Annotated in this window: 44 protein-coding genes, 2 tRNA genes and 1 other RNA gene; 9 read left to right on the forward strand and 38 right to left on the reverse strand. The window is 67.7% G+C overall.

Annotation, left to right across the window (positions count from 1 at the left end; translation table 11 throughout):
• Positions 1-147: 147 nt before the first annotated feature.
• A complete protein-coding gene (putA, locus tag GPA27_RS08420) occupies positions 148-3,807 on the reverse strand; it encodes a trifunctional transcriptional regulator/proline dehydrogenase/L-glutamate gamma-semialdehyde dehydrogenase (RefSeq protein WP_169139457.1) in 3,660 nt (1,219 codons plus the stop codon).
• A 186-nt stretch (positions 3,808-3,993) separates the two neighbouring features.
• On the opposite strand from putA, the gene GPA27_RS08425 reads away from it, so the two are divergent.
• Entirely contained in the window at positions 3,994-4,473 is a 480-nt protein-coding gene (locus GPA27_RS08425) for an Lrp/AsnC ligand binding domain-containing protein (protein WP_169139459.1), read from the forward strand.
• A gap of 509 nt (positions 4,474-4,982) precedes the next feature.
• Here GPA27_RS08425 and GPA27_RS08430 read toward each other — a convergent pair.
• Positions 4,983-5,984: a class 1 fructose-bisphosphatase gene (locus tag GPA27_RS08430; RefSeq protein ID WP_169139461.1), complete on the reverse strand. Its 1,002-nt coding sequence runs from the start codon at positions 5,982-5,984 to the stop codon at positions 4,983-4,985.
• A gap of 206 nt (positions 5,985-6,190) precedes the next feature.
• Between GPA27_RS08430 and GPA27_RS08435 the strand changes: the two genes are divergently transcribed.
• The gene (locus tag GPA27_RS08435; RefSeq protein WP_169139463.1) at positions 6,191-7,456 is read left to right on the forward strand and encodes a D-amino acid dehydrogenase; all 1,266 of its coding nucleotides are present in this window, start codon (positions 6,191-6,193) and stop codon (positions 7,454-7,456) included.
• A gap of 129 nt (positions 7,457-7,585) precedes the next feature.
• Here GPA27_RS08435 and GPA27_RS08440 read toward each other — a convergent pair whose 3' ends face one another.
• The 11 genes from GPA27_RS08440 to GPA27_RS08490 all read right to left on the reverse strand — a co-directional run bounded on the left by GPA27_RS08440 (position 7,586) and on the right by GPA27_RS08490 (position 18,806).
• The gene (locus GPA27_RS08440; RefSeq protein ID WP_169139465.1) at positions 7,586-8,038 is read right to left on the reverse strand and encodes a ClpXP protease specificity-enhancing factor; all 453 of its coding nucleotides are present in this window, start codon (positions 8,036-8,038) and stop codon (positions 7,586-7,588) included.
• 43 nt (positions 8,039-8,081) lie between these two features.
• Positions 8,082-8,681 (reverse strand): glutathione S-transferase N-terminal domain-containing protein, encoded by a 600-nt coding sequence (locus GPA27_RS08445; protein ID WP_169139467.1) that lies wholly within the window; start codon positions 8,679-8,681, stop codon positions 8,082-8,084.
• A gap of 94 nt (positions 8,682-8,775) precedes the next feature.
• Positions 8,776-9,528 (reverse strand): cytochrome c1, encoded by a 753-nt coding sequence (locus tag GPA27_RS08450; protein WP_169139469.1) that lies wholly within the window; start codon positions 9,526-9,528, stop codon positions 8,776-8,778.
• The gene (locus GPA27_RS08455; RefSeq protein ID WP_169139471.1) at positions 9,525-10,793 is read right to left on the reverse strand and encodes a cytochrome b; all 1,269 of its coding nucleotides are present in this window, start codon (positions 10,791-10,793) and stop codon (positions 9,525-9,527) included. The genes GPA27_RS08450 and GPA27_RS08455 overlap by 4 nt, the downstream gene beginning before the upstream one ends.
• Before the next feature lie 3 nt (positions 10,794-10,796).
• Positions 10,797-11,390 (reverse strand): ubiquinol-cytochrome c reductase iron-sulfur subunit, encoded by a 594-nt coding sequence (gene petA, locus GPA27_RS08460; protein WP_169139473.1) that lies wholly within the window; start codon positions 11,388-11,390, stop codon positions 10,797-10,799.
• 198 nt (positions 11,391-11,588) lie between these two features.
• Positions 11,589-12,185 (reverse strand): recombination mediator RecR, encoded by a 597-nt coding sequence (recR, locus tag GPA27_RS08465; protein ID WP_169139475.1) that lies wholly within the window; start codon positions 12,183-12,185, stop codon positions 11,589-11,591.
• A complete protein-coding gene (locus GPA27_RS08470; RefSeq protein ID WP_050414651.1) occupies positions 12,185-12,508 on the reverse strand; it encodes a YbaB/EbfC family nucleoid-associated protein in 324 nt (107 codons plus the stop codon). The genes recR and GPA27_RS08470 overlap by 1 nt, the downstream gene beginning before the upstream one ends.
• Positions 12,509-12,533: 25 nt before the next feature.
• Positions 12,534-14,546 (reverse strand): DNA polymerase III subunit gamma/tau, encoded by a 2,013-nt coding sequence (dnaX, locus tag GPA27_RS08475; protein ID WP_169139477.1) that lies wholly within the window; start codon positions 14,544-14,546, stop codon positions 12,534-12,536.
• A 64-nt stretch (positions 14,547-14,610) separates the two neighbouring features.
• Positions 14,611-16,809, reverse strand: coding sequence for a patatin-like phospholipase family protein (locus GPA27_RS08480; protein ID WP_169139479.1), 2,199 nt, complete (start codon positions 16,807-16,809; stop codon positions 14,611-14,613).
• Positions 16,810-16,947: 138 nt separating this feature from the next.
• Positions 16,948-17,046: signal recognition particle sRNA small type (ffs, locus tag GPA27_RS08485), an RNA gene on the reverse strand.
• Positions 17,047-17,117: 71 nt separating this feature from the next.
• The gene (locus tag GPA27_RS08490; RefSeq protein ID WP_169139481.1) at positions 17,118-18,806 is read right to left on the reverse strand and encodes an AMP-binding protein; all 1,689 of its coding nucleotides are present in this window, start codon (positions 18,804-18,806) and stop codon (positions 17,118-17,120) included.
• 378 nt (positions 18,807-19,184) lie between these two features.
• Here GPA27_RS08490 and GPA27_RS08495 point away from each other — a divergent pair, with 378 nt between their 5' ends.
• From GPA27_RS08495 to GPA27_RS08505, 3 genes are read left to right on the forward strand one after another with little or no spacing between them, the layout of a single operon-like run.
• Complete coding sequence (locus GPA27_RS08495) at positions 19,185-20,474, forward strand: NCS2 family permease (protein ID WP_169139483.1); 1,290 nt, start codon at positions 19,185-19,187, stop codon at positions 20,472-20,474.
• A complete protein-coding gene (locus tag GPA27_RS08500; protein WP_169139485.1) occupies positions 20,474-21,022 on the forward strand; it encodes an adenine phosphoribosyltransferase in 549 nt (182 codons plus the stop codon). Before GPA27_RS08495 ends, GPA27_RS08500 begins: the two co-directional genes overlap by 1 nt.
• A 4-nt stretch (positions 21,023-21,026) precedes the next feature.
• The gene (locus GPA27_RS08505) at positions 21,027-21,587 is read left to right on the forward strand and encodes a hypoxanthine-guanine phosphoribosyltransferase (protein ID WP_169139487.1); all 561 of its coding nucleotides are present in this window, start codon (positions 21,027-21,029) and stop codon (positions 21,585-21,587) included.
• Between the two features lie 15 nt (positions 21,588-21,602).
• Here GPA27_RS08505 and GPA27_RS08510 read toward each other — a convergent pair whose 3' ends face one another.
• From GPA27_RS08510 to GPA27_RS08580, 15 genes are all read right to left on the reverse strand, one after another.
• Positions 21,603-22,529: an SdiA-regulated domain-containing protein gene (locus GPA27_RS08510; protein ID WP_169139489.1), complete on the reverse strand. Its 927-nt coding sequence runs from the start codon at positions 22,527-22,529 to the stop codon at positions 21,603-21,605.
• 29 nt (positions 22,530-22,558) lie between these two features.
• Complete coding sequence (locus GPA27_RS08515) at positions 22,559-24,136, reverse strand: ArnT family glycosyltransferase (protein WP_246261000.1); 1,578 nt, start codon at positions 24,134-24,136, stop codon at positions 22,559-22,561.
• A gap of 199 nt (positions 24,137-24,335) precedes the next feature.
• Positions 24,336-26,474 (reverse strand): putative bifunctional diguanylate cyclase/phosphodiesterase, encoded by a 2,139-nt coding sequence (locus GPA27_RS08520; protein WP_211164897.1) that lies wholly within the window; start codon positions 26,472-26,474, stop codon positions 24,336-24,338.
• Complete coding sequence (locus GPA27_RS08525; protein WP_169139491.1) at positions 26,471-27,388, reverse strand: nitrate- and nitrite sensing domain-containing protein; 918 nt, start codon at positions 27,386-27,388, stop codon at positions 26,471-26,473. Before GPA27_RS08525 ends, GPA27_RS08520 begins: the two co-directional genes overlap by 4 nt.
• A gap of 8 nt (positions 27,389-27,396) precedes the next feature.
• A complete protein-coding gene (locus GPA27_RS08530; RefSeq protein WP_169139493.1) occupies positions 27,397-28,596 on the reverse strand; it encodes a methyl-accepting chemotaxis protein in 1,200 nt (399 codons plus the stop codon).
• A gap of 65 nt (positions 28,597-28,661) precedes the next feature.
• On the reverse strand, positions 28,662-31,424 hold the full coding sequence (locus tag GPA27_RS08535) for a nitrate reductase (RefSeq protein WP_169139495.1): 2,763 nt from the start codon (positions 31,422-31,424) through the stop codon (positions 28,662-28,664).
• Positions 31,425-31,627: 203 nt separating this feature from the next.
• Complete coding sequence (locus tag GPA27_RS08540) at positions 31,628-33,397, reverse strand: bifunctional protein-serine/threonine kinase/phosphatase (RefSeq protein WP_246261001.1); 1,770 nt, start codon at positions 33,395-33,397, stop codon at positions 31,628-31,630.
• Between the two features lie 35 nt (positions 33,398-33,432).
• On the reverse strand, positions 33,433-34,647 hold the full coding sequence (locus GPA27_RS08545; RefSeq protein ID WP_169139497.1) for a nitrate/nitrite transporter: 1,215 nt from the start codon (positions 34,645-34,647) through the stop codon (positions 33,433-33,435).
• A gap of 35 nt (positions 34,648-34,682) precedes the next feature.
• Positions 34,683-35,015, reverse strand: coding sequence for a nitrite reductase small subunit NirD (nirD, locus tag GPA27_RS08550; protein ID WP_169139499.1), 333 nt, complete (start codon positions 35,013-35,015; stop codon positions 34,683-34,685).
• 17 nt (positions 35,016-35,032) lie between these two features.
• Positions 35,033-37,489, reverse strand: coding sequence for a nitrite reductase large subunit NirB (gene nirB / locus GPA27_RS08555; protein WP_169139501.1), 2,457 nt, complete (start codon positions 37,487-37,489; stop codon positions 35,033-35,035).
• Positions 37,490-37,500: 11 nt separating this feature from the next.
• Positions 37,501-38,271, reverse strand: a complete 771-nt coding sequence (gene cobA / locus GPA27_RS08560) for a uroporphyrinogen-III C-methyltransferase (protein ID WP_169139503.1) — start codon at positions 38,269-38,271, stop codon at positions 37,501-37,503.
• Between the two features lie 600 nt (positions 38,272-38,871).
• Complete coding sequence (locus GPA27_RS08565) at positions 38,872-40,245, reverse strand: hypothetical protein (RefSeq protein ID WP_169139505.1); 1,374 nt, start codon at positions 40,243-40,245, stop codon at positions 38,872-38,874.
• Positions 40,246-40,391: 146 nt separating this feature from the next.
• Positions 40,392-41,183 (reverse strand): ABC transporter ATP-binding protein, encoded by a 792-nt coding sequence (locus GPA27_RS08570; RefSeq protein WP_169139507.1) that lies wholly within the window; start codon positions 41,181-41,183, stop codon positions 40,392-40,394.
• Between the two features lie 18 nt (positions 41,184-41,201).
• Positions 41,202-42,140, reverse strand: a complete 939-nt coding sequence (gene ntrB / locus GPA27_RS08575; protein ID WP_246261003.1) for a nitrate ABC transporter permease — start codon at positions 42,138-42,140, stop codon at positions 41,202-41,204.
• 16 nt (positions 42,141-42,156) lie between these two features.
• Positions 42,157-43,341 (reverse strand): CmpA/NrtA family ABC transporter substrate-binding protein, encoded by a 1,185-nt coding sequence (locus GPA27_RS08580; RefSeq protein ID WP_373322744.1) that lies wholly within the window; start codon positions 43,339-43,341, stop codon positions 42,157-42,159.
• A gap of 494 nt (positions 43,342-43,835) precedes the next feature.
• Between GPA27_RS08580 and GPA27_RS08585 the strand changes: the two genes are divergently transcribed.
• Positions 43,836-44,297, forward strand: coding sequence for a cache domain-containing protein (locus tag GPA27_RS08585; RefSeq protein WP_169139511.1), 462 nt, complete (start codon positions 43,836-43,838; stop codon positions 44,295-44,297).
• A gap of 76 nt (positions 44,298-44,373) precedes the next feature.
• Positions 44,374-46,014: a methyl-accepting chemotaxis protein gene (locus GPA27_RS08590; protein WP_169139513.1), complete on the forward strand. Its 1,641-nt coding sequence runs from the start codon at positions 44,374-44,376 to the stop codon at positions 46,012-46,014.
• A 28-nt stretch (positions 46,015-46,042) separates the two neighbouring features.
• Here the strand turns inward: GPA27_RS08590 and GPA27_RS08595 are convergent, their stop codons facing one another.
• The 3 genes from GPA27_RS08595 to rnr form a co-directional block, all read right to left on the reverse strand.
• Positions 46,043-46,618: an ANTAR domain-containing response regulator gene (locus GPA27_RS08595; protein ID WP_169139515.1), complete on the reverse strand. Its 576-nt coding sequence runs from the start codon at positions 46,616-46,618 to the stop codon at positions 46,043-46,045.
• A 320-nt stretch (positions 46,619-46,938) separates the two neighbouring features.
• Positions 46,939-47,661 (reverse strand): 23S rRNA (guanosine(2251)-2'-O)-methyltransferase RlmB, encoded by a 723-nt coding sequence (rlmB, locus tag GPA27_RS08600; protein WP_169139612.1) that lies wholly within the window; start codon positions 47,659-47,661, stop codon positions 46,939-46,941.
• A gap of 76 nt (positions 47,662-47,737) precedes the next feature.
• A complete protein-coding gene (gene rnr / locus GPA27_RS08605; RefSeq protein ID WP_169139517.1) occupies positions 47,738-50,584 on the reverse strand; it encodes a ribonuclease R in 2,847 nt (948 codons plus the stop codon).
• 50 nt (positions 50,585-50,634) lie between these two features.
• On the opposite strand from rnr, the gene GPA27_RS08610 reads away from it, so the two are divergent.
• Together GPA27_RS08610 and GPA27_RS08615 are read left to right on the forward strand one after the other, a co-directional pair.
• A tRNA-Leu gene (locus GPA27_RS08610) sits at positions 50,635-50,719 on the forward strand.
• 147 nt (positions 50,720-50,866) lie between these two features.
• Positions 50,867-50,951, forward strand: a tRNA-Leu gene (locus GPA27_RS08615).
• Between the two features lie 193 nt (positions 50,952-51,144).
• Here GPA27_RS08615 and GPA27_RS08620 read toward each other — a convergent pair.
• Genes GPA27_RS08620 through hfq form a run of 7 tightly spaced genes read right to left on the reverse strand, consistent with a single transcriptional unit; the run spans position 51,145 to position 57,407 of the window.
• The gene (locus tag GPA27_RS08620; RefSeq protein ID WP_169139519.1) at positions 51,145-52,455 is read right to left on the reverse strand and encodes an adenylosuccinate synthase; all 1,311 of its coding nucleotides are present in this window, start codon (positions 52,453-52,455) and stop codon (positions 51,145-51,147) included.
• Between the two features lie 5 nt (positions 52,456-52,460).
• The gene (locus GPA27_RS08625; protein WP_169139521.1) at positions 52,461-53,615 is read right to left on the reverse strand and encodes an ATP phosphoribosyltransferase regulatory subunit; all 1,155 of its coding nucleotides are present in this window, start codon (positions 53,613-53,615) and stop codon (positions 52,461-52,463) included.
• A 5-nt stretch (positions 53,616-53,620) separates the two neighbouring features.
• Positions 53,621-53,806 (reverse strand): DUF2065 domain-containing protein, encoded by a 186-nt coding sequence (locus tag GPA27_RS08630; RefSeq protein ID WP_169139523.1) that lies wholly within the window; start codon positions 53,804-53,806, stop codon positions 53,621-53,623.
• Positions 53,807-53,810: 4 nt separating this feature from the next.
• Positions 53,811-54,692, reverse strand: coding sequence for a protease modulator HflC (hflC, locus tag GPA27_RS08635; protein WP_169139525.1), 882 nt, complete (start codon positions 54,690-54,692; stop codon positions 53,811-53,813).
• Positions 54,692-55,951 carry an FtsH protease activity modulator HflK gene (gene hflK, locus GPA27_RS08640; RefSeq protein WP_169139527.1) on the reverse strand — a complete coding sequence of 420 codons (1,260 nt, stop codon included), beginning with the start codon at positions 55,949-55,951 and terminating at the stop codon, positions 54,692-54,694. Before hflK ends, hflC begins: the two co-directional genes overlap by 1 nt.
• 14 nt (positions 55,952-55,965) lie before the next feature.
• Complete coding sequence (gene hflX, locus GPA27_RS08645; RefSeq protein ID WP_169139529.1) at positions 55,966-57,126, reverse strand: ribosome rescue GTPase HflX; 1,161 nt, start codon at positions 57,124-57,126, stop codon at positions 55,966-55,968.
• A 35-nt stretch (positions 57,127-57,161) separates the two neighbouring features.
• The gene (hfq, locus tag GPA27_RS08650; protein WP_026295813.1) at positions 57,162-57,407 is read right to left on the reverse strand and encodes an RNA chaperone Hfq; all 246 of its coding nucleotides are present in this window, start codon (positions 57,405-57,407) and stop codon (positions 57,162-57,164) included.
• Positions 57,408-57,465: the final 58 nt, after the last annotated feature.

Below are 57,465 nucleotides of genomic sequence, written 5' to 3' on the forward strand. Positions count from 1 at the left end.
GGGTGGGGATGGGTTAAGCACACGTCGCAGAAACCCATCCCCCTCCTAACCGGTAGTCTCGGCTTCGCATCGCCGCTCCGCAGGCAGCGAGCAGTGCTCGCCGAAACCCCTGCTCCGCCCCCTTGAAGGGGGAGGAACAAGTCGTCCTCAGTTGCCCATCGCCATCAGACTCGCGTTGCCGCCCGCCGCCGCAGTGTTGATGCTCAGCGTGCGCTCGGCCACCAGTCGGCCGAGGTCGTAGTCCGGCTGTGGACGCACCAGCGACAGGATCGGACCGTCGCGGCGCGCGAGGCGCACGCGCCATTCGTCCGCGGCCCCTTCTTCGCCCTCGAACAGCAGCGCCCCGAACTCGCCGTCGAACCACTGCGCGTCGATGCGCACGCAGCGGGCGATCTCGGCCGGCAGGGCTGCCAGGAACTTGCGTGCGAGTGCATCGTCGCCCAGCACGAGGCCGTTACCGGTCGCGAGCGCCGCCATCAGCTGGTGGAAGTAGCCCGCCATCGACCCCGCCACCGCCGCGACCGTGCCGCGCGGCCTGAAGCTCAGGCTGTTGTCCTCGCCGGTCGGCCCGGGCAGCGCGAGCCGCAGGTGCGCAAGGTGATGGCTGCGGTAGGCCTCGGCACGCAGGCGCAGCGCCATCGTGTCGTCGCCCTCCACGAGCGCGCGCCCCGCTTCGTCCACCCACGCGGCGAAACGTTCGAAGAGCTCCGGCACTGCCGTTGCCGTCGCGAACTCCGCCCCCGGGCTGCGACGCAGCAGGCGATGCAGGTACAGCGGCCCGCCCGCCTTCGGCCCCGTGCCCGAGCGCCCTTCGCCGCCGAAGGGCTGCACGCCGACGACCGCGCCGATCATGTTGCGATTGACGTAGATGTTGCCGACATGGGCACGGGCGACGATGTCGTTGATGGTCTCGTCGATGCGCGAATGGATACCCAGCGTCAGGCCGTAACCGGTGGCGTTCACCTCGTCGATGACGCGCATCAGCTCGCGTGCCGGGAAGCGCAGCACATGCAGCACCGGGCCGAAGACCTCGCGCTTCAACTGCGCCAGCGAACGGATCTCGATCATCGTCGGCGGTACGTAGGTGCCCTTCGCGCAGTCTGCAGACAGCGGCAGCTGGAACACCTTGGCGCCGCCCTTGCGCATCGCCTCGACGTGCGCGAGCAGCCCGGCCTGCGCCTCGGCGTCGATCACCGGGCCGATGTCCGAACGCACGTCGGCAGTGTTGCCGACCGTGAGCTCGCGCGCCGCGCCCTCGATCATCTCGATCACGCGGTCGGCGATGTCCTCCTGCAGGCACAGCACGCGCAGCGCCGAGCAGCGCTGGCCGGCCGAATCGAAGCTCGACGCGATCACGTCGCCGACGACCTGCTCGGGCAGCGCCGTCGAATCGACGATCATCGCGTTCTGGCCGCCGGTCTCGGCGATCAGCGGTACGTCGCCGCCACGCTCGGCGAGCGTGCGGTTGATGATCATCGCGACCTCGGTCGAGCCGGTGAACATCACGCCGCGCACGCGCGCGTCGCGCACCAGCGCCGCACCGACGACGTCGCCGCGGCCGGGCAGCAGTTGCACGACCGCATCCGGAACGCCCGCCTCGCGGAACAGGCGCACCGCCCAGGCGGCGATCAGCGGCGTCTGCTCGGCCGGCTTCGCCAGCACCGGGTTGCCGGCCACGAGCGCCGCGGCGACCTGCCCGGCGAAGATCGCCAGCGGGAAATTCCACGGGCTGATGCACAGCACCGGCCCCAGCGGCAGGTGCTGCGCGTTGTCCAGTTCGCGCGCCTGCTGCGCGTAGTAGCGGCAGAAGTCCACCGCCTCGCGCAGTTCGGCGATCGCGTTCGACCACGACTTGCCGGCCTCGCGCACCGCCAGCGCGATCAGTGCCGCCCCGTCGCGCTCCAGCAGGTCCGCCGTGCGTTCGAGACACTCGGCACGCTGCACCGGCAGACGCGCCGCCCAGTCGTGCGCGGCCGCCTCGGCGGCACGCAGCGCCGCCTCGACTTCGGCCAGATCGGCTTCGATGACGTCCCCGACGACATCCTCGAGGTCGGCGGGATTGCGCACCGGCTGCGGCGAACCTTCGATGACGAGACCGGCCACCAGCGGCCCGGCCGAATGGCGCTGCCTGCGGCTGTGCACCAGCGCGGCGGCGATCGCGGAGCGCGCGGGCTCGCTCGACAGGTCGAAGCCCTGCGAATTGCGCCGCCCCTGTCCGTACAGGTCCCGAGGCAGCGGGATGCGCGGATGCGGCGAGCCGGCGAGCGGCTCGGCGAGCGCGACCGGGTCGCGGACGAGTTCCTCGACCGGCACGTTCTCGTCCACGATCAGGTTCACGAAGCTGGTGTTGGCGCCGTTCTCCAGCAATCGGCGCACCAGGTAGGCGAGCAGCGTCTCGTGGCTGCCCACCGGCGCATAGATGCGCACCATGCGGCGCAGCGCCGGGTCGCCGACGATCTGGTCGTACAGCGGCTCGCCCATGCCGTGCAGGCACTGGAACTCGTACTCGCCGTTGCGGTAGTCACCCTCTGCCATGTGGATGATGGACGCCATCGAGTGCGCGTTGTGGGTCGCGAACTGCGGATAGATCACATCGCGCGCGGCCAGCAGCCGTTTCGCACACGCGAGGTAGCACACGTCCGTATAGACCTTGCGCGTATACACCGGATAGCCATCCAGCCCGTCGATCTGCGCACGCTTGATCTCTGCGTCCCAGTAGGCGCCCTTCACGAGGCGCACCATCAGGCGGCGCTCGTTGCGGCGGGCGAGGTCGACGATCCAGTCGATGACGAAGGGGGCGCGCTTCTGGTACGCCTGCACGACGAAGCCGATGCCGTCCCAGCCGGCGAGGCCCTTGTCCTCCGCCAACGCTTCGAGCAGGTCCAGCGAGATGTCCAGGCGGTCGGCCTCCTCGGCGTCGATGTTGAGGCCGATGTCGTAACCGCGCGCCAGCTCGCACAGCTGTTTCAGTTTCGGCAGCAGCTCGCCCAGCACGCGCTCGCGCTGCGCCCAGTTGTAGCGCGGATGCAGCGCCGAGAGCTTCACCGAGATGCCGTTGCCGTCGACCACGCCGCGCTTGCCGGAGCCGTTGCCGATCGCGTGGATCGCGTGCACGTAGTCCTTAAAGTAGCGCTCGGCGTCTGCCGCGGTCATGGCCGCCTCGCCGAGCATGTCGAACGAGTAGCGGTAGCCGCGTGTCTCACGCTCTGCGCCGCGCTCCAGCGCTTCCTCGATGGTGCGTCCGGTCACGAACTGCTCGCCCAGCAGCCGCATCGCCAGATCCATGCCTTTGCGGATCAGCGGTTCGCCGCCGCGCGTCAGCAGCTTGGAGAGAGCGCTGGCGAGTCCCTCCTCGCTGCGCGTCGCCACCAGCCGCCCGGTGATCAGCAGCCCCCAGGTCGCCGCATTCACGAACAGCGACGGGCTCTGGCCGAGGTGGGCCCCCCAGTCGCCGCGCGACAGCTTGTCGCGGATCAGGCGGTCGGCGGTTGCCTTGTCGGGCACGCGCAGCAGTGCCTCGGCCAGGCACATCAGCGCGACGCCTTCCTGGCTCGACAGCGAGAACTCCTTCATCAGCGCATCGACGCCGCTCGACCGCGCACGCTTCGAGCGCAGGCCGACGACGAGCTGGCGCGCCAGGTCATGGATGCGCCGCTGCATCGTGGCGTCGACGCGGGCGGCCGCGACGAGCGGCGGCACGCAGATCGGTTCGGGGCTGCGGCAGGCGTTGAAGATGTGCCGGCGCAGTTCCGAACGCGCTTCGGCGGGGATGGCGGCGAGGAGGTCGGGATTGTTCTGGGTGCTCATGGGCGAAAACTCCGTAAAGGATTCCCGGCGGGGTCTCCTGCCGCCGGCCCGGACGGGCGAACTCGCCCGTCGAAAACCCGATTCTTCACCCAACATCCTAGTTTATGGCTCCGAAATTCGCTTCCAATAAGCCATAATTCCCGTCGACCTCACACTTTTCGGACGAATGGCCTGCAGGCGCACGGAATGGACCGCATCGATCTCAAGATTCTCGCCGAACTCCAGAAGGATGCCCGCCTGTCATTCGTCGAACTCGCGCGCCGCGTCGGCCTGAGCAAGACCCCATGCGCCGAGCGGGTGCGCAAGCTGGAGGAAGGCGGCGTCATCCGCGGCTACCACGCGGATCTCGACCCGGTCGCGATGGACCGCGCGCACGTGGTGATCGTGCAGGTGCTGCTGAACGGCACGACCGCGCACGAACTGAAGCTCTTCAACGAGGCCGTGCAGCGCATCCCCGAAATCCAGACCTGCCAGATGATCGCAGGCGATTTCGACTACCTGCTGACGGTGCGCACGCGCGACATCCAGACCTATCGCAGCGTGCTGGGCGAGAAGATCTCGGAGCTGCCGTGCGTCAAGCAGACGCACACCTATGTGGTGATGGAAGTCGTGAAGGACGAGAAGACGATAGAGATACGGACCGGCGAGGGACGACGGTCGGGGTGAGGAGATTCGGGCCAATCGGTCCTGGTCGAAGGCGAGGTCAGTGCCTGCGTGAACCACCCCGCGGTCCGGCGCCCTCTGCCGGGCAGGCGCTCGCGGCCTTCGGCTTCCCGGTCCGATACAGTCTGCGGGGGCGGCGACGCAAACTCGGGCGCGTTGCGCCCTCAGACATGCGTCGCCTTGTTTCCCCCGCAGACTGCATCGGACCGGCGCTCACGGACAGCCCGGCAAAGGGCACCGGACCGCCTTGCATGTGAACGGCCGGGCGAATATCGAGGCCGATGGGATGGTACGAATTTCCGCCCGTGCGCGGGCCGGGGGCGGATCCGGGCTGTCCGCGAGTGCCGTCGCGGCGTGCGTTGCGGGAGGAAAAGGCGACGCATGTCTGAGCCGGCGCAGCCGGCGAGTTTGCGTCGCCGCTCCCGCAACGCACGCCGCGACGGGAAGCCGAAGGCCACGAGCGCCTGCCCGGAGCCGCCCCCGGACCGCGCGCGGGCGGGGCGGCGCCTTCCTCAGCCCTCGAGGTGGTACTTCGTCACGCGCGCGACTTCCTCCGCCGAGCCCAGCACCACGGGCACGCGCTGGTGCAGCTTGGTCGGCTGCAGATCCATGATGCGCTCGCGCCCCGTCGTTGCCGCGCCGCCCGCCTGCTCGACGATCATCGCCATTGGATTGGCTTCGTACATCAGGCGCAGCTTGCCGCCCTTGTCGCGGCACTTCTCGTCCAGCGGATACATGAAGATGCCGCCGCGCGTCAGGATGCGATGCACGTCCGCGACCATCGAGGCGACCCAGCGCATGTTGAAATCCTTGCCGCGCGGGCCGGACTTGCCCGCCTGCAGTTCAGCGATGTAGCGCTGCACCGGCGGCTCCCAATAGCGCGCGTTCGACGCGTTGATCGCGAACTCCTGCGTCTCGTTCGGCACGGTCATGAAGGGATGCGTGTAGATGAAGCTGCCCATCTCGCGGTCCAGCGTGAAGCCATGCACGCCATCGCCGACAGTCAGGATCAGCTGCGTCGACGGACCGTACAGCGCATACCCGGCGGCGACCTGATCACGGCCTGGCTGCAGGAAATTCTGCTCCGTCGGCTCGCCGTCGCCCTCCGGATTGCGCAGCACCGAGAAGATCGTGCCGACCGAGATGTTCACGTCGATGTTCGACGAACCGTCGAGCGGATCGAACAGCAGCAGGAAGCCGCCCTTCGGATAATCGAAGGGGATCTGATGCACCTCCTCCACCTCCTCCGACGCCATCGCCGCGAGGTGGCCGCCCCACTCGTTCGCCTGCAGCAGGATCTCGTTCGCGATCACGTCCAGCTTCTTCTGGGCCTCGCCCTGCACGTTGTCGGTGCCGGCCTCGCCCAGCACGCCGGCCAGCGCGCCCTTCGACACATTGACGCTGATCGCCTTCACTGCGCGTGCGACGACCTCGATCAGCAGGCGCAGCTCGGGCGTGGTCCGGCCCGCGCGCTGCTGCTCGATCAGGAACTGGGTTAGCGTGACGCGTCGCATGAAATGACTCCTTGTGGATCCGGCCGGGCCGGATGCAGATAGTTGCGCAAGCTGAAAGAACGCGATTATCCCGCGTACGGCGGCCAAACGCATCAAGATCCGCGCACCGGCCGCCCCGCGAAGGGGTTATGATCGCCATTCCGCGGGCTTCCCCGCGCAGCGGCGGCGACGGCCGGTCCGGCGACCGCAAGATCCGATCACTCACTATGCACGTTCTGGTTCTCGGCGCCGGCGTCACCGGCGTCACCACGGCCTGGTATCTCGCCAGAGCCGGATTCCAAGTCAGCGTCGTCGATCGCGAGCCCGAGGCGGCACTCGAAACCAGCCGCGCCAACGGCGGCCAGATCTCCATCAGCCACCCGGAACCGTGGGCCAATCCCGGCGCGCCGCTCACGGCGCTGCGCTGGCTCGGCCGCGAGGACGCGCCGCTGCTGTTCCGTCCGCATGCCGACAGCGCCCAGTGGCGCTGGGCGTTCGCCTTCCTGCGCGAATGCCTGCCCGGGCGCACGCGCCGCAACACGGCGGCCATCGCCAACCTCGCCGTGCATAGCGGCCAGCAGCTGCGGGCGCTGCGCGCGGAAACCGGCCTCGCTTACGATCACCTCGAGCGCGGCATCCTGCATCTCTTCTTCACCCCGGCGGAATTCGACCACGCCCGCGGGCGCGTCGCAGAACTCGCCACCTACGGCATCGCCGCGCGCGCCTGCGAGGCCGACGAGTGCATAGACGTGGAACCCGCGCTCGCCGGCGTGCGCGAGCAACTCGCCGGCGGGCTGTACGCCCCCGGTGACGAATCCGGCGACGCCTGCCGCTTCACCCAAGGCCTTGCGCGCCTCGCCGCCGAAGCGGGCGTGCATTTCCACTACGACACCAGGATCACCCGCCTGTCTTGCACGCGCGGCAGCATCGACGCAGTCGAGGTGCGCGACGCGCAGGGCCGCGGGGGCGCCCTGACTGCAGACGCGTATGTCGTCTGCCTCGGCAGCTACGGCCGCGCACTCGTTGAACCGCTGGGCGAGAAATTGCCGATCTACCCGGTCAAGGGCTACTCGATCACAGCCCCCGTCGTGGATCCCGCGCGCGCGCCCAGCGTCAGCCTCACCGACGAATCGCGCCGCATCGTCTGCTCGCGCCTCGGCGACCGCCTGCGCGTGGCGGGCACGGCAGAGCTCAACGGCTTCGACACCAGCATCAACGCGACCCGCTGCCAGGCGATTCTCGACTGGGTCGAGGCACGCTTTCCCGGCGCCGTCGATCTCACCCGGGCCGAACGCTGGAGCGGCCTGCGCCCCGCCACGCCCGGCAACATCCCGCTGATCGGGCGCAGCCGCATTTCCCGCCTGTGGTACAACACCGGCCACGGCACGCTGGGGTGGACGCTCGCCTGCGGTTCGGCGAGCGCACTCACCGACCTCCTCTCCGGGCGCGTCCCCCCGGTCGAGCACTTCCCCTTCCTCGACGGCCGGCGCTGAGCCCACCACGCGTACGCGCGGCGCGGGAGCGCCGACGAGACGACGCGGCTTGCGCACCTGCACCGACGGCATGTCGAAACGGCAGCGCAGACCGGCGGATCGCCGGCTGCACTGCCGTCCTGACGCTGCCTACTTGATGACCTTCAGGTGATTGCGGGCGGCGCTCCGCCCGCCCCCGGTCGGCGTGTCCGGCCCTTCGCCATCGCCCACGCCGGAACCCGGGCCGGCATCTACCGACACGTCCTCCTCGGGCTGCGCCTCACCGCCCGCCAGCTCCGGCTCGAACGCCATGCCGTGCCCGTTCTCGCGCGCATAGATCGCGAGAACGTTGGACACCGGCAGCGACAGCGCATGCGCGACGCCGCCGAAGCGGGCCTGGAAGGTGATCAGGTCGTTGCCCATCACCAGATGGTTGGTCGCATCCGGCGCCAGGTTGAGCACGATCTGTCCGTCGCGCGCGTAGCCGGGCGGAATGACGGTGCGCTCGTCGACCGCAACCGCGACGTAGGGCGTGAAGCCCTGATCGAGGCACCAGTCGTAGATGGCGCGCACCAGGTAGGGTTTGGTGGATACCTTGCTCATGGATTCGATCCGTGGGGCCCCGACGCGCGGGGCCGCCTGCGCGTCAACGACGCATTACCTTTTCGGACGGCGTCAGGGCATCGATGAAGCCCTGGCGGCTGAAGATGCGCTCGGCGTACTTCATGAGGTTCGCGGCAGCCTTCGGCAGTTCGATGCCGTAGTGCTCGAGGCGCCACAGCAGCGGCGCGATCGCCACGTCGAGCATCGAGAACTCGTCGCCGAGCATGAACTTCTGCTTGACGAAGATTGGCGCGAGCTGGACGAGCTGATCGCGAACGTGCGCGCGGCTCTTGTCGACCGTGCCCTTCTGGTTCTTCTCGAGCGCGTCGATGTGCGAGAACAGCTCGTGCTCGAAGGTGTGCAGCAGCTGGCGTGCACGCGCGCGCATGATCGGGTCGGGCGGCATCAGCTGCGGATGCGGGAAGCGCTCGTCGATGTATTCATTGATGATATTGGACTCGTACAGGACGAGGTCGCGATCCACCAGTACCGGCACCCGGTTGTACGGATTGATGACGGCAATATCTTCCGGTTTGTTGTAGAGATCGACGTCGATGACTTCGAAGTCCATCCCCTTTTCGAACAGCACGATCCGGCAGCGATGGCTGAACGGGTCGGTGGTGCCGGAATACAGGTTCATCATGGTGTTGCAGCTCCCGATACAAAAACAAAGCGCACCACGCGTGTGCCGCGTGGTGCGTCAGACTTCAAGGCAACGAATCAGTTCGCGCCGACGTTCAATGAACGTCCTTCCAGTAGTTCTTCTTCAGCGCGAAAGTCAGTGCGAACAGGCCCGCCAGGAAGATGAGGACGACAACGCCGACCGACTTGCGCTTCTCGGCGACCGGTTCGCCCATCCACACGAGGAAGGAGACGAGGTCGGCGACGGTCTTGTCGTATTCCTGCGCGGACAGCTTGCCCGGCTTCGCGAGTTCCAGCTCGATCGACTTCACGCCGTCGTGCTCGCTGACCTTGGCGATCTGCTCGCCCTGCAGTTCCCACAGCACGTGCGGCATGCCGACGTTCTCGAAGACCTTGTTGTTCCAGCCGGTCGGGCGGTTCGGGTCGCGATAGAACTGGCGCAGGTAGGTGTACAGCCAGTCTGCGCCGCTGCCGAACTCCGATGCGCGCTGGCGCGCGATCAGGGTCAGGTCGGGCGGCGTCGCACCAAACCAGGCCTTCTGCTCCTTCGGGCTGGCCGAGACCTTCATCAGGTCGCCGACGCGCTCGCCCGTGAACATCAGGTTGTCGCGAATCTCCTGCTCGGTCAGGCCGATCTGCGTCAGCGTGTTGTAGCGGACGAAGCTCGCGCTGTGGCAGTTCATGCAGTAGTTGACGAAGGTCTTGGCGCCCGCCTGCAGGGCAGCCGGGTCCGTGCTGACCGGGGCCTTGTCCAGATGCAGCACGGCACCGGCGGCCAGCGCCAGCGTCGGCGCAAACAGCGCAGCCGCGGCCAGGCGCTTCAGGGTCTTGAATACGCTAATAGTCATTTGAAAGTCACCCTATCCGGTTCGGGTTTGCACTTGTCGAGTTTGCTGTACCACGGCATCGCCAGGAAGAAGGCGAAATAGATCACCGAGCAGATCTGCGCCACCAAGGTACGACCCGGGGTCGGCGGCAGAACGCCGAGGTAGCCGAGGATGAAGAAGGAGACGATGAAGACCGCGAGGATGCCCTTGAACAGGCCACCCTTGTAGCGAATCGACTTCACCGGGCTACGGTCCAGCCACGGCAGGAAGGCGATGATGACCACGGCTGCGCCCATCGCGACCACGCCCCAGAACTTCGCGTCGATGCCGAACAGCGGGTAGGTGACCGCGCGCAGGATCGAGTAGAAGGGCGTGAAGTACCATACCGGAGCGATGTGCGGCGGGGTCTTCAGCGGGTCGGCCGGGATGAAGTTGTTGTACTCGAGGAAGTAGCCGCCGCCTTCGGGGGCGAAGAACACGATCGCCGTGAAGAAGATCAGGAAGCCGACCACGCCGACGATGTCCTTCACCGTGTAGTACGGGTGGAAGGGGATGCCGTCGAGCGGAATGCCGTTCGCGTCCTTCTTCTTCTTGATCTCGACGCCGTCAGGGTTGTTCGAGCCGACTTCGTGCAGCGCGACGATGTGCGCGACCACCAGGCCGATCAGCACCAGCGGCACGGCGATGACGTGGAAGGAGAAGAAGCGGTTCAGGGTGGCGTCGGACACGACGAAGTCGCCGCGGATGACGACCGACAGGTCCGGACCGATGACCGGAATCGCCGAGAACAGGTTCACGATGACCTGCGCGCCCCAGAACGACATCTGGCCCCACGGCAGCAGGTAGCCCATGAAGGCCTCGGCCATCAGCGCAAGGAAGATCAGCGTGCCGAAGATCCAGATCAGTTCGCGCGGCTTGCGGTAGGAACCGTAGAGCAGCCCGCGGAACATGTGCAGGTACACGACGATGAAGAAGGCCGACGCGCCGGTCGAGTGCAGGTAGCGGATCAGCCAGCCGCCCGGGACTTCGCGCATGATGTATTCGACGCTGGCGAACGCGACCGGGATGCCGGAGGCGTTGAGCGAGGCATCGGGCTTGTAATGCATGACCAGGAAGATGCCGGTCAGGATCTGGATCACCAGCACGAGCAGGGCCAGCGAACCGAAGAAGTACCAGAAGTTGAAGTTCTTCGGCGCGTAGTACTCGGACAGGTGCTCCTTCCAGGTCGACGTCAGCGGAAACCGCTCGTCGATCCAGTTGAGCAGCTCTTGGGATTTCGTAGTCATCGCTTAGGCCTTTGAGTCGTCACCGATGAGGATCGTGGTATCGGAAAGGTACTTGTGCGGCGGCACCTCGAGGTTGTCCGGCGCCGGCATGCTCTTGTACACGCGGCCGGACAAGTCGAACTTCGAGCCGTGACAGGGGCACAGGAAGCCACCGTGCCAGTCTTCGCCCATGCCGCTGTCGGCACCGACCTTGAACTTGTCGCTCGGCGAGCAGCCCAGGTGGGTGCAGATGCCGACGGTGATGAGGTACTCGGGCTTGATCGAGCGATGCTTGTTCTTGGCGTACTCGGGCTGCATTTCCTTGCCGGATTCCGGATCGCTGACCGCTGCATCGGTCTTTTCGAGCGATGACAGCATTTCCGGGGTCCGACGCAGAATCCACACGGGCTTGCCACGCCACTCCACCGTCATCATCTCGCCCGGCGCCAGCTTGCTGATGTCCGCCTCGACCGGCGCACCTGCAGCCTTGGCACGCTCGGACGGCGTCAGGCTGGCAACGAACGGCACAGCCGTCGCAACCGCAGCCACGCCACCGGCGGCCGACGTCGCGACAAGCAGTTGCCGGCGGCCACTGTCCATCTTCTGATCCACGCTCATGACCTCATCCCTGAAAAGAAACCCGTTTCCGGATACAAAAAAACTGCGGGATTTTAGCAAAAAGCCTGATACATAAAAAGAGGGCATGCCAAAAGCATGCCATTGGCATCGCCTCCGAGCGCATTCCCGCGCCGCTGGACGGAATGGATGGACGGCGGATGCTGCAGCGCAGCTTCCGCAGCGCAACAACACCCCTGATTACAGCGCGCGCCGCTCGACCAGAGCCTGCGCGATCGTGCCCGTATCGGTGTGCTCGAGCTCACCGCCGACGGGTACGCCGCGCGACAGGCGGCTGACCCTGACGCCGCGTGCGGCGAGGAGCTCGGCGATGACGTGAGCGGTGGCTTCGCCTTCGTTGGTGAAATTGGTCGCGAGGATGACTTCCTTGACTGCGCCGTCCGAGGCGCGCGCGAGGAGCTTGTCGAGGCGCAGCTCGCGCGGGCCGATGCCGTCGAGCGGCGACAGGCGCCCCATGAGGACGTAGTACAGGCCGTTGTAGAGCTGGGTCTGCTCCATCATCGCGAGGTCTGCAGGCATCTCGACGACGCACAGCAGCGAGTGATCGCGCTGCGGATTGGCGCAGCGCTGGCAGATGTCGGTCTCGGAGAAGGTGTTGCAGCGCTCGCAGTGGCGCAGGACTTCGAGCGCGTGCGCGAGCGCCCGCGCGAGCCGGCCGGCGCCGCGCTGGTCACGCTGCAGCAGGTGGTAGGCCATGCGCTGCGCCGACTTCGGGCCGACGGAGGGCAGCGCGCGCAGGGCTTCGATCAGTTCGTCGAGACTTGAGGGCGAGCTCATCAGAACGGGAGCTTCATCCCGGGCGGCAGATTGAGGCCGGACGTGAAGCCGGCCATCTTCTCCTGCGTGGTCGCCTCGGCGCGGCGCACCGCGTCGTTCATCGCGGCGGCGACGAGGTCCTCCAGCATTTCCTTGTCGTCCATGACCGAGGGATCGATCGTGACACGGCGAACGTCATGCTTGCAGGTCATGAGGATCTTCACCATGCCGGCCCCCGCCTGGCCCTCGACTTCGACGAGGGCGAGCTGGTCCTGCATCTTCTTCATGTTTTCCTGCATCTGCTGGGCCTGTTTCATCAGGCCGGCAATTCCGCCTTTCATCATGGTGCGACTCTCCGCAATTGGGGATTCAAAGAGGTTTCACCGACGCTTCCACGAGGGTTGCGTCGAATCGTTCGATCAGTTCGCGTACGAAAGGATCGCTTTCTAGGGCCGCGACCGCCTCGGCATGGCGCGCACGGCGGTGGGCCTCGTCGCGCTGCGCGGGCGTCTCGCCTTCGATCGCGCCGACGGCGGCCCGCAGCTTGAGCGGCGCCCCATACAGGGATGCGAGCTGGTCCTGGATGCGCTCGACCACACCCGGATTCATGTCGAGGAGATGGCGGTGGGCGTTCGAGAGCCTCAGGTCGATCACGCCGTCGGCGAAGCCGAGCCACTCGCAGTGCTGGGCGAACTCACGCACGAGGCCGCCAAGACCGAGCCGGCGGATGAGGCCGTGCCAGTTGCCGGCGGTGAAGTCCGCCGCTGCATCGCCGTCACCGTCGCCGCCGGGCGCGAGTGCAGTCGGCGCGACCGGAGGGGCCGGCGCCACAGGGGGCGCTTCGGGCGACGGAGCGGACTGCGGCGTCGTCTCGGGCCGCAACGCCGGCGCAGGTCGTGCGGCGGCCGGGGGCGGCGCGGCCTCGCGCGGGGGCTCGGAACGTAGCGCGGCCGGCTCGGCGCTCTGGCCGGCAAAGGCCTCGGGGGGAAGATCCTCCCACGGCGGCACCGAGTTGGCGGGCTCCGGACGGGCTTCCGCCGAGGCGCCTGCCGCGGCCGGCGCCGGACGTTGCACGGGTTCGGCCGCCGGAACCGGGGCCGACGGCGTGGACGCTGGCAAGACCGAAGGCGCCGGGGTGGCCGGCGCAGCCGGGGCCGCGGCAGCCGGGCGGGCGGGCGGTGCGCTGGCAGTGTCGGGGACGGGTCGCGGCGCTGCCGCAGGCCGCGGGGTCGCAGGCGGCACGCTGCGGGCGACGCCCCCGCCCCCACCTTCGGCCGCGGGGCTGCCGAGGGCCGGCGGCTGGTCGGGGCGGAACGCATGCAGGCGCAGCAGCGTCATCGTGAAGCCGGCGTAGTCGTCGGGTGCCAGCGGCAGCTCGTCGCGGCCGTGGATCGCGATCTGGTACGCAAGCTGGAGGAATTCGGCGTCGAAGGCCTCGGTATAGGGCAGCACGCGCTGGCGCTCGGCCTCGTCGGCGATCGCGGCGGGGGCGAACTGCGCGAGGGCGACGCGATGCAGCAGGGATGCGAGGGCCTGCAGCGCGGCGTCGAACGAAAGGCTGCGCGCTTCCATGCGGTCGGCGACCGCCAGCAGCGCCGTGACGTCGGCGGCGGCGAGCGCGTCGAGCACGGCGTACAGGTGGTCGTCGCCGACCGTGCCGAGCATGTGGGTGACCTGCTCTTCCTCGACCTTGCCCGAGCCGTGCGCGATGGCCTGGTCGAGCAGCGACAGCGCGTCGCGCATCGAGCCGTTGGCGGCCTTGGCGAGGTGGCGCAGCGCCGGGGCCTCGAAGGGGACGGCCTCGGCCGCGAGGATGCGCGACAGATGCTCGACGATGTGGCCCGGCGGCATCTGCTTGAGGTTGAACTGCAGGCAGCGCGACAGCACCGTGACCGGGATCTTCTGCGGGTCAGTGGTCGCGAGGATGAACTTGACGTGCTCAGGCGGCTCTTCGAGGGTCTTCAGCATCGCGTTGAACGCATGCCCGGTGAGCATGTGCACTTCGTCGATCATGTAGACCTTGTAGCGGCCCTGCACCGGCGCGTACACGGCCTTGTCGAGCAGCGCGGCCATATCCTCGACGCCGCGGTTCGACGCCGCGTCCATCTCGACATAGTCGGGGAAGCGGTCGGCGTCGATCGCCTGGCAGGCGGCGCACTGGTTGCAGGGCTCGGCGGTGACACCGGTCTCGCAGTTCAGCGCCTTGGCGAGGATGCGCGAGATCGTGGTCTTGCCGACGCCGCGCGTACCGGTGAACAGCCAGGCGTGGTGCAGCCGGCCGGTCGCGAGCGCGTGGCTGAGCGCGCGGACGACATGCTCCTGGCCGACCAGCGTCGCAAAGGATTTCGGCCGCCACTTGCGGGCGAGAACTTGATAGCTCATGGCGCGGGATTCTAGCAGAGCGCCGACGGCGAACCCGGTGCGATTCGCTGAACGTGCGTCGACGTCAGGGCTGGCCGAGCTGCAGGTAGTAGCGCACGTCGCCGACTTCGGGCGAGTAGCTCGCGCCGACGTAGATCGGACCGATGGCAGTGTCGGCGCCGAGGAAGAGCGAGTACGCGCGATGGCGGCCGGGGTCGGGCGTGAGCGAGGTGCCATAGTTGCGCAGTTCGGCCCATTCGGCAGTCGCGCCGGCGTACACGCCGCGGCCGAGGGTGTCGGGCAGGCGCGTGATCTGGCGGTAGTAGGCGGCACTCACGAGCGCCACCTGATCGGCGGCGAGTTCGCCGTAGCGGTAGCCGGACAGGCGGAAGGGGCCGCCCAGCAGGGTGCGGCCGACTTCAGGCAGGTCGCGGTCGGGGCTGCCGGCAAGCAGCGCGCGCAGGCGCCACACATTGGGGCCGAAGGACGTCGCGGCGTCGCCGTCGAGTTCGGTGAAGAAGTAGCGCTGGTCGGCGCCGAAGGTCGGCGTGTGCAGCTCCGCGCGCAACCGGGCGGCGTAGCCGCGGCGCGGGAAGAAGGGGCTGTCGAGGCGGTCGATGGTGGCGGTGCCATGCACCCAGCCGTCCTCGATGAGGCGTTCGGGGTAGAGCTCCGGACCGGCGGTGACTTCCGAACTGCGTCGCCCGCGCCGCCAGCCGGCACGCAGTTCGCCCCACATGCCGACTTCGTAGCCGGCATCGAGTCCGATCAGGCCGCCCTTCTCCTTGTTCTCGGACAGCTTGCGCCCGTCGACGAAGACCGGCAGCACGCGGTTGAAGAGCTCGACGGACGGCGCGACGAACCAGCCGCTGTCGAGGTCGAGCGGCTGGAACAGCTCGGTGCGGATGCGGTTCGTCGTGCCCAGTTGCAGGTCGGTGTCCCAGCGCCCGCCGCGGGTGTTGAGCCAGCGGCGCGAGAAGCCGGCGTAGAGGCCGACCTGGGAGCCGCCTTCGAAGTCGGCCGCGAGGCCGCCGCCGAAGCGCAGCAGGTTGGGCCCCGAAGCCTTCTCGTCGGCATCGAGCTGCACCGTGGCGCGCGGCCCGTCGTGCAGGACGCTGTAGCGCAGGCGGTCGAAGTCGCCGCGCTCGTAGATGCGCGCGATGTCCTGCTCGAGCTTCTGGGGGTCGAGCGCTTCGCCGGTCTTCTGCGTGAGCGTGGCGCCGAACAGGCGTTCGGGCACGAACTTGAGGCCGTCGACCTTGATGTCGGCAACGACGGGGGCGCGCTTGTGCCAGCGGAACTGGCGCAGCGCCTGCCACTTCGCGTAGCTGTCCTCGTCGACGCTGAAGCGCGCGAGCGACGCCGACTGGCGCAGCGCGGCCTCGGTGCCGTACGGGATGGTCTCGAGCACGCGCTCGAAGTCGCGCGAGGTGATGCCAGGGAGTTCGACCTGGATCAGGGCGTCGTCCGGCCCCAGGCGCGCGAGCTGCTGGCGCACGTTCTGCTCGAGGGCGAGGTTGATCGCCTGCAGCGCGATGTCGGTCGCGGAACGCAGGCGCTCGCGCGCGTGCGGCGGCGTGCCGAGGTTCACGGCGATGACGCGCCCGCCGCACAGCTCGCGGCCGATATCGACCGGGAGGTTCATGACGAGGCCGCCGTCGACGAGCAGGCGCTGGTCGTTCTCGATCGGCAGGAACACGCCGGGCACGGCCATGCTCGCGCGCATCGCGCGCCACAGCGGCCCCTTGTCGAGCAGCACGAGTTCGCCGGTCTCGAGGTCGGTGGCGACGGCGCGGAATGGCAGCGCGAGGCTGTCGAAGGTGTCGAGCACTTCGGCGTCGCCGGCGAGCCGCGTGAGGAAGCGGTCCATCGCCTGGCCCGAGATCGCGCTCTGCGGCAGCAACAGCGCACCGTCACCGTAACCCAGCGTGATCGCGGAGCGGTTGCGCGCGGCGTCCTGCTTGTCGCGGAAGGGCTGGTCCTCGCGCGGCACGCTGCTGGAGAACATATTCACCCAGTCGACGGCGTGGATCTCGCGCACCATGTCGCCCAGCTCCATCCCCGCCGCGTAGGCGCCGCCGACGATCGCGCCCATCGAGGTGCCGACGATGCAGTCGACGGGGATGCGCATGTCCTCGAGCACCTTCAGCACGCCGACGTGAGCGATGCCGCGCGCGCCGCCGCCCGACAGCACGAGGGCGACGCCCTGCGTTTCGGCGCCCACGGGCGCGGCGGCGATGCCGGCCAGGCACAACAGGGAAAGGAAGAAGGGACGCAGTTTCAAGCGCGTGCTCGGTGAGTGCTCAGTGAGGGGACGCACCGACGATAGCGCAAGACCGCGGGGCGTACGTAACGGAAGTCCCGCAAGGAGGCACAAAATGAAACGGGCGCCCCGTTTCCGGAGCGCCCGTTCGCGAATCAGGGTGGCGAGCCCGACCCCCGGCACTTGCAGGGAACGGCTGTGGCTGCTGCCTTCCGGCCCTGACCAGATTCACCGCGCTGCAATGCGGGGAGACCCGCCACGGGGCGCATTGTAGCAGCTTATACCGCCACTGCACGTGCCCCTTGATGCGATGCGCAATGCGCGGCGGTTCAGCCCTTGAGCTCGGGGAAGTCTTCCTCGAAGAACTCCAGCGCGCCGCGCACGGAGCCGTCCTTGCCTTCCTCGCTCTTGCGCAGTTCGACGCGGCGGATCTTGCCGGAGATGGTCTTCGGCAGGTCCGAGAACTCGAGGCGGCGGATGCGCTTGTACGGGGCGAGCTTGTCGCGCGTGAAGGCGAAGATGTCCTTCGCGAGCTCCTTCGACGGCTCGAAGCCGGCGGCGAGGATCACGTAGGCCTTGGGCACGGCGAGACGCACCGGGTCCGGGCTCGGCACGACGGCGGCTTCGGCGACGGCCGGGTGCTCGATCAGCACCGATTCAAGCTCGAACGGGCTGATGCGGTAGTCGGAGGCCTTGAACACGTCGTCGGCGCGGCCGACGTAGGTGATGTAGCCTTCCTCGTCGATGTTCGCGACATCGCCGGTGCGGTAGTGGCCGTCACGCATGGCTTCGGCGGTCTTGGCTTCGTCGCCGGCGTAGCCGAGCATCAGACCCATCGGGCGCTTGGCGAGCACCAGGCTGATCTCGCCTTCATCGGTGGGCTTGCTGTCGGCGTCGAGCAGCGCGATCGTGTAGCCGGGCAGCGGACGGCCCATCGAACCGGGCTTCAGGCGCTGGCCGGGCGTATTGCCGATCTGGGCGGTGGTCTCGGTCTGGCCGAAGCCGTCGCGGATCGTGATGCCCCAAGCCTTCTTCACCTGGTCGATGACTTCGGGGTTGAGCGGCTCGCCCGCGCCGATGAGTTCGCGCAGCTTGGTCTTCACCGAGGCGAGATCCTGCTGGATCAGCATGCGCCACACGGTCGGGGGCGCGCACATCGTGGTTATCTCGTACTTCACGAGCACGTCGAGCAGCGCCTTGGCGTTGAAGCGGTTGTAGTTGTACAGGAAGACGCAGGCGCCGGCGTTCCACGGCGCGAAGAAGCAGCTCCACGCGTGCTTGGCCCAGCCCGGCGAGCTGATGTTCATGTGGCGGTCGTTGGGCTGCAGGCCGATCCAGTACATCGTCGACAGGTGGCCGACCGGGTAGGACTGGTGGCTGTGCTGGACGAGCTTGGGTTTCGACGTGGTGCCGGAGGTGAAGTACAGCAGCAGCGGGTCGGTGACCTTGGTGACGCCCGACGGCGCAAACTCGGGCGACGCGGCGTAGGCATCCTCGAACGAGAGCCAGCCGGCGGTCGCACCGCCGACGCTGACGCGCGTGTAGCTGCCGGCGAGGTCGGCGAACTTGTCGGTGTGGGCCTTGCCGATCACGACGTGCTTGACCTGGCCGCGCTCGAGGCGGTCGAGCAGGTCGTCGGGGGTCAGCAGCGTGGTTGCGGGGATCACGACGGCACCGAGCTTGATCGCGGCGAGCATGGTTTCCCACAGCGGCACTTCGTTGCCGAGCATGATCAGGATGCGGTCGCCGCGCGCGACGCCCTGCTCGCGCAGCCAGTTCGCGACGCGATTCGAGCGTGCGGACATCTCGGCGAAGGAGAGCTTCGATTCGCGGCCGTCTTCCTCGACGATCCACAGCGCGGGCTGCTCGTTGCCCTTGGCCATCGAATCGAAATAGTCGAGCGCCCAATTGAACTCGGTGAGCTGCGGCCATTGGAATCCGGCGTACGCGGTGGCGTAGTCGGTGCGGTTGGCCAGCAGGAAGTCCCGTGCTTTCAGAAACTCGGCAACTGCAGTCATTTCCTCTCCTTTCCCAGAAGCGGCGCGGTGGATGAACCTCCGCCACGCCCGATGTACGCCCGCTTGCCGCAGGCCCCGACAGTGCAGCCGGAGTATTGTGCCGCAGGCGACTTTGATTGAGTTTCGACGCCCCTGTCGGACGTCGGGCGGTATTTTGACGTTGACGTCAACGTCACGCAACCATGCTGCACCGCAGCGCTGCCCAATTTGGCCATCGATACTCACGCCGGCCGAACCGGTGGCCTGCCACACCGCGCCCGACGGCCCGTACGCAGGCAGCCGGCAAGGGCTTGTCGCGTCCCGGCATTGTGTGTAACAACAATTGTCCGGGGTGGGGGCGACGGGTAGACTGCGCCGCTTTTTCGCTTGGGGAACAAGATGTTGGAACGCTTCTTCCAGCTCTCCGCGCATGGCACCGACGTCAGGACGGAACTGCTGGCCGGCCTGACGACCTTCCTCACGATGGCCTACATCATCTTCGTGAATCCGGACATCCTGTCCGCGGCGGGGATGCCGCGGGAAGCGGTCTTCGTCGCGACCTGCATCGCCGCCGCGCTCGGCTCGGCGATCATGGGCCTGTACGCGAACTACCCGATCGCGCTCGCGCCCGGCATGGGGCTCAACGCCTATTTCGCATTCGCGGTCGTCAAGGGCATGGGCTTCACGTGGCAGGCGGCACTCGGCGCAGTGTTCATCTCCGGGTGCCTGTTCGTCGTCGTGAGCCTGTTCCGGCTGCGCGAGGCGATCGTGAATTCGATCCCGCGCTCGATGAAGTTCGCGATTTCGGCGGGGGTCGGGCTGTTCCTCGCGATCATCGGCCTCAAGAACGCGGGCATCATCGCCGGCCATCCGGCCACGCTGCTGACGCTGGGCGACCTGCACCAGCCGGGGCCGCTGCTGGCGGTGCTGGGCTTCGTCCTGATCGTCGCACTCGAGCAGCGGCGCATCCACGGCGGCATCATCATCGGCATCCTCGCGATCACCGCGCTCGCGATCGCGCTGGGCCTCACGCCGTTCAACGGCATCTTCGCTGCGCCGCCATCGATCGCACCGACCTTCCTGCAGATGGACATCGCCGGCGCGCTCAACGCGGGCCTGCTGACGGTGATCCTGACCTTCTTCCTCGTCGAGTTGTTCGACGCATCGGGCACGCTGATCGGCGTCGCGCACCGCGCGGGGCTGCTCGATGCCGACGGCAAGCTGCCGCGCCTGCGGAACGCGCTGCTCGCGGACTCGACCGCGATCGTGGCCGGCGCTGCGCTGGGCACCTCGTCGACGACAGCCTACATCGAGTCGGCGGCGGGCACTTCGGTCGGCGGACGCACCGGGCTCACGGCCGTCACCGTCGCGGTGCTGTTTCTCGCCGCGCTGGTGCTCGCGCCGCTCGCCGGCACCGTGCCGGCCTTCGCGACTGCCCCGGCGCTGTGCTACGTTGCGGTGCTGATGATCCGCGGTCTCGCCGAGATCGACTGGGACGACCTCACCGAGGCGACACCCGCCGTCGTCACCGCGATCACGATGCCCTTCACGTTTTCGATCGCGCACGGCATCGCGTTCGGTTTCGTGTCCTATGCTGCGCTCAAGGTCCTCGCGGGCCGCAGTCGTGATCTCTCGCCGATGGTGGTCGGCATCGCCATCGTGTTCGTCCTCAAGTTCGCCTTCCTGTGATGACACTACAGCTCGACACCACCTTCCTGAAGAACGCGATCCGCACCGTGCCGGACTGGCCGCAGCCGGGGGTGATGTTCCGCGACATCACGCCGTTGCTGCAGGATCCGAAGGCCTTCCGCCTGCTGGTCGACGTCTTCGTGCTGCGCTACATGGACCGCGAGATCGATGTCGTCGCGGGCATCGATGCGCGCGGTTTCATCCTCGGCAGCGTCGTGGCGCACCAGCTCAATGCGGGCTTCGTGCCCGTGCGCAAGAAGGGCAAGCTGCCATTCACGACGATCGCTGAGGACTATGAACTGGAGTACGGCAACGCCACCGTCGAGATGCACACGGATGCCGCGCGCAAGGGCGACCGCGTGCTGCTGATCGACGACCTGATCGCGACCGGCGGCACGATGATGGCGGCCTCGCGCCTGCTCGCGCGCCTCGGCGCCGAGGTCGTCGAGGCCGCGGCGATCGTCGATCTACCCGAACTTGGCGGCTCGAAGCTGCTGCGCGAAGCCGGGCTCGAAATCTTTACCGTTTGCGATTTTTCCGGACACTGAAACGATGAGCGTCGATCTCAACGAAATCAAACAGGCGATGGTCGAAGCCGACTGCCTCGCCACCCCCGCCGAAGTCGGCGCCGCACTCGACCGCATGGCGGCCGCGATCACCGCACGGCTCGCCGACAGCAACCCGGTGTGCTACTGCGTGATGAACGGCGGACTGGTGATCGCCGGACGTCTGCTGTCGCGGCTGAATTTCCCGCTGGAGGTGGCCTACCTGCACGCGACGCGCTACGGCCATGCGCTCAACGGGCAGACGATGCTCGACTGGCGCGTGCGCCCGACGCAGGACCTGAAGGGCCGCACGGTGCTGGTCATCGACGACATCCTCGACGAGGGCCACACACTGGACGCGATCGTCGCGCACTGCCGCGAGGAAGGCGCGGCCGAGGTGCTCACCGCGGTGCTCGTCGACAAGCAGCACGCGCGCAAGGCGCGCCCGGGGATGAAGCCGGATTTCTACGGCCTGGACATCCCCGACCGCTTCCTCTTCGGCTGCGGCATGGACTACAAGGGCTATTGGCGCAACGCGGCCGGGATCTACGCGCTGAAGGGCGCCTGAGGAGGCTTCCGCGCCTCAGGACTTCTTCCGCAGCATGTAGAACAGGTTGGGTTCGCTGACGATGTAGATGTTGCCGGCGGCGTCCATCGTGACGCCTTCGGGCGAGGGTGCGTCGTGCGCGAGGCCCGAGCGCCGGCCCGCAAGCGGCCGCGAGCTCACGAAGCGGCCGTCGGCGTCGAGCTCGACGAGTTCCTTCGACTCCTCGCTCAGCAGCACGAGGTGGCCCGTCTTCGGGTCGAAGCAAACGTCGGCGAGGTCGCCCGTGGACACCTCCCGGTCGATCCAGTCGGTGTGGTCCTGCAGCGCCAGCTGCAGCCGGCCGGCGAGCGCGGCGGCGACGCCGTCCACCTCGAAGAGCTGGCGCGGGTCGCGCTCCTTGGCAATGAAGACGCGGTCGCCGGCCACGTCGTAGGCGAGTCCCTCGAAACCCTTGTTGCCGCGATGCATGTTCAGGCCGAGTGCGAGGAAGGGCGATCCTTTCGCGTCGATCGTCCCTGACTGCGGCGGGATGTCGACGAAGTTGAGGCGCTGCAGGGTTTCGTTGGTGATCGCGACGCGCCCGTTGCCCATGTAGGCGATCGCTTCGGGGTCGTCGAAGCCTTCCAGTCGGTAGCGCTCGAGCACGTCGCCGCTGCGGCTCAGGGCGACGACCTCGGCCGGCCCGTCGTTGCCGATCGCGAGCAGGCGGTCGCGGTCGAAGTCGTAGGTGATGCCGGACAGCTCGGCGGCGCCGGGAATCGGTTTCGCATCGATGACGACTTCGTAGTCCTGCAGCGAGATCGCCGGCGTGGCCGCGTGCTGCCCGGCCGTGGCGTGCGAGGCGGCCTTCTGCCCCCAGTGCAGCGTGTGGTTCGCGACACCTGCGACCGCGAGCGCCGAGATCAGCGCGAGGCCATACAGGCGCCTGCGGGAGTAACGTACGGCACGATCGGTTCCGGGCATCTTGTCTCCTCGTCCTTGTTGTCCCGATGTCAGAGCGGCGACTGCCATGCGAAGCGGAATTCGCGCGGATCGACGTCGCTGCGGCACTGTCCGTTGTCGGCGTCGGCACCGACGACGTACCACTCCGCGCGCGAGGTGCCGCCGACCTTGCGTGCCTTGTCCGGGACGAAGCAGCGTGCGAGTTCGCGCGCCGGCACCAGCGCATGGGCGTCGGGGTGGGTACGCAGCCAGCGGGCGGCCTCGTCGACGCCTGCGCCCGACTGGAAGCCGAAATGCACGATGGGCTGGCGGGCGAAGAGCCAGTGCCCCTCGCGCCATTCGATGAGGAGGAGGTCCCCGCCGCCGGTCACCTCCGCCGCCGCGCGCATCACCTCCTGATGCGGGTTCGGACCTTCCTTGAGCGGCTCGACGAAGCCGGCGACGAACCACGCGACGAACCAGCTCGCGGCGAGCCCGCGGAAAATGCGCAGCGCGCGCGGACGGCCGCCGAACCAGCGTCGCAGCAGCCAGGGCACGAGCGGCGCGACCGTCAGCACCGTGCCGAGCAGGGCGGGGAAGATGTACAGCTTGCGCTTGCCGGTGCTCAGGGAGAAGAACAGCACGATCAGCACCGCCCAGCCGAGCAGCACGAGCACGCGGCCGTCGCGCCGGGCGAGCTGCTGTCGCCACGCCGGCACCAGCCACGGCAGACCGAGGACGAGCGGCAGCCAGACTTCCGGGATCACGTTCGCGACGAAATACCACGCCGGCTCGCGGTGCATCCACGCATTCGTGTAGCGCTCGGCGGTCTGGCGCAGCGTCACGTCCCGCACGTAGGCGAGGCTTTCCGCGTCGCCCTGCAGCAGCACGGTGGCCGCGAGCGGCGCCGCCCACACGGCGACCGCCGCGAGCATCACGGCGAGGCCCAGCGCCCAGCGCCACGGCTCACGCGGCACCGGGCCCACGCCGTGCCAATCCTTGCGCACGGCCCACGCGTAGGGCAGCAGCATGAACAGCGGCAGGAAGCCGATGACCTTGGTGATGACGCCGAAGCCCATCGCGGCGCAGGCGACGTAGAACCAGCCCCAGGCCGGCCCGCCGATCAGGTGGCGCACGAGTCCGTACGTCCCCAGCGCGATCCACAGGCACAGCAGCCCGTCAAGCTGGCCCGCGCGCAGCACGTTGTAGGTCTGGAAGCAGGCGAGGAAGAGCAATGCCGCGATGACGCCGGTGCGACGGTTCCACAGGCGCCGCCCGAGGTCGTACAGGCAGCCGGTGGTCACCGCACCGGCGATCAGGGCCGGCAGGAACAGGGCGACGCGCGGCGAGCCGGTGACGCGGACGAGGAACGCGACGGCCCACATGAAGAGAGGCGGCTTGTCCGGGTAGATCTGCCCGGCCCGGTGCGGAATGATCCACGAGCCGTTCTGCAGCATCTCCAGTGCGACGCCGAGGAAGCGCTCCTCATCGACGTTGGACGGTTCGCGCACGCCGAGGCCGGCACCGATCAGCAGGAGCGCCAGCAGCATCAGCGCGATCAGCTCGGCGAGCGGATGGTCGAGCGTGAGACCGAGGGGGCGCCGGAGCGGAACCGGACCGAGGACCGAAACTTGGGTGTTGTCGCGCATGCGTTTCTCGATCTTGGCCGCCACTCTGCACACGACGCGACAGGATCGATCCTGCCGGGCGTGCAGTGCGACGGTCCATGGACATCGGGAGCGCCGCGGGACGGCACGACGGCCGCCCGCAGGCAAGACGCGACTCTACCGAGGCGGATGTCAAGAATCCGTCAAACTCGCGTGACGGCCCGCCTCACGAACAGGCGGCTCAGGCCGGTGCGGTCGCGGTGTTCGCCGCCAGCCAGGCATCGGCGGACGAGGCCGGCAGCGGACGGGCGAAGAGATAGCCCTGGAACTCGTGACAGCCGGCTCCGGCGAAGAGCTTCCACTGGGATTCGGTCTCGACGCCTTCGGCGACGACGCGCAGGCCGAGGTCGCGCCCCAGCGTGACGATCGCCCGCGACAGGATGGCCTCGCCCTCGCCTTCGGTCGCACGCGACACGAAGGACTTGTCGATCTTGAGGATATCGAGCGGGAAGCGCGTGAGGTAGGCGAGCGAGGAGTAGCCGGTGCCGAAGTCGTCGACGGCGAGGCGCACGCCCAGCGCCTTCAACGCGCGCAGCTGCTCGATGGCATCGACGCCCTCGTCCATCAGCGTGCCTTCGGTGATCTCGAGTTCCAGGCAGTCGGCCGGCAGGCCGTAGTCGGCGAGCGCGGCGGCGACCTGCGTGGCGAAGCAGCCGGAGCGGAAGAGCCGCGGCGAGAGGTTCACAGCGACGGCGAGCGGCCCGAAGCCGGCGCGGTGCCACTGCGCGGCCTGGCTGCACGCGGTGCGCAGCACGAACTCGGTGATCGGCTCGATGAGGCCGGTCTCCTCGGCGATGGGGATGAAGGTCGCCGGCGAGACGACGCCGAACTCGCTGCCGGTCCAGCGCGCCAGCGCTTCGACCGAACAGGCACGCCCGCCGGCGTCGACCTTGGGCTGGAAATGCACCTCGATCTCGCCGCGCGCCAGCGCGTGGCGCAGCGCGGATTCGAGCCGCAGCCGCTTTACGGCGGCGGAATTGAGCGAGGCCTCGTAGAAGGCAAAGGTCGCGCGGCCGGCCGATTTCGCCGCGTACATCGCCGCGTCGGCGTTCTTGAGCAGTTCGTCGACGCCCTGGTCGCCGTCGAGCATCGCGACGCCGATGCTGCAGGTGACCTGCAGTTCGTGCCCGCCCAGTTGCACCGGCCGGGCGATCTCGCGCAACACGCGCTCGAACACGCGCTGCAGCATGTCGGGGCCCGTGTCGCAATGCAGGATCAGCACGAACTCGTCACCGCCGTAGCGCGCCACGGTGTCGATCGCGCGCAGGCAGCCCTTCAGGCGGGAAGCGGCGACGAGCAGCAACTCGTCGCCGATCGCGTGACCGAGGCTGTCGTTGATGACCTTGAAGTTGTCCAGATCGACGAAGGCCACCGCAACCGCCCCGCCTTCGCGTTCGACGAAGGCACGCGCCTGTTCGAGGCGGTCGCGCAACAGATTGCGGTTGGGGAGCCCCGTGAGGGGGTCGTGGTTGGCCTGATGCTCGAGCTGCTCGCGATAACGTCTGGCGACGCTGATGTCCTCGACCGTTCCCTGGTAGTACAGCAGCTCGCCGTAGGCGCCGTACACCGCGTGGGCGGTCTCGGCGATCCACAGCGTCGAGCCGTCGCGGCGGAACACCTCCGACTCGAAGTCGCTGACGTAGCCACGCTCGGCGATCTGGCGCTTGAACTCCTCCCGCCGGCCGGACGAGACGTACAGGCGACGGTCGATGTCCTGCAGGTCGGCGATCAGGGCATCGGGCGAATCGTAGCCGTACATGCGCGCGAGCGCGCCGTTGGCGGCGATGTAGCGGCCGTCCGCCGAGGTCTGGAAGATGCCGACCACCGAATTCTCGAACAGGCTGCGGTAGCGGCTTTCGGTCTCCGCCAGGCGCTGCTGGGCAGTGACCTGGTCGGTGATGTCCTCGATGAAGGCCTCGACAACGCGCCGGCCGCTTTCGTCGCGCACGCCCACGCCGCGCTCAAGCACCCACTTGATGCTGCCATCGCGGCACTGCACGCGGTACTCGATGCGGTAGCGGGCGTCTGCGGCCAGCGCGCCCATGACTTCGCGGCGCACCTGCGCGCGGTCCTCGCCGTGGATGACCTGCTCGAAGGCGACGTGACGACTGCCGACGAGTTCGCCGGGCGCGTAGCCGAGCAAGCGCCGCGAGCCTTCGCTGACGAACAGCAGCGTCCGGTCCCCATCGATCGCGCAGCGGCAGACCAGACCGTCGAGGTTGTCGATGAGCACCGCGAGCACCCGCCCGCTGTCGAGATGGTTCATCCCTGCGAGCGAACCACCGGCACGCCCTCCGCAGGACTCGTCGCGAGCGTTCATGCCGCGACCCCGCCTGCGCGCACATCGGCAAGCCCGGCGCGCGCCCGCGCCAGCGATGCCTCGACGAGCGCGCACTCGGCGCCGAGCAGTTCGAACACCCGGTCGATCGCCGCCGTGCCAAGCGTGAAGCATTCCCCGGCGGTGAGCTGGATGTCGCCCGACGCGAGCAGGCGGTCGCGCAGCGCAGCGACGAAGCGGTCCACGGCGCGGCCGGCATCGGTACTGCCCGCACCGGAACCGCCGGACGCCTTCACCACCTGCGCGAGCAGCGATTCGGCGCGCGACAGCAGGAACAGCAGGCGCACGCGCGACACCGGTGGGCACTCGCGGCGCGCCGCGACGGCGCTCGCGAGCGCCCGCGCCTGCCCCAGGCATTCGGCGAGCGCCGGCAGGCGATGCGCGAAGTTGCGCGCGGCGACCGCCGGCACGAGCCCAGCGAGCGGCTGTTCGATGCGGGCCTCGCCGAGCGCGCCGAGCCAATCGAGCAGATCGGCGATGATGCGGCAGTGGACGGCGAAATTCTCCTCGGGCGTGGCGCGACCGAGTCCGCGCACGACGTCCTGCCACAGGTGGCGCAGCCGGCGCACGTCATGACTGACGAAGCACGGCACGACTGCCGCGTCCTCGTGCACCGCGTCGGCGAGCAGCTCACCGAACAGGCGTTCGATGGCCGACTGCTTCTCCGGCAGGCGCGCGGCAAAGCTCGCGTCGCCGGCCCGCCAAGCATTGCTCATGCCGCGATGCTGCTGGACATGGGCGATCAGCTGCACGAGTTTGCCCCCGGTCGCGAGCGCCTGCCGGGCGCGCGGAACGCGTTTCCCCGCATGCCGGCGCAGGCCGCCCCAGCGCACGGCGACGTAGGCGAGGCCCAGCGCGGCGGCAGTCGCAGTGGCGCGCCAAATCGTGTTCTCCATGGCGCCCCTCACTCGTAACGGTAACTGTGGACGCGCTCCTCGAGCCGTCCCACGAGTTGTTCAAGGTAGCGCGCGAGTTCGGCACTTTCGACCACGCGGCGCGCGTTGTCGTCGGCAAGCTGGGCGACGCGTTCGATGTCGGCGGCGATACGCTCGCCGGCAATACTCTGCTCGGCGCTGCCGTCGGCGATCTCGCGCATGCGGCCCAGCGTGCGGCCGGCGGCCAGCTCGATCGAGCACAGCGCGTCGGCGGCATGCCGGGCGCGGCGGGCGCTGTCCTGCGCGCGCGTGTCGGCGGCCTCGACCGCGGCCAGCAGGCGCGCGACGTCGGCCTGGACTTCGCCGATCAGCGCCGCGATGTCGCGCGTCGCGGAGGTGGTGCCTTCGGCGAGGCCGCGGACTTCGTCGGCGACCACCGCGAAGCCGCGCCCGGCCTCGCCGGCGCGCGCGGCCTCGATGGCCGCGTTGAGCGCCAGCAGGTTGGTGCGCGCGGCGATCTCCGCGATCGTGCCGGCGATGCCGTCGATGCGGCGCGAGCGCTCGGCGAGCGCCCCGGCGGCCTGCGCCGCACCGCCCACGTCGCCAGCGAGCGCCTGCATCGCGCCCGCCACTTCGGCGACCTCGACTGCCCCCTGGCGCGCCTCCTCGGCCGTCTCGCCGGCGACGCTGGCCGCCTCCGCGGCGCCGTCGCGGGTACTCGCGAGGCTGGTGATGAGCTCCTCCAGCGTGGCAGCGGAGGACACCGTCGTATCGCGCTGCACCTGCACGCCGCGCTCGCCGGCAGCGGCGTTCTCGCTCGCCTCGCGCGAGACGCTCTTCAATTCGTCGGTGGCGCGGCCGAGTTCCACCATTACCGCCGACAGGCCGCGCGCGGCGCCGTTGAAGCGCTCGCTCAGCGCGGAATACTCATCGCCCCCGCCGGTGGCGAGGCGCGCGGTCAGGCGGCGCTCGGACAACTCGGCGGCGAAGGTCTCCAGGCGCGTGAAGCGCTCGCGCAGCCTGCGCGCCGTCAGCACCGCCAGACCGAAACCGCTCGCCGCGATTGCCGCGCCGGAAACCTGCATCACAGGATCGGCGGCGGCGCTCGTCGCGACCGCTCCCAGCGCCGCCAGCACCGCTGCGCCCACGACACGGAGGTGCAACGGGGCGCCTGCCATGCCGGACGCGCGAACGAGCGGCACGGCACCTGCGGGCACCGATTGGTTCATCGAAATTCTCCCTGGGGATGTTCATCGTTATTGTTTGACGCTTTTGTTTACAACCGTGCCGCCGCTCAAGCGGCGCGGCGCCCGGCCGCGACCAGACGCTTGATCTCCGGCACGCAGGAGCCGCAACTCGTGCCGCACTTGAGCTTCTCCTGCAGGTCGGCGAAGCCCGCGCCGCCCCCGATCGCCGCGGCGATGTCGCTCTCCGACACGTTGAGGCAGTTGCACACGATGCGTCCGCGGCTCTTCGCGGCCGCCGGCGGGCTCGACAGCGGCGCAAGGATCCAGCGCCGCAGCTCCGCGGTCGGCTGGCGCTCGACCAGCACGTCGCGCAGCCAGCCTGCCGCCGCCGTCTCGCCGGTCAGGCGCAGGCCGACGAGCAGCCCGTCCTCGATGCGCGCGCGCTTGGTGATGCCACGGCGCGCGTCGCTGTAGGCGAGGCAGTGGTCGTCGTCGAGCCCGAGCAGCGCGTCGAGCTCGTCCAGCCACGCCTGCGGGATCGGCTGGTCATGCGCGATGCGCAGCACCACCGCCGGGTGGTCGCGCCCGGCGAGCGCCAGCGACGCGTAGGCGAAGCGCTCCAGCCACGGAGCGAGGAGCGCGGCGCGCTCGAGCGTGACGCCGGCGGGATCCCTCTCCTCGCCCTCCTCCGCCGTCGCCCCGCCCCGCTTTGTGTCCCCCTCGCCGCGCATGATCAATGCCTGATGCGGCAGATTCGCCTTCTCGATCTGCACGGTGGCGTGCTTGAGTTCCGGCTGCTTCGAGTACGGGTCGAACTCGCGCAGCGTGAGCACATTGATCCCGCCCGAGTTGAGGGCGTTGGCGCCCCAGTGCATCGCAACGAAAGCCTGGCCGGAACGGATCTCGCCCGACGCGGCGGCGCGCAGCACGATTTCGCCGCGCCGGCTCTTCACGCGCACCAGCTCGCCATCGGCAATGCCGCGCAGATGCATGTCGTCGGCGTTGAGCTCGATGCGCGCCTCGTCGACGTGGTTGTAGAGGCGCGCGACCTTGCCGGTGCGGCTCATGCCGTGCCACTGATCGCGCAGCCGTCCCGTGGTGAGGCGCAGCGGAAAGCGCGCGTCGGCACGCTCGGCGGTGAGCTTCGCCGTCGGCACGACGAAGCGCGCACGGCCGTCGGCGGTCGGGAAGCGGCCGTCGGTGTAGAGCCGCGCGCGGCCTTGTGTAGCGCCTGCGGGGAAAGGCCACTGTTGCGGACCTTGGGTGTCGAGCAGCGCATACGACAGGCCGGTGATGTCCAGGTCGCGGCCACGCGTGCTTTCGGCGTGTTCGACGAAGATCGCTTCCGGGCCGGCGTAACCGAACATGCGCTCGGCCTCGGGCTTGCCGATCAGCGGTCCCAGCTTGCGCGCGAAATCACACACGATCGCCCAGTCGGCGCGCGTCTCGCCCGGCGCCGGTATCGCGCGATTCACGTGTGTGATGCGACGCTCGGAATTCGTCACCGTGCCTTCCTTCTCGCCCCAGCTTGCGGCCGGCAGCAGCAGGTCGGCGAACGGGGCGGTCTCGGTGTTGCCGTAGGCCTCCTGCAGCACGACGAAGTCGCAGCGCACCAGCGCCTCGCGCACGCGCTCGAGCTCCGGCAAGGACTGCGCCGGGTTGGTACACGCAATCCACAGTGCCTTGATACGCCCCTCGTGCATCGCGTCGAACAATTCGACCGCGGTGAGACCGGGCTTCTCCGGCACGTCGGCGACGCCCCACAGGCGCGCGACTTCGGCGCGGTGCGCGGGGTTCGCGAGGTCGCGGTGCGCCGACAGCAGGTTCGCGAGCCCGCCCACCTCGCGCCCGCCCATCGCATTGGGCTGGCCGGTCATCGAGAACGGCCCGCAGCCGGGTTTGCCGATCTTGCCGGTGGCGAGCGACAGCGCGATCAGCGCCGCGCCGTTGTGCGTGCCGTGCGTGGACTGGTTGAGACCCTGGCACCACAGCGACATCGCACGCGGCGACTCGCCCCACCAGCGGGCGGCGGTGCGGATGTCATCCGCCCCTTTCGGACCGAGGCCACACACCTCCGCCGCGACCGCCGGCGTGATCTCGCGCACGTGCTCGCGCAGCGCGTCGAAACCTTCGGTGTGCTCGCGCACAAAGGCAGTGTCGACATGCCCTTCCCACAGCAGCACGTTGAGCATCGCATTGAACAGCCAGATGTCGGTGCCCGGCAGGATCGGCAGGTGCAGGTCGGCGGTCGCCGCGGTGTCGGTGCGGCGCGGATCAACGACGATGATCTTCATGTCCGGGCGCGCGGCCTTCGCGTCCTCGATGCGGCGAAACGCGATCGGGTGCGCGTAGGACGGGTTGCCGCCGGCGATCAGCAGGCAGTCGGTCTCGGCGAAATCCTCGTAGGAACAGGGCGGCGCGTCGGCGCCGAGCGTCTGCTTGTAGGCCGCGACCGCACTCGACATGCACAGGCGCGAGTTCGTATCGACGTTATTCGAGCCGATCAGGCCCTTCATCAGCTTGTTGAAGACGTAGTAGTCCTCGGTCAGCAGCTGACCGGAGATGTAGAACGCGACCGCGTCGGGGCCGTGCTCCTTGATCACGTCGGCGAAGCGCTGCGCCGCGGTGCCGAGCGCCTCGTCCCACCCCACGCGGCGACGCGCCTCGCCCTTGGTGCCGCGCAGTTCCGGATGCAGCAGACGGGTTTCGTGCCGCGCGGTGAAGTGCAGCGTCGAGCCCTTCGTGCACAGGCGGCCGAAGTTCGCCGGATGCTCCGGATCGCCGCGCACGCCGGTGATGCGCGCGCCGTCGTGTTCGATGAGGACGCCGCAGCCGACGCCACAGTACGGACAGGTGGCCTTCGTTTCCATCTTGATCTCCGGGGGTGTCGTCATGTTCATTTATTGCCGCGCTCTTGCTCCCTCCCCTTCAAGGGGAGGGCTGGGGTGGGGATGGGTTTGGGACGAGGTTGCTACAGACGCCGGTTAGTCCCGACGGAAACCCATCCCCCTCCTAGCCTCCCCCTTGAAGGGGGAGGAACAAAGTGCCCGCGCAAACCTCATACATTGGCCTATTAGTGTCGGCTCAGCAGGTACAGCAAAACCAGGTTCAGCAGCAGCGAGGCGCCCGCAACAAGCTTCAGCGCGAAGGCGGGATTGCGCTCGACCAGCGGCGCGCGGCGATGGGTAGCGAGCGGGCGGTGGGCGCCGCGTTCGAGCGCCAGCAGGAACTCCTCCGCGGTCTCGAAGCGCTCCTTCGGCTCACGCGCGCAGGCCTTCAGCAAGACGGTTTCGAGCCATTCCGGCGTATCGGGCCGGTAGCGCGTCGGATGCACGGCCTCGCCAAAGCGGGGGCGCTGGAAGGGTTCGACCTCGCCGTAGGGGTATTTGTGCGTCAGCAACTCGTACAAGGTGACGCCGCAGGCGTATAGGTCCGAGGATTCGTTCGCCTGCTGCCCGGCGAAGAGCTCCGGCGCCATGTAGGACGGCGTGCCGGGGTTGTTGATCTCGCGCAGATCCTCTCCGTCTGAGGCGGCGACACCGAGATCGAGCAGGCGCAGCTCACCCTTGCGGTCGACGTGGATGTTGTCCGGCTTGATGTCGCGATGCACGATGCCCAGTCGGTGCAGCGCTGCGACCGCACGCAGCAGCGCCGCGCCGATACGCACCAGTTCGTGCGCCGCGTAGCGGTGGCCGCGCGCGAGACTCGCCTTCAGCGTCTCGCCCTCGTGCCAGCTCATCAGGTAGTACAGGTGGTCGCGCTGCGAGTGGTCGCAGACGCGCGGAAAGCCGTGCCCCGGCACCCGGCGCGCCAACCACTCCTCGCGCACCAGCGCGGCCATCGCCTCCTCGTCGCCCTCGTCCAGGCGCAAGGTCTTCAACACCAGTGCGGCCCCGTCGGCCACGCGCGTCACGCGATACAGCAAGGTCACACGCGACTCGTGCAGCAGCTCCTCGACACGCAGGCCGTCGAGCGTCTCCCCGACCTTCAGCCGCGGCGGCAGCGGCAGGCGACGGCCGCTCGCGAGGCGGTCGCGCAGGTTGTCGGCGGGCACCGTGTCGACGTGGGCCACCAGCGCCGTGCAATTGTCGGTCGCTCCGCGGCGCAGCGCCTCCAGCACGAGGGCGTCGGCCGCCGCCTGCGGGTCGTCCCCGCGCGCCAGCAGCTCGCCCATGCCGTCGTCGCCCAGCGTGTTCCACACGCCGTCGCTGACGAGCAGGAAACGGTCGCCGACCGCCAGCTCGCCGTCGTCGAAATCCACCAGCAGCTGGGCGTCGAGCCCCACGGCGCGACGCAGCACGTTGTCGAGTTCGGGGTGTTCCCAGGTGTGGTCTTCGGTCAGGCGGCGCAGCGCCCCGTCGTGCCACAGGTAGGCGCGCGAGTCGCCGACATGCGCGACGTAATAGCGCCGCCCGCGCAGCACCACCGCGGTGAGCGTCGTCGCCATGCCCGCGTAGTCGCGCGACTTCGCCGACTGCGCCAGCAGCCAGCGGTTGATCGCACCAACCACCGTATCGACCGACTTCTCGACGCTCCAGGTGTCGGGCGTCGCGTAGTAGTCCGCGAGCAGCCCGCGCACCGTGTATTCGGCCGCCTCGCGCCCGTTGGCGTGGCCGCCGACACCGTCCGCAACCGCAAGCAGCAGGCCCTTCGCCTCCAGCTCGGCGCCTTCCGGGGTGGCCGCGCCGACGAAATCCTCGTTGCGCGGCCGCAGGCCCTGCTCGGTCGCATGGCCGAGGCGCACGGAGAGCGGCTGGGTCTTGCCCGCCCGGCGCGCTGTCGCCAGCCCCGACGCCGTCTCCGGCGTCGCGGGGGGAAGCTCCAGGGTCGCGACCTTGTTCATGCCTGCGCTCTCCGTCTATGCCTCGGGCTCGCGCCTCAGATGCGCGCCGAGGTGAGGTGCGCCGCACCCCAGGTCGTGCGCCACCGGGTCTTCACCGAGGTGAGGCCGATCAGCGCGGCGAGCGCGAGCCCGGCGAAGATCATGAAGCCCAGCTGATAGCTGCCGGTGACCTGCTTCGCGTAGCCGAGCGAGGACGCGAGGTAGAAGCCGCCGACGCCGCCCGCCATGCCGACCAAGCCCGTCATCACGCCGATCTCCTTGCGGAAGCGCTGCGGCACGAGCTGGAACACCGCGCCGTTGCCCATGCCCAGCGCCAGCATCGCCAGCACGAACACCCCGAGCGCCATCCACGCCTCCGGCAGCCCGATGCCGACGATCGCGAGGAAGATCGCCGCGAACACGTACATCACCGACAGGCTCTTGATGCCGCCGACGCGATCCGCGACGCGGCCGCCGATCGGGCGCACCAGCGAGCCGGCGAACACGCAGGCAGCGGTGAAGTAGCCGGCCATCTTCGCGTCGAGCCCATACTGGGTATTGAAGTAGATCGTCAGCGAGGACGCCAGCCCGACGAAGCCGCCGAAGGTCACCGAGTAGAAGAACATGAACCACCACGCGTCCTTGTCCTTCAGCACCTTGAAGTACTCGGTCAGCGGCTTGGCCGGCGGGCACTCGGGCGCATCCTTGGCGACGACGAGGTAGAACACGAACACCAGCGCGAGCGGGATCAGCGCGAGGCCGAACACGTTGGTCCAGCCGAAGGCCGCCGCGAGGCCCGGCGCGAACAGCGCGGCGAGCGCGGTGCCCGAGTTGCCGGCCCCGGCGATGCCCAGCGCCGTGCCCTGGTGCTCCGGCGGATACCAGCGCGAAGCCAGCGGCAGTGCGACCGCGAAGGCCGCGCCAGCGAAGCCGAGGAACACGCCCAGCAGCAGCGTCTGCTCGTAGCTGTGGATGCCGAACTGCCACGCGACAAAGAGCGCACAGATCACGATGACCTGGCCGATGGCGCCGGCCATCTTGGGCTTGAGATGGTCGACCAGCACGCCCATGAAGATGCGCAGGATCGCGCCGGCGAGCACCGGCACCGCCACCATCAGGCCCTTCTGCGCGTGGTCGAGCCCCAGGTCCTTGGCGATCTGCACGCCCAACGGCCCGAGGATGACCCACACCATGAAGGCCAGGTCGAAGTACAGGAAGGAGGCCAGCAGCGTCGGGGGGTGTCCGGCCTTGAGGAAGGATTGCTTGTCCATGTCGATCTCGCGTTTCGGCTGGGTGGGGGGCGGACTTAGGCCTTGAGCAGGACCTTGCCGTCCTCGACTTTCACTTCGAAGGATTTGGTGCAGCCGACGTCCGGCGCGACCGCGTTCCCGGAGTCGAGCTCGATCTTCCAGCTGTGCAGCGGGCAGGTCACCTGCCGCCCATGCACGATGCCCTGCGACAGCGGGCCCTGCTTGTGCGGGCACTTGTCGTGCACCGCGAAGACCTCGTCTTCGGCGTTGCGGAAGATCGCGATGTCGCCGCTCGTCGACTTCACCACGCGCGAACCCAGGACCGGGATGTCCTCGACCGCACAGATCAGTTTCCAGCCCGCTTCCAGGCTCGACTCGATGGTGCTCATGAATTCAATCTCCACGTTCAGATCTCCAGCATCTCGAATTCGCGGCGCACGGCGGGCGCGGCGTCGGCGGCGTAGCGTTCGGCCCACGGATCCTTCGCGTCCTGCAGCGCGAACAGCAGGCGCTCGAACAGCGCCTTGCGCTTGTCGGCGTCTTCGAGCACGTGCTTCTTCACGTACTCCAGGCCCACGCGTTCGACGTAATGCACCGTGCGCTCGAGGTAGTAGCCTTCCTCGCGGTAGAGTTGCAGGAAGGCGCCGGAGTACTCCATGACCTCCTCGCGCGTCTCGACCTTGCACAGGAACTGCGCGACCTCGGTCTTGATACCGCCGTTACCGGCGACATACAGCTCCCAGCCCGAATCGACCCCGATCACGCCAACGTCCTTGATGCCGGCCTCGGCGCAATTGCGCGGGCAGCCCGACACCGCCAACTTCACCTTGTGCGGGCTCCACATGCCGAACAGCATCTTCTCGAGGTCGATGCCCATGGCCATCGACCGCTGCGTGCCGAAGCGGCAGTGCTCGGCGCCGACGCAGGTCTTCACCGTGCGGATGCTCTTACCGTAGGCGTGGCCCGAAGGCATGCCGAGATCCTTCCACACGTTGGGAAGGTCCTCCTTCTTGATGCCCAGCAGGTCGATGCGCTGCCCGCCCGTGACCTTCACCGTCGGCACGTGGTATTTCTCGGCGACTTCGGCGATGCGCTTCAGCTCCGCCGGCGTCGTCACGCCGCCCAGCATCTGCGGCACCACCGAGTAGGTGCCGTCCTTCTGGATGTTGGCGTGCGCGCGCTCGTTGATGAAGCGGCTCTGCGGATCGTCCTTCGCCTCGTGCGGCCAGGTCGAGATCAGGTAGTAGTTCAGCGCCGGGCGGCAGGTCGAGCAGCCGTTGGGCGTCTTCCACGACAGCGTTTCCATCGTGTCGGGGATCGTCAGCAGCTTGTGGTCGCGGATCGCCTTCCGCACCGCGCCGTGCGACAACTCGGTGCAGCCGCACACCGGCTTGTCGTGCGCCGAGACGGCTTGGTAGGCGCCGCCGACGGTCGAAGCGAGGATCTGCTCGACGAGCCCGGTGCAGGAGCCGCAGGAGGACGCCGCCTTGGTGTGCTTCTTGACCTCGTCCAGCGAGAACAGGCCCTTCTCCTTGATCGCCTTGACGATCGTGCCCTTGCACACGCCGTTGCAGCCGCACACCTCGGCGGTGTCGGCCATTGCGGCGGCCTTGTTCTCGCCCTTGTGGCCCGCATCGCCGAGGTGGTTCTGGCCGAACATCAGGTGATCGCGGATCGAATGGATGTCCTGCTGATCCTTCATCAGCTGGAAGTACCAGCTGCCGTCGGCCGTGTCGCCGTAGAGCACCGAGCCGACGATGCGGTTGTTCTTGATCACGATGCGCTTGTAGACCCCGCCCTGCTTGTCGTGCAGCACGATGTCCTCGGTGTCCGCGCCGCCGCTGAAGTCGCCCGCCGAGAACACGTCGATGCCGGTCACCTTCAGCTTGGTCGAGGTCACCGAGCCCTCGTAGCGGCCGATGCCGAAGTTCGCGAGGTGGTTCGCCGCGACCTTGCCCTGCTCGAACAGCGGAGCAACCAGGCCGTAGGCGATGCCGCGATGCGCGACGCACTCGCCGACCGCATACACGCGCGGGTCGGTCACGGTCTGCAGCGTGTCGGAGACGTGGATACCGCGCACGCGCCCCGTGCCGCAGTAGATGCCGGCCGACTCGGCCAGCGCGTAATTCGGGCGGATGCCGGCGGCGACGACCACGAGGTCCGCCGGGATCTCCATGCCGTCCTTGAAGCGCACCGCGGATACACGCCCACCCTCGCCGCGGATCAGCCCCTCGGTCTGCTTCGACAGCAGGAAGTTCATGCCCTTCGCTTCGAGCGAGGCCTGCAGCATGTCGGCCGCCGGCTTGTCGAGCTGGCGCTCCATGATCCAGTCGGCCAGATGCACCACGGTGACGCTCATGCCGCGCAGCATCAGGCCGTTCGCCGCTTCCAGGCCGAGCAGGCCGGCGCCGATCACGACCGCGTGCTTGTACTTCGTCGACGCCTCGATCATCGCCTCGGTGTCGCCGATGTCACGGTACGCAAGCACGCCCGGCAGGTCCGCGCCCGGGATCGGCGGAATGAACGGGGTCGAGCCGGTCGCGATCAGCAGGCGGTCGTAGTCGGCTTCGGTGCCGTCGGAGGCGATGACCTTGCGCTTCGTGCGGTCGATCTTCGTCACCATCTTGCCGGCGTGCAGCGTGATGTCGTTGTCGCGGTACCAGTCGAGATCGTTGAGCATGATCTCGGGCAGCGTCATCTCGCCGGCGAGCACCGGCGAGAGCAGGATGCGGTTGTAGTTGCCGTGCGGCTCGGCGCCGAACACGGTGATCTCGTAAAGATCCGGGGCGAGCTTGAGCAGTTCTTCGAGCGTGCGACAGCCGGCCATGCCGTTACCGATCATCACGAGTTTCTGTTTTTTCATGGCGGGCTCCTTCAGGCAGCGCGGGATACGAATTCGGGGGAGGATTCGGAGGGGGACATGGCGAAGCGGTTTTCGGCGTAGGCCGCGACGTCGCCGATGACGATCAGCGCGGGCGCAGGCAGCGCCGCTGCACGGGCGCGTTCGGCGATGTCGGCGAGCGTGCCGACCACCTGCCGCTGCGTCGGCAGCGTGCCGTGGGCGATCACCGCGGCGGGCGTCGCACGCGACAGGCCGCCTGCGGCGAGGCTGTCGGCGATGTGCGGCAATGCGCCCAGGCCCATGTAGATCACCAGCGTTGTGCCGCTTTTCGCGAGCGCGGACCAGTCCGGCTCCGTGCCGTCCTCGGTGTGGCCGGTCACCATCGTCACGCCGAAGCAGTGCGCGCGATGCGTCACCGGGATGCCGGCGGCACCGGCCACCGCGACGCCGGCCGTCAGGCCGTGGATCACCTCGACCTCGATGCCCAGCGCGCGCAGGTAATCCATCTCCTCGCCGCCGCGCCCGAACACGAAGGGGTCACCGCCCTTCACACGTGCCACCGTCAGCCCGCGCCGCGCATAGCGCGCCATCGCGCGATGGATGAACTCCTGCGCCGCCGACTTCATCCCGGCGCGCTTGCCGACCCGCAACACGCGTGCCGTCGGCTTCGCCAGCGCGAGCACTTCGTCCGTCACCAGCGCGTCGGCCAGCAGCACATCGGCCTCAGCGATGGCGCGGGCGGCACGCAGCGTCAGCAGGTCTGCCGCGCCGGGGCCGGCACCAACGAGAAACACCTTGGCCATGATCGATCTCCACTCCGTAAGGCGAAAAAAAACGGCATCGCGTCGCTCCCGGGATCGAAATCCCGAATAAACGACGGACGCCGTTGTCCGCATGCTCTGCACCAAGCACTTCACCGGAGCCTCGTTGCCCCGGCTTGCGGTTCACCTAACGCAAAATGGGTGCCAGTCCCCACACATTTACGTAAGTTGTTATTTTTAAATCAATAACTAACACGCCACCGTTCGCACGCCGCGCGCAAAGAAGGCGGGAAAGCGCACCATTCAGGTGCATTCCGCCAGATGCTGCACCACAACATTGCGGCACCTGAGGCGCGGGCGCGCCGGCAGCACGGCCGATGCAGGACGGCAATCGGGAATGATCGTCACCGCGCACGAATGCCCGGCCGGGAGGATGTAATCAGGAAGGGCGCGATCTACGCCGATCAGCCAGGAAGGCGAAAAATCGGGGGCTGCGCCCGGTAGACGCCGCGGCGCCCACGCGGCAGCAACTACCGGGAGCGGAGAATCCGTACGCCCCCGGTCGGCTGCAAGACGTCATGTTCGCCCGCAGACGGCGAGCGATTCCGACGCGGCGCCCTGGGGGGGCGCCGTGACCAGGGCTTACGCAAGGATCACGATATCGGAGGCATCCAGATCGGCCATCCGGCCGGTCACGACACCGAGCAGGACGGCCGCGGATCCATCCCCGTTGCCGTCTTCATCGTAGTAGAGCTTGCCCGACGCGGTGTCGTAGATCAGGAAATCGTCCACACCCGTCTCGTTCGCGCTGGCACCGGTCAGCCCAGTGCCCTTGACGAAGTTCGTCGCGGTGAAGCCGGCGAGCGACAGGAACTCGTCGGCATCGAAGCCCAGCTTGTCGACGGTCGCGTCGAAATCGTTGATGCGATGCACCGTAGCCTTGGTGACCTGCGTGCCGTCCTGCTTGAACACCGTGGTGCTGGGCGCGGTGAATAGCGTGTCGAACACGAAGGTGTCGCTGCCCGCACCACCCCAGACCTTGTCCGCGCCCTCGCCAAAGAAGATGACGTCATCGCCGGCGCCGGTCTTGATCGTGTCGTTGCCCGCAGAACCAGCGCCATCCTCGGCATAGTAGCCATCCGGATCGATGGTGTCGTTGCCGGCTCCCGTGGTGATGATGTCGTCACCCTCGCCACCGATCACGACATTGTTGCCGTCGCCGGCGCGCACGTTGTCGCTGCCCGTACCCGACGCAATGAAATCGTCGCCGCTGCCGCCGGTAACGCGATCGTTGCCGTCGTTATCATCCACCAGGCCGATTTCGGCGAACACCGCATTGGAGCCGTTGCCGGTCTGGACGTTGTCGTTGCCCGTGCCCATGTAGATGATGTCATCGCCGTCGCCCGCCTTGACGGTGTCGTTGCCGGCATTGCCATCGATGACGTCATCGCCCGCAGTGCCGGTCAGCTTGTCGTTGCCGGTCGTGCCGATCAGGCCATCCCACTCGACGACCGACCACAGCAGGTTCGCGCCATCCAGGTCGTTCCACTGCCCCGGCGATCCGAGGCCGCCGGCCGGCGCAGGCCACTTGCCCGTTGCGATGGCGAGGAAGTTCTGCACCCCGCCAAAGTTGTCCGGCTCGCCGCCTAGGCTGCCGGAACCCCAGTTCTGGTAACCCGACCCGAGCAGCGTGCCGTCCAGCCACTGCCAGCTGCCTTCGCTTTGCACGTCCGACGCGCCGAGCCAGAGATAGCTCGCGTTTCCACCGTCCGTGGCCACGGTCGCCCCATTGGGGACCGACGGCTTCAGGTTCTTGAGGATTGCGGCGTTTTCGGCAGCGGAACCGATCAGCGAAAGATAGGACGGAACGATCAACGGGCCGCCGAGACCGGCCCCCTCCAACCGGCCTTCGTCGCTCCATGCGAGCCCCAGCGCGTTCGCCGAGGCATCGTCCCAGCTCAGCGGTGCCGTCTCGATCTCGTAGGTATGTCCGTTGTAGTAGAAGTGCATCGCCATCGCAGTTTTTCTCCGGTTCCGGGCTTCGGAGATGATAACCGCGCATCATTGCCACGTCACCCGTACGTCGTGACACGGCCACACAAACGCAACGACGGACGCGCGCGACGGCGGGAGGTCGTACGCCCCTCCCGTCGCCGCTCCGCTCAGGCCGCGCGCTTCAGCTGCTTCTTGTAGAGGAAATCCAGCACCGCCGCGCGGCAGTGCGCGAACTCCGGCAACTCCGCGAGCGCCAGCCGGTCGCGCGGACGCTCGAGCTTCACGTCGAGGATCTCGCCGATCATCGCCGCAGGCCCGTTGGTGAGCATCACGACGCGATCGGAAAGCAGCACCGCCTCATCCACGTCGTGCGTCACCATCACCATCGTCGCCTTCGTCGCCGCGAGGATCTTCACCAGTTCGTCCTGCAGGGTCGCGCGCGTCAGCGCATCGAGCGCGCCGAAGGGCTCGTCCATCAGCAGGATGCGCGGCTCCATCGACAGCGCGCGGGCGATGCCGACGCGCTGCTTCATGCCGCCCGAGATCTCGTGCGGGAACTTCGTCTCGGCGTGCGACAGCCCGACCAGCGCCAGCGCGTCCTGCGTGCGCTGCTTCAACTTCGCCTTGCCCTCCTTGGCGCCGAACACGCGATCGACTGCGAGATACACGTTGTCGTAGCACGTGAGCCACGGCAGCAGCGAATGGTTCTGGAACACCACCGCGCGCTCCGGCCCCGGACCGGCGATCTCGCGCCCGTCGCACAGCATCACGCCCGAACTCGGCCGCGTCAGCCCCGCGATCAGGTTCAGCAGCGTCGACTTGCCGCAGCCCGAATGCCCGATCAGGCTGATGCTCTCGCCCTCGTGGATGTCGAGCGTGATGTCGCGCAACGCCGTGAAGGGGCCGTTCTTCGTGTTGAAGACCTGGCCGACGTTCTCGATCTGTACGATCTTCTTCATGATGGTCTCCTCCGCCGCTCAGCGGCTTTCGTAGTTGAAGCGTCGCGCCACCAGCATCAGCGCCTGCTCGAGGATCAGGCCGACGATGCCGATCACGAAGATCGCGATGATGATGTGCTCGACCTTGAGGTTGTTCCACTCGTCCCACACCCAGAAGCCGATGCCCACGCCGCCGGTCAGCATCTCGGCCGCGACGATCACCAGCCACGCCGTGCCGATCGACAGGCGGATACCGGTCAGCATGTAGGGCAGCACCGCCGGGAACAGGATCTTCGTGAACACCTTCCATTCGGACAGGTTCAGCACCCGCGCGACGTTGAGGTAGTCCTGCGGCACGCGCGTCACGCCCTGTGCGGTGTTCAGGATCATCGGCCAGATCGAGCAGATGAAGATCGTCCAGGTCGCCGCCGGGTCGGCGCGCTGGAACACCAGCAGGCCGATCGGCAGCCACGCCAGCGGGCTCACCGGGCGCAGCAGGCTGATGATCGGGTTCATCATGCGCGACAGCACCGCGAAGCGCCCCAGCAGGAAGCCCGCCGGGATCCCCACCAGCGCCGCGATGCCGAAGCCGATGGCGACGCGTTGCAGCGAGGCGAGCACGTTCCAGCCGATGCCCTGGTCGTTCGGTCCGGCGCGGTAGAACGGATCGGCAAAGATCGCCACCGCCGCGTCCCACGTCTTGCCCGGCGTCGGGATGCCACCGCCGTTCATCGTCGCCAGATGCCACAAGCCGATCAGCAGCGCGAGCCCCGCCAGCGGCGGCAGTGACGCCTGCATCAGCGCGCGCATCCACTCGCCCAGGCGCGCGCCGCCCCCCCTGCCCGGCACCGCCGCGGGTGCGTCGGCCGCCACCACCTTCACCGTCCTGCTCTTGCCGCGCGCCGCGAGCTCCGCGCGCAGCCCCTTGACTTCCGCGGTCCCGGCGTCGTTCCGGTCCGCCACCACTGCCAGCGTCATCACCGCCCCCTCCCGCTCACGCCCTGACCTTGAACGAACCCGCGTACTTCTTCGGGTCCTTGCCGTCCCACACCACGCCATCGATCAGCTTGTGGCTGCGCATGTCGCTCTTCGGCAGCGGCACGTTCGCCGCCGTCGCCGCCTGCTTGTAGATGTCGATGCGGTTGATCTGCTTCGCCACAGCGAGGTAATCGACGTCGCGGTCGAGCAGCCCCCAGCGGCGGTGCTGCGTCAGGAACCACATGCCGTCCGACAGGTAGGGGAAGTTCACCGCGCCGTCGTTGTAGAACTTCATGTAGTTCGGATCGTCCCAGCTCTTGCCCAGGCCGTTGGAATAGCGGCCGAGCATGCGCTCGAGGATCACGTCCATGTCCGTGTTGATGTAGGACTTCTGCGCCACCGTCTCGGCGGTGGCCCGGCGGTTGGGCAGCGACGAGTCGATCCAGCGCCCGGCTTCGAGGATCGCCGCAGTCAGCGCGCGCGCCGCGTTCGGATGCTTGGCGACCCAGTCGGCGGTCGTGCCGAGCACCTTCTCCGGGTGATCGGTCCAGATGTCCTGCGTCGTTACCGCGGTGAAGCCGATCTTGTCCATGATCGCGCGGTTGTTCCACGGCTCGCCGACGCAGAAACCGTCCATGTTGCCCACGCGCATGTTCGCGACCATCTGCGGCGGCGGCACGGTGATGACCTTCACGTCCTTCATCGGGTTGATGTCGTGCGCGGCCAGCCAGTAGTACAGCCACATCGCGTGGGTGCCGGTCGGGAAGGTCTGCGCGAACGTGTACTCGCCCGGCTTCGTGGTGATCAGCTTCTTCAGTCCGGCACCGTCGGTGACGCCCTGTTCCCTGAGCTTGTTCGCGAGCGTGATCGCCTGACCGTTGTGGTTCAGGTTCATCAGCACCGCCATGTCCTTCTTCGGCCCGCCGATGCCCAGATGCACGCCATACACCAGGCCGTACAGCACGTGCGCCGCGTCGAGCTCGCCCGACACCAGCTTGTCGCGCACCGCGGCCCAGCTCGCCTCCTTGCTCGGGATGATCTTGATGCCGTACTTCTCGTCGAACTTCTGCACCGCGGCCATCACCACCGACGAGCAATCCGTCAGCGGAATGAAGCCGACGCGGATTTCCTTCTTCTCCGGAGCGTCCGAACCAGCCGCCCACACGCCGCCGCTCACGCCCAGCCCAGCCGATCCCATCATCGCCGCTCCCGAAAGCGCCACCGTGCGCCGCATGAATTCCCGACGCATCATCCCGTTGTCGTCCAATCCGCTCATCTTCATCTCCCTGCAGGCCAGAAAAACAAAAACGGCGCACACCGCCCGCGAAACACGTTCCGCAGGGATGGACGCCGTTGTCCGTAGCTTGCACCAGTCCCTGCTTTGGAACCGGTCAATCTGCTGTCGAACCGCCGTTGATTCGACTCGTTGTCTCCCTAGCAGCCGACGTGCCAGCTGACGCAATCTTCGCCAACAAGCTTCACGCAAGCCGCCTTCCGGCTCGCATCGATGTCAGAGACATAGCGCAGAGCCCATCCGGCCGCACTATTGCAGTGCACAACGCGCCTCGCCTGCACCAAACCTGCGCGGCGGTGCCGCCAACACATGCGGGAATCCACTTATTGCAGATAGCATCGTTAAATGATCATGTCACATCCCGTGTTAATCTATCCATCCGCACAATCGGGAGCTCAACCATGCATTTTCTGAAAAAACTGCTCGTCCTCGCCGCACTGAGTCTCACCTTCGCCTCGCCCGGCCAGGCCGCCGTCAGCGCCGACGAGGCCAAGACGCTGGTGGACAAGGCCGTCGCGCACGTCAAGCAGGTCGGCATCGAGCAGGCATTCAAGGAGTTCAACGACCCGGCGGGAAGCTGGGTCAAGGGCGAGCTGTACATCCTTGCCTACGACTACCAGGGCACCAACCTCGTCCTCGGCTCCAATCCGAAGATGAACGGCAAGAATCTATGGGACATCAAGTCCCCCGACGGCAAGTTCGTCGTGCGGGAGTTCGTCGAACTCGTAAAGACCAAGGGCAGCGGCTGGGTGGACTACCAGTGGTCCAACCCCGAGTCGAAGAAGATCGAGAACAAGACGACCTTCGTGACCCGGGTGCCCGGCATGGACGCCGTGATCGGCTGCGGCATCTACAAGAACTGATCGCGCACGCCGCGGACGCAACCGGGCGCGATGCCGCCCGGGAGCCCCCCTAGCTTCCGCCTTCCGAGCACACGCCATGACGCGCCTTGTCCTTGACCTTCCGATCACCGCAAAAACCGCCCTCGCTCCACTGGTCACCATCGCCTTCATGATCGTCGTGTTCGTGACCGGCTATGCAGCGCTGCGCGACCAGAAACTCGCGATGGCAAGCCTCGTGACGGAGCGATTCGCGACCTACGAGGCGGTCGCCGCCTTGGGCAAGGAACTCGCGACGGCACACGGCAGGATTTACCGCGTGATCGCGTGGGCCAACCACAAGGACGGCGGTGCCGAGCTGACACAGCAGGTCCGGCAGCTCAGCACGCGTCTCGACGAGCTCGTCGCAGAGGGCCGCGCCCTCTCCGCGCGCGAGCACCTCGGGGCGGACGAGCGCGACAAGCTCGGGTCGGTGGAGGCCGCCGTGTCCGACTACGCCAAGGCGGCGAAGAACGCGCTCGACATGGCCGAGACCGATGCCGCCTTCTCGGCCATCTACATGGACGGCGCAAGCAAGGTTTTCGACCGCGCGAACGCCGACCTTTCGCAGCTGATCGATCTCGAAGAGGCGGCCGCCCGGCGTCAGTACGACGCCACTGCCGACAACTTCGCACGCAGCCAGCGCATCTTCGTCATTGCACTGGTGCTCGCGGCAACCATCGCGACGCTGCTGACCTGGCTGATGACCGGCACCATGCGGCGGGCCATCGGCGCGATCGAAACGGCGGCGAACCACCTGCGCGGGGGCGACCTCACACGCCGCGTGGAGGTACTCGGCAATGACGAGATCGGGCGCAGCGCGCGCGCCTTCAACGAATTCATCGCCTCCCTGCAGCAGACGCTGACGACCGTGCACGGACACGCCAACGAGGTCTCGTCCGCGGCCGGCCACCTCACGTCGACCGCCGGCGCCGTCGCCCACAGCTCGGTCAAGCAGAGCGACGCTGCGATGCAGACGGCGGCGACGATCGAGCAGCTCACCGCCAGCGTCGCGCAAATTCACGACAGCACGGACTGTCTGCGCGACATCTCCAGCGCGAGCCTCGAACACACCCGGCAGGGCACGGCCAGCGTGTCCGAGCTGCTGCGCGAGATGACGGTCGTCGGCGAGGCGGTGGATTCGATGCGCGGCACGATCGATGAATTCGTGCAGAGCGCGCAGTCGATCAAACACATGACCCAGGTCGTCAAGGAAATCTCCGACCAGACCAATCTGCTCGCGCTCAATGCCGCAATCGAAGCCGCGCGGGCCGGCGAGCAAGGGCGCGGCTTCGCGGTGGTTGCCGACGAGGTGCGCAAGCTGGCGGAAAAGTCGAGCGCCACGGCAGACCAGATCGAATCCGTGACCCACACCCTGAGTGCGCAGTCCTCGGAGGTGCAACGCTCCATCCTCGGCGGCGCCGATGCCCTCCACTCGTGTCAGCAGTATCTCGGCAACGTCTCGGGCGTGCTGGAGCGGGCGAACCGCTCCGTGGATGAAACCGATCGCGGCGTCGACCAGATCGCCGACACGCTCTCGCAGCAGCAGCGCAGCAGTCTCGAGATCTCAAACCACATCGAGCGCATTGCGCGGATGGCCGAGGACAACAAGGGCGCCAGCGAACAGGCTTCGGTCGCCGCGCGCCAGCTCGAATCCTTGTCCGCGAACCTGCTGGGCGAGGTCAGACGCTTCCAGGTCTGAGGCGCACGGCCCGAGATCGCCGCGCCTTCTACAGGAGGTATTTCGCCATGTCGATGAGATCCTGCGCGACTGCGGCCATCGGCTTAGCGCGCTCCATCGCCAGCTTGCGCAACGCCGCATAGGCTTCGGCCTCGTCCATGCCGCGCGACTTCATCAGCAAGCCCTTTGCGCGGTCGATCAGTTTGCGCTCGGAGAGCTTCTTCGTCGCCGCGGCGAGCTCGCTGCGCAAGGCCTGATGCTCCTCGAAACTGGCCACGGCCACGTCGATCACTGGTCTCAGGCGCCCGGGATCCAGCCCGTCGACCACATACGTCGAAACGCCCGCCTTGACCGCGGCGCGGATCGTCTCCTCGTCGCCCTCCTGCGCGAAGATGATCACCGGACGCGGCATCGCCGCGTTCATCACCGCGAGGTTCTCCAGCGTGTCGCGCGAAGGCGAATCGGTCTCGATCAGGATCACGTCCGGGCGGATCGACTCGATCTGCGCGCTCAGGTCCGAAGAGGATGCCAGGACAGCGGCCACCTGATGGCCGGCGAGCGCCAGCCCGGCGCAGATTTCGGCCGCCCGGGCACGAGATTCATCGATGACGAGTACGCGAAGCATGTTGAAATCCACGCAAGATTCGAGCCGCCACGAACAGGAAGAAGAATAATTTATTACGGCGGCAAGCAATTACATGAAGTGTGCTGAGGCACCTTGCTCCTTCGCCTTCAAAGGGGGCGGATAAGAGGGGGATGGGTTTCTGCGGCGCCTGTTCAACCCATCCCCCTCCCCTTGAAGCGGAGGGAGCGACCGTGCCGCTCTCATCCTGACATCACGCAATTGCCTGCCGGGTTAAGAATAGCTTACCGGAAACCCGGCCGATCCCAGGGGACAGTCGGCGGCGCGTTCCTCCACGGCGGCGTCCGCTCCGCCCGGGTCGTTCAGCCGCCGCGCTGGCGCCGTGCCTCGAACAGGCAGATTCCGCTCGCGACCGACACGTTGAGGCTCTCGACGGTGCCAAGCATCGGGATCTTCGCCAGTTCGTCGCAGGTCTCGCGCGTCAGCCGGCGCAGCCCCTCTCCTTCGGCGCCCATCACCCACGCGACCGGCCCCTTTTGGTCGATCTCGTACAGCGACTTCTCCGCCTCGCCCGCCGCGCCGACGACCCACACGCCGGCCTCCTGCATCTCGCGCAGCGCGCGCGCAAGGTTGGTCACCGTGATGTAGGGCACCGAATCGGCCGCGCCGCTCGCGACCTTCACCGCAGTCGCGTTGAGCCCTACGGCACGATCCTTCGGCGCCACCACCGCGTGCGCCCCCGCCGCATCCGCCACACGCAGGCAGGCGCCGAGGTTGTGCGGATCCTGCACGCCGTCGAGCACCAGGATCAGTGCATTCTCTTCCAGCACGTCGAGCACGTCGGCGAGCTTGATGTCGCGGCTGCGCGCATCGACGCGCGCGATCACGCCCTGGTGCCGGCGCGTGCCGACCATGCCGTCGAGCCGGTCCGCCTCGGCCTGGATGATGCGCACCTTCTGCGCCTCCGCCAGCTGCTGCACATCCTTCGAGCGTGCGTCGGTGCGGGCGGACGACAGATACAGTTCGAACACCGCCTCCGGGTCGCGACGCAGCTTGCCCAGCACGGCATGGAAGCCGTAGATCAGGCGCGACTCCGCGCGCCCTGCTGCGGGCGCCTCGGCATGATCCGCCTGCTGCGGGCGGGAACGGTTTGTGGGTTTGTTAGCCACGGCGTTTCACTTTCCTCGTAGATGCTGCAGTTTCAGTTTTCGGGGCGGCCGCCTTCTCCGCCTTAGGAGCCTTCTCCGCCTTAGGAGCCTTCTCCGCCTTAGGAGCCTTCTCCGCCTCAGGAGCCTTCTCCGCCTTGGGAGTCTTCTCCGCCTTCGGAGCAGCCTTCTCCGTCGTCGGCGCCTTGCTCGTCTTCGTCACCGCGGCGGCCTTGGCAGGTTTGCGGGCCGTCGTTTCCGCGGCTGCCTTCCTCGCGCCCGCAGCCTTGACGGGTGCCGCCGGCTCGGGGCGCTGCGCTGCCTTCGCCGCCTTCTTCGGCGCGTCGGCAAGCTTGGTCGGCTTCTGCGCGACCACCTCCGCCTTCGCCCTGCCCCGCGCGGGACCCTTGCCCGGCGCTGCGGGCGCTTCCTCACGGGCCGCGACGACAACGGCCCCGCGCGTCGTCCGTGCCTTCTTCACCGGCACTGCGGACACTGCGGGCGCCACAGCGGGCGCGGCCGTCGTCTTCCGGCCGCCTTTCGCCTTCGGCGCTGCCGCCACCGGAGCGGAGCTCGCGACCGCGGCCTCCGGCACAGACTTCGCTGCAGCGGCCTTGTCCTTCGCCGTCTTCCCGGCCCGTTCGGTCGCGCGCGGCGCGCCTTCGATCAGGCGGAAGTCGATCTTGGTCGTTTCCAGATCGACCCGCACGACCTGCACCCGCACGCGGTCCGACAAGCGGAAACGCGCACCCGTGCGCTCACCGGCGAGTTCGTGGCGCGTCTCGTCGAAGTGGAAGTAGTCGCTGCCGAGGTCCGAAATATGGACCAGCCCCTCGATGAAGATGTCGTCGAGGGCGACGAAGAGGCCGAAGGGTACCACCGCCGACACGCTGCCGGTGAATTCGGCGCCGACCTTGTCCTGCATGTAGTAGCACTTCAGCCACGCGACGACATCGCGCGTCGCCTCGTCCGCGCGCCGCTCGGTCGACGAGCAGTGCAGGCCGATCTCGTCCCAGTCGCCGGCCTCGTAGGTACGGTTTTCGAGCGCCGCCTTGATCGAGCGATGCACCAGCAGGTCGGGATAACGCCGGATCGGCGACGTGAAGTGGGTATACGCCTCGTACGCCAGGCCGAAGTGGCCCACATTGTCCGGGCTATACACCGCCTGGCGCAGCGAACGCAGCATCACCGTCTGCAGCAGCTGTGCGTCCGGGCGGTCCTTCACGGTCTCCAGCAGCTTCGCGTAGTCGCCGGCCTTCGGCTCGTCGCCGCCGCTCACGCTCAGGCCGAACTCGGCGAGGAAGCCGCGCAGCTTCTCGAGCTTGCCCGGCGTCGGACCTTCATGCACGCGATACAGCGCCGGATGCTCGCGCTCCTGCAGGAACTCCGACGCGCACACGTTGGCCGCGAGCATGCATTCCTCGATCAGGCGGTGCGCATCGTTGCGCACCTCGGCGACGATGCGCTCGATCTTGCCCTCGGCGTCGAAGATCATGCGCGTCTCGGTCGTCTCGAAGTCGATCGCGCCGCGCTTCGCGCGCGCCTTCAGCAGCACGCGGAAGAGCTTGTCGAGGTTCTCGAGATGGGGCAGCAACCCACCCACCACATCGCGCGCCGCCGCGTCCTTGTCGTACAGCGCCGCCGCCACCTGCGTGTAGGTCAGGCGCGCGTGCGAGAACATCACCGCCGGGTAGAAGCGATACGCCTTGATGTCCCCCGTCGGACCGATGCTCATGTCGCACACCATGCACAGGCGCTCGACCTGCGGATTGAGCGAACACAAGCCATTGCTGAGCTTCTCGGGCAGCATCGGGATCACTCGGCGCGGGAAATACACCGAGTTGCCGCGTTCCTGCGCCTCGTCGTCGAGCGCGCTGCCCGGCTGCACGTAATGGGAGACGTCCGCGATCGCGACGATCAGACGGTAGCCGCGCCCCTGACGCTCGCAATACACCGCGTCGTCGAAGTCCTTCGCCGTTTCGCCGTCTATCGTCACGAGCGGCAGCTTCGTGATGTCCTCGCGCCCCGCCCAGTCCTTCCTGCGCACGGTGGCGGGCAACTTGCGCGTTGCGGCCTTCGCCTCGGACGAGAACTCGAACGGCAACTCGTGCTTGCGCAGCGCAATCTCGATCTCCATGCCCGGATCCGCATAGTTGCCGAGCACCTCGATCACGCGTCCGATCGGTTGTGCGACCTTGGTCGGCTGTGCGATCAGCTCGACGGTGACCACCTGGCCCGGCTGGGCCTTCTTGCCCCCCGGCGCCACCAGGATGTCCTGCGCGATGCGCCGGTTTTCCGGCACCACCACCTGGACCCCATGCTCGTTCAAGACGCGGCCGACGACGCGCGCGTTCGCGCGCTCCAGGACCTCCACGACCTTGCCTTCGGGACGGCCGCGGCGGTCGAGGCCCGTGATGCGGACGATCACGCGGTCGCCGTGCAGCACCTCGCGCATCTCCTTCGGTCCGAGGAACACGTCGGGCTGACCGTCGTCACGGATCAGGAAGCCGAATCCGTCGGCATGCCCCGACACGCGTCCGCGGATCAGGTCCGCCTTGTTCGGCAGCAGGTAGGCGTCACGGCGGTTGCGCAACAGTTCGCCGTCGCGCTGCATCGCCCGCAGGCGCCGCTCGAAGAGTCCCGCTTCGTCGCCACCCACGTCGAGCGCGGCACACAGCTCCTGGAAAGTCATCGGCACGCCCTGCTCGGCGAGCGTCTGTTCGACATACTCGCGACTCGGCAGGGGATGCTCGTAGCTGGCCGACTCGCGCTCGTAGAACGGATCGGCACGGCGGATGGCGCTGGGTTTGCGGGCGCTGGCAGAAGTTGCCGCCGTGGTCGTTTTCCCTTTTTCTTTTTTCATTGTTTTGCTCGTTGACATTCAAATTTTGGCGCTTATAATGCGCGACTCTTGCCCAGATGGCGGAATTGGTAGACGCACTAGTTTCAGGTACTAGCGCTGCGAGGCGTGGAGGTTCGAGTCCTCTTCTGGGCACCAGTTCTACAGGAAAGCCGACCTAGTGTCGGCTTTTTTGTTGCCCGCTTTCCGGACTTCTCGTCCCCGCTGCGGGCTTGCTCCAAAGGCCGCGAGGCGTCGCTATTGCGCTTGGCCTCTCGCAAAGTTGTCGCTATAATGCACGCTCTTGCCCAGATGGCGGAATTGGTAGACGCACTAGTTTCAGGTACTAGCGCTGCAAGGCGTGGAGGTTCGAGTCCTCTTCTGGGCACCAGATCCAAGCAAAAGCCGGTCGAAAGACCGGCTTTTGCTTTTTGTGCGGCCCGTTCGAACCGGCCGCAAATGCCGTGCCCCGCCCCGCGAACGGCGACGCTGCCCGACAACGCACCCGCCGCAATCGGCCGGTGCGCGGCGCCGGACGGAGCCGGCCCCTGGTCGTTCAGCGTTTCCGTACCGCTCAAGCCTGCTCAGGCCCCGAACGGATGGCGACGCAGGATGGTCTCGTCGCGCTCCGGACCGGTCGAGATCACGTCGATCGGGATCTCGATGATTTCCTCGATGCGGTGCAGGTAGGCGCGCGCCTCCTGCGGTAGCGCATCCCAGCTCTGCGCGCCGAAGGTCGTGCCGCTCCAGCCCGACATCGTCTCGAAGATCGGCTCGCAGCGCGTCACTTCCTCGGAGCCCATGGGCAGGAGGTCGATACGCTGGCCGTCGAGCATGTAGCCCGTGCACAGCTTCAGCTCGGGCAGCCCGTCGAGCACGTCGAGCTTCGTGATGCACAGGCCCGTGACGCCGTTGATGATGATCGAGCGCTTCAGCGCGGCGAGGTCGAGCCAGCCGCAGCGGCGCTTGCGCCCCGTCACGGTGCCGAACTCGCGCCCCTTGGTCGACATCTGGTGACCCGGCACGCCGGCCGTCTCGATGTCGAGCTCGGTCGGGAAGGGACCACCGCCGACGCGGGTGCAGTAGGCCTTGGTAATGCCCAGCACGTAGTGCAGACGCCCCGGACCAACCCCCGATCCGGCCGCAGCCTGGCCCGCGACGCAGTTGCTCGAGGTCACGAACGGGTACGTGCCGTGGTCGATGTCGAGCAGCGTGCCCTGCGCACCTTCGAACAGCAGGTTGCCGCCGGCCTTGTTCACCGCGTACAGCTCGGCCGAGACATCGGCGACCATCGGACGGATTTCCTCGGCGTCGGCCATCGCCTGGTCGAACACGGTCTGGAAATCGACCGCATCGGCGCCCAGGTACTGCGTCAGCACGAAGTTGTGGTACTCGAGGTTCGCGCGCAGCTTCTCGGCGAAACGCTCGCGATCGAACAGGTCATACACGCGCAGCGCGCGGCGGGCGACCTTGTCCTCGTAGGTCGGGCCGATGCCCTTGCCGGTCGTGCCGATCTTGTCGGAAGCGCTCTTCGCGTTCTCGCGCGCACGATCGAGCGCGGCGTGATAGCCGAGGATCAGCGGGCAGCCCGGGCTGATGCGCAGGCGCTCGCGCACCTTGATGCCGCCGGCTTCGAGCACGCGGATCTCGGACAGCAGGTGATGCGCGTCGAGCACCACGCCGTTACCGATGTAGCAGGCCACGCCTTCGCGCACGATGCCCGAGGGCACGAGGTTCAGCTTGTATTCGTTGGCGCCGATCACCAGCGTATGGCCGGCGTTGTGCCCCCCCTGGAAGCGCACCACGCCCTTGGCATGATCGGTGAGCCAGTCAACGATCTTGCCCTTGCCCTCGTCGCCCCACTGGGTGCCGACAACCACTACGTTCTTTGACATTTACTTCATTCTCCCTGAAGCGCCTCGACCGTCCAGCGGCCGTCACGCCCGATCAGTTGCCGGTCGCAACCGGCCTCCTTCCAGCTTCCATCATGTCCCGGCAGGGCCGTCATCACGACCTCGCCCTGCGCGCGCAGTTGTGCCACCGTTTCCTGCAGCGCCTCGTCCGCGACGGCCGGCGCCAGGATGGCGCCCGGCTCCGCCGCGTCGGGCAGGTGCAGGGCCAGCTCGCGCAGGTCGAGGCTGAATCCCGTCGCCGGCCTGCCACGGCCGAATGCCTGACCGATGCGGTCGTAGCGCCCGCCGAGCGCGAGTGCAGCGGGCGAACCGCTGCCGTAGGCCGCGAACACCACTCCGTTGTGATAGTGGTAGCCGCGCAGATCGGCAAGATCGAAACTGATCGGCAGGTCGGCAAGCGCGGCCGCGAGCGTGCTCAGATCGTCGAGCGCGGCGCGAATTTCGGGTTCGTCGGGCAGGCAGCGGCGCGCCTCGTCCAGCACGTCCGCACCGCCATACAGGGTCGGCAGGGCCAGCAATGCCGTGCGCGCCGGCTCGGCAACGTCGGCCAGCAGCTCGCGCAGGCCCGGCACGTCCTTCGCCTGCAGCAGGTCGAAGAGTTCTTCCTCACGCTCCGGCATCATCCCGGCCCGCGCGGCGAGCACGCGGAACAGGCCGACATGGCCCAGGTCGATCCGGCTGGCCGGCACTTCGGCGAGGCGCATCACCTCGGAGAGCAGACGCACGATCTCGATGTCGGCATCAATGCCGGCATGACCGTAGAGCTCGGCACCCAGTTGCAGCGGCTCGCGCGTGGCGGTGAGCGTCGACGGCAGCGCGTGCAGCACGCTGCCGCAGTAGCACAGCCGCGACACCCCCTTGCGGTTAAGCAGATGGGCGTCGATGCGGGCGACCTGCGGCGTCATGTCGGCACGCACGCCCATCGTCCGGCCCGACAGCTGGTCGGCCAGCTTGAAGGTGCGCAGCTGGAGATCCTGGCCGGCCCCGGTCGTCAGCGACTCGAGATATTCGAGCAGCGGCGGCACGACCAGCTGGTAGCCATGGCTGCGGAAGGCGTCGAGCAGGCGCCGACGCAGGCGCTCGAGCTTTTCGGCCTCGGACGGCAGCGCGTCCTGGATGTGATCGGGAAGTACCCAGCGCATGATATTTACGAGAACACGACGAGCAGCGCGACACCGATCAGCATCGAGGTCAGTCCGATGAAGCGGATCTGACCGTCAGCCATCTGTGCGAGCCGCAAAAAAGTTTCGCGCCAGGCGGCTGGCGCGAGAAAGGGCAGGATGCCTTCGATCACCAGCATCAGTGCGAAGGCCATCAGCAGCTTGTTGCTCATGAGCTCAGTTCTTCTTGCCCCCGCCGGAATCCTTCATGAACCTGAAGAACTCGGAGCTCGGATCGACGACCATCACGTCGCTCTTGTTGGCGAAGCTTTCGCGGTACGCCTCCAGGCTGCGGTAGAAGGAATAGAACTCGGGGCTCTGACCGTAGGCCTGCGCGTAGGTCGCGGTGGCCTTGGCGTCGCCGACACCCTTGATCTGCTGCGCCTCGCGGTAGGCTTCCGCGACAATGACCTCCCGCTGGCGATCGGCGTCGGCGCGGATCTTCTCGGCGATCGCACCACCCTCGGAACGCAGCTCGTTGGCGACGCGTTTGCGCTCCGCCTCCATGCGGCGATACACGGACTCCGACACTTCGAGCGGCAGGTCGACACGCTTCAGGCGCACGTCAAGGATCTGCACGCCGATCTTGCGCGCATCGAGGTCGGCACGGGTGCGCATGTCTTCCATGATCTTGTCGCGCGCACCGGACACCACGTCATGCACGGTGCGGCGACCGAACTCCTCGCGCAGCCCGGCATTGACGGTCTGCAGCAGACGGGTGCGCGCGCGCGCCTCGTCACCGGCGACCGAGACGTAGTAGAGCTGCGGATCGACGATGCGCCACTTGACGAAGTGGTCGACCAGCACGTTCTTCTTCTCTGCGGTGATGAAGCGCTCGGGCTCCGGCGTATCCATCGTCAGGATGCGGCGGTCGAAGTAGCGCACGTTCTGGATCATGGGCCACTTGAAGTTCAGCCCCGGCTTGTCGATGACTTCCTTGACCTCACCGAGCTGGAACACGACGGCGAACTGCCGCTGGTCCACGGTAAACAGCGTCATCGACGCGACGGCGGCGAGCAGCAGCAGCGCGCCGGCGAAAATCGGCAACTTGTCACGCATCAGCGCTCTCCCCGTTCACGGTCGCGGGCCATCAGGTCGCGGCTGCGAGATTCCATCGAACTATCGGCCCGCGGCGCGGGCGCGGGCGCGGCGGCGCCGACCGCCGGCGCGGGAGTCGCGTCGTGCGAGCCCTGGGAGCCCGCGGCTTGCATCAACTTGTCGAGCGGCATGAACAGGAGGTTGCCGTTGCCCTTGGTATCGACCATGACCTTGCTGGTTTTCGACATGACCTGCTGCATCGTGTCGATATACAGGCGCTCGCGCGTCACTTCTGGCGCACGACGGTACTCGGTCAGGATCTGAGTGAAGCGGCTCGCGTCGCCTTCTGCGTTCGCGATCACGCGGGACTGGTATGCATTGGCCTCCTCGATGAGTCGCGAGGCCGTGCCGCGCGCACGCGGAATGACGTCGTTGGCGTAGGCTTCACCCTCGTTGCGCAGGCGTTCCCGGTCCTGCCCCGCCTTCACCGCATCGTCGAACGCGGCCTGCACCTGCTCGGGCGGCTGGGCGTTCTGCATCGTCACGCGGCTGATCTGGATACCCGTGTCGTAGCGGTCGAGGATCTTCTGGATCCCTTCGTGCGCACTCGACGCCATCTGCTCGCGCCCTTCGTAGAGCACGAAGTCCATCTTGTTCATGCCGACGATCTCGCGCATCGCGGATTCGGCTGCATGCATCACCGACTCGTCCGCATAGCGGTTGTTGAACAGGTACTTCTCCGGGCTCGTCAGCACGTACTGCACCGCGAACTGGATGTTGATGATGTTCTCGTCGTCGGTGAGCATCAGCGCTTCGCGCAGCACCTTGTTGCGCTCGGAGCCGCGATAGCCGACTTCGACGGTGCGCACGCCGGTCAGGTCGACGACGTCGCTGCTCTCGATCGGATACGGCAGGCGCCAGCGCAGGCCCGGCTCGGTGGTCTCGACGTACTTGCCGAAGCGCAGGACGACACCGCGCTGGTTCGCATCGACGATGTAGAAGCCGCTCGCCAGCCAGATCACGGCGATGAGGCCAAGCAACGCGCCAATGCCGCCGCCGAACTGCTTGAACGAGAGCTGCGGGAACTGCGGCCCGCCGCCGTCGCCACCACCGCCACGCGGCCCGCGCTTGCCGCCGAGCATGCCCGACAGCCGCTGGTTGAAGTCGCGCCACAGGTCCTCGAGGTCGGGCGGGCCCTGATTGCCCCCCTTCCTGTCGTCGCCGCGCTTGTCGTCGCCATTCCCCTGGTTGCTACCCCAGCGTGGATCGTTGAGAGACATTAGAACGCCTGTAATCACGTTTGAATTGGGTCTTTATCGGTGAAATCCGGCGCTATCCCGACGGGATCGCCCGGTGCGTCCGTTACTGCGCTATGCGCCGCCTCGGCAAGGGCTTCGCGTAGCAGCCCCAGCCCTTCGCCAGTCCTGGCGCTCAGAAAAACGCGCACGATCTTACCATACTCGTCCCGCTGAACCCCGGGCTCGGCGCGGGTCAGGTCGATCTTGTTCATGACCATGATCTGCGGCACGGCGCCCGCGCCGATCTCGGCGAGGACCCCATTCACGGCCTCGATCTGGGCCTCGCGATCCTCGCTCGCCGAGTCTACGACGTGCAGCAGCAGGTCCGCGTTCGCGGTTTCCTCGAGCGTCGCATGAAATGCCGCGACGAGCGCGTGCGGCAGGTCGCGGATGAAGCCCACGGTGTCGGAGAGCACGACATTGCCGCCCTCGCCCACGTAGAGCCGGCGCGAGGTCGTGTCCAGCGTCGCGAAGAGCTGGTCGGCAGCATAGGCGCCGGCCTTCGTCAGCGAGTTGAACAGCGTCGACTTGCCAGCATTGGTGTAACCGACAAGCGACACCGACAGCACGTTGCGCCCTTCGCGCCCGCGCCGGCGCACGCGCCGCTGCTTCTCGATCTGGGCGAGGCGCTCCTTGAGCACCTTGACGCGCTTGCCAAGCAGGCGGCGGTCGGTCTCGAGCTGGGTCTCGCCCGGTCCGCGCAGGCCGATACCGCCCTTCTGGCGCTCGAGGTGGGTCCAGCCGCGCACGAGGCGCGTCGAGAGATGGTCGAGCTGTGCGAGTTCGACCTGCAGCTTGCCCTCGTGGCTGCGCGCACGCTGCGCGAAGATATCGAGGATCAGCGCCGTGCGGTCGACGACGCGACACTGCAGCGTGCGCTCGAGGTTGCGCTGCTGCGCCGGCGACAGCGCGTGGTTGAAGATGACGAAATCGGCTTCGTGGGCGCGCAACGTCTCGGCGATCTCGTCGACCTTGCCGCGCCCGGCGAAGAGCGCCGGATCGGGCCGCGCGCGCCGGCCGCCGACGACGGCCTCGACGCTGGCGCCGGCACTGAGTGCGAGCAGCTTGAGTTCGGAAAGGCGCTCGTCCAGCGCGCCCTGATTCAGGTCGAGCTGGACAAGTACCGCGCGCTCACCGGCATCGGGGCGCTCAAACATGGAGGAACTTGGCGTCCATGGGGCGCCGGCGGGAATCAGCTATTGCCGTCACCCGAGTCCTGCTGCTGGATGTTGACCGGACGCGCGGGCACGACGGTCGAGATCGCGTGCTTGTACACCATCTGCGTGACGGTGTTCTTCAGCAGCACGACGTACTGGTCGAAGGATTCGATCTGGCCCTGCAGCTTGATGCCGTTGACCAGGTAGATCGCCACGGGGACATGCTCCCTGCGCAGGGTGTTCAGGAACGGGTCTTGTAGAAGTTGCCCTTTGTTGCTCATTTTCAAACCTCGAGGCTGCGTTTTATTGTGAATGTAAAGGATTTCATGTTGCACTGCC

Source organism: Aromatoleum toluolicum (genome assembly GCF_012911005.2).
GTDB classification, from domain to species: Bacteria; Pseudomonadota; Gammaproteobacteria; order Burkholderiales; family Rhodocyclaceae; genus Aromatoleum; species Aromatoleum toluolicum.

Excerpts from the sequence above, each read along its gene's own strand:
- putA (WP_169139457.1), bottom strand. The coding sequence starts at position 3,807 with ATGAGCACCCAGAACAATCCCGACCTCCTCGCCGCCATCCCCGCCGAA.
- GPA27_RS08425 (WP_169139459.1), top strand. The coding sequence starts at position 3,994 with ATGGACCGCATCGATCTCAAGATTCTCGCCGAACTCCAGAAGGATGCC.
- GPA27_RS08430 (WP_169139461.1), bottom strand. The coding sequence starts at position 5,984 with ATGCGACGCGTCACGCTAACCCAGTTCCTGATCGAGCAGCAGCGCGCG.
- GPA27_RS08435 (WP_169139463.1), top strand. The coding sequence starts at position 6,191 with ATGCACGTTCTGGTTCTCGGCGCCGGCGTCACCGGCGTCACCACGGCC.
- GPA27_RS08440 (WP_169139465.1), bottom strand. The coding sequence starts at position 8,038 with ATGAGCAAGGTATCCACCAAACCCTACCTGGTGCGCGCCATCTACGAC.
- GPA27_RS08445 (WP_169139467.1), bottom strand. The coding sequence starts at position 8,681 with ATGATGAACCTGTATTCCGGCACCACCGACCCGTTCAGCCATCGCTGC.
- GPA27_RS08450 (WP_169139469.1), bottom strand. The coding sequence starts at position 9,528 with ATGACTATTAGCGTATTCAAGACCCTGAAGCGCCTGGCCGCGGCTGCG.
- GPA27_RS08455 (WP_169139471.1), bottom strand. The coding sequence starts at position 10,793 with ATGACTACGAAATCCCAAGAGCTGCTCAACTGGATCGACGAGCGGTTT.
- petA (WP_169139473.1), bottom strand. The coding sequence starts at position 11,390 with ATGAGCGTGGATCAGAAGATGGACAGTGGCCGCCGGCAACTGCTTGTC.
- recR (WP_169139475.1), bottom strand. The coding sequence starts at position 12,185 with ATGAGCTCGCCCTCAAGTCTCGACGAACTGATCGAAGCCCTGCGCGCG.
- GPA27_RS08470 (WP_050414651.1), bottom strand. The coding sequence starts at position 12,508 with ATGATGAAAGGCGGAATTGCCGGCCTGATGAAACAGGCCCAGCAGATG.
- dnaX (WP_169139477.1), bottom strand. The coding sequence starts at position 14,546 with ATGAGCTATCAAGTTCTCGCCCGCAAGTGGCGGCCGAAATCCTTTGCG.
- GPA27_RS08490 (WP_169139481.1), bottom strand. The coding sequence starts at position 18,806 with ATGACTGCAGTTGCCGAGTTTCTGAAAGCACGGGACTTCCTGCTGGCC.
- GPA27_RS08495 (WP_169139483.1), top strand. The coding sequence starts at position 19,185 with ATGTTGGAACGCTTCTTCCAGCTCTCCGCGCATGGCACCGACGTCAGG.
- GPA27_RS08500 (WP_169139485.1), top strand. The coding sequence starts at position 20,474 with ATGACACTACAGCTCGACACCACCTTCCTGAAGAACGCGATCCGCACC.
- GPA27_RS08505 (WP_169139487.1), top strand. The coding sequence starts at position 21,027 with ATGAGCGTCGATCTCAACGAAATCAAACAGGCGATGGTCGAAGCCGAC.
- GPA27_RS08510 (WP_169139489.1), bottom strand. The coding sequence starts at position 22,529 with ATGCCCGGAACCGATCGTGCCGTACGTTACTCCCGCAGGCGCCTGTAT.
- GPA27_RS08515 (WP_246261000.1), bottom strand. The coding sequence starts at position 24,136 with ATGCGCGACAACACCCAAGTTTCGGTCCTCGGTCCGGTTCCGCTCCGG.
- GPA27_RS08520 (WP_211164897.1), bottom strand. The coding sequence starts at position 26,474 with ATGAACGCTCGCGACGAGTCCTGCGGAGGGCGTGCCGGTGGTTCGCTC.
- GPA27_RS08525 (WP_169139491.1), bottom strand. The coding sequence starts at position 27,388 with ATGGAGAACACGATTTGGCGCGCCACTGCGACTGCCGCCGCGCTGGGC.
- GPA27_RS08530 (WP_169139493.1), bottom strand. The coding sequence starts at position 28,596 with ATGAACCAATCGGTGCCCGCAGGTGCCGTGCCGCTCGTTCGCGCGTCC.
- GPA27_RS08535 (WP_169139495.1), bottom strand. The coding sequence starts at position 31,424 with ATGGAAACGAAGGCCACCTGTCCGTACTGTGGCGTCGGCTGCGGCGTC.
- GPA27_RS08540 (WP_246261001.1), bottom strand. The coding sequence starts at position 33,397 with ATGAACAAGGTCGCGACCCTGGAGCTTCCCCCCGCGACGCCGGAGACG.
- GPA27_RS08545 (WP_169139497.1), bottom strand. The coding sequence starts at position 34,647 with ATGGACAAGCAATCCTTCCTCAAGGCCGGACACCCCCCGACGCTGCTG.
- nirD (WP_169139499.1), bottom strand. The coding sequence starts at position 35,015 with ATGAGCACCATCGAGTCGAGCCTGGAAGCGGGCTGGAAACTGATCTGT.
- nirB (WP_169139501.1), bottom strand. The coding sequence starts at position 37,489 with ATGAAAAAACAGAAACTCGTGATGATCGGTAACGGCATGGCCGGCTGT.
- cobA (WP_169139503.1), bottom strand. The coding sequence starts at position 38,271 with ATGGCCAAGGTGTTTCTCGTTGGTGCCGGCCCCGGCGCGGCAGACCTG.
- GPA27_RS08565 (WP_169139505.1), bottom strand. The coding sequence starts at position 40,245 with ATGGCGATGCACTTCTACTACAACGGACATACCTACGAGATCGAGACG.
- GPA27_RS08570 (WP_169139507.1), bottom strand. The coding sequence starts at position 41,183 with ATGAAGAAGATCGTACAGATCGAGAACGTCGGCCAGGTCTTCAACACG.
- ntrB (WP_246261003.1), bottom strand. The coding sequence starts at position 42,140 with ATGACGCTGGCAGTGGTGGCGGACCGGAACGACGCCGGGACCGCGGAA.
- GPA27_RS08580 (WP_373322744.1), bottom strand. The coding sequence starts at position 43,341 with ATGATGGGATCGGCTGGGCTGGGCGTGAGCGGCGGCGTGTGGGCGGCT.
- GPA27_RS08585 (WP_169139511.1), top strand. The coding sequence starts at position 43,836 with ATGCATTTTCTGAAAAAACTGCTCGTCCTCGCCGCACTGAGTCTCACC.
- GPA27_RS08590 (WP_169139513.1), top strand. The coding sequence starts at position 44,374 with ATGACGCGCCTTGTCCTTGACCTTCCGATCACCGCAAAAACCGCCCTC.
- GPA27_RS08595 (WP_169139515.1), bottom strand. The coding sequence starts at position 46,618 with ATGCTTCGCGTACTCGTCATCGATGAATCTCGTGCCCGGGCGGCCGAA.
- rnr (WP_169139517.1), bottom strand. The coding sequence starts at position 50,584 with ATGAAAAAAGAAAAAGGGAAAACGACCACGGCGGCAACTTCTGCCAGC.
- GPA27_RS08620 (WP_169139519.1), bottom strand. The coding sequence starts at position 52,455 with ATGTCAAAGAACGTAGTGGTTGTCGGCACCCAGTGGGGCGACGAGGGC.
- GPA27_RS08625 (WP_169139521.1), bottom strand. The coding sequence starts at position 53,615 with ATGCGCTGGGTACTTCCCGATCACATCCAGGACGCGCTGCCGTCCGAG.
- GPA27_RS08630 (WP_169139523.1), bottom strand. The coding sequence starts at position 53,806 with ATGAGCAACAAGCTGCTGATGGCCTTCGCACTGATGCTGGTGATCGAA.
- hflC (WP_169139525.1), bottom strand. The coding sequence starts at position 54,692 with ATGCGTGACAAGTTGCCGATTTTCGCCGGCGCGCTGCTGCTGCTCGCC.
- hflK (WP_169139527.1), bottom strand. The coding sequence starts at position 55,951 with ATGTCTCTCAACGATCCACGCTGGGGTAGCAACCAGGGGAATGGCGAC.
- hflX (WP_169139529.1), bottom strand. The coding sequence starts at position 57,126 with ATGTTTGAGCGCCCCGATGCCGGTGAGCGCGCGGTACTTGTCCAGCTC.
- hfq (WP_026295813.1), bottom strand. The coding sequence starts at position 57,407 with ATGAGCAACAAAGGGCAACTTCTACAAGACCCGTTCCTGAACACCCTG.